General features: G+C 68.5%; 49 protein-coding genes (2 of these 49 cut by a window edge). 21 read left to right on the top strand and 28 right to left on the bottom strand.

All coding sequences use genetic code 11. From position 1 onward, the window contains the following. The 4 genes from BLV94_RS36810 to BLV94_RS36795 all read left to right on the top strand — a co-directional run. Positions 1–2,275, top strand: partial view of a penicillin acylase family protein gene (locus BLV94_RS36810; RefSeq protein WP_072939813.1) — the 3' portion only. Its footprint begins 161 nt before the window's first position; only the last 2,275 of its 2,436 coding nucleotides appear in the window; its start codon lies beyond the left edge, outside the window; it ends in the stop codon at positions 2,273–2,275. Between the two features lie 84 nt (positions 2,276–2,359). Continuing rightward, complete coding sequence (locus BLV94_RS36805) at positions 2,360–3,658, top strand: MFS transporter (RefSeq protein WP_072939810.1); 1,299 nt, start codon at positions 2,360–2,362, stop codon at positions 3,656–3,658. Positions 3,659–3,831: 173 nt separating this feature from the next. Then, on the top strand, positions 3,832–4,779 hold the full coding sequence (locus BLV94_RS36800; RefSeq protein ID WP_072939807.1) for a TauD/TfdA dioxygenase family protein: 948 nt from the start codon (positions 3,832–3,834) through the stop codon (positions 4,777–4,779). A 9-nt stretch (positions 4,780–4,788) separates the two neighbouring features. Beyond that, positions 4,789–5,535, top strand: coding sequence for an SDR family NAD(P)-dependent oxidoreductase (locus tag BLV94_RS36795; protein WP_072939805.1), 747 nt, complete (start codon positions 4,789–4,791; stop codon positions 5,533–5,535). A gap of 347 nt (positions 5,536–5,882) precedes the next feature. Here BLV94_RS36795 and BLV94_RS36790 read toward each other — a convergent pair whose 3' ends face one another. Next, positions 5,883–7,067 (bottom strand): L,D-transpeptidase, encoded by a 1,185-nt coding sequence (locus tag BLV94_RS36790; RefSeq protein WP_072939801.1) that lies wholly within the window; start codon positions 7,065–7,067, stop codon positions 5,883–5,885. A gap of 32 nt (positions 7,068–7,099) precedes the next feature. Further along, on the bottom strand, positions 7,100–8,191 hold the full coding sequence (locus BLV94_RS36785) for a UDP-N-acetylmuramate dehydrogenase (RefSeq protein WP_072939798.1): 1,092 nt from the start codon (positions 8,189–8,191) through the stop codon (positions 7,100–7,102). 26 nt (positions 8,192–8,217) lie between these two features. Here BLV94_RS36785 and BLV94_RS36780 point away from each other — a divergent pair, with 26 nt between their 5' ends. The 4 genes from BLV94_RS36780 to BLV94_RS36765 all read left to right on the top strand — a co-directional run bounded on the left by BLV94_RS36780 (position 8,218) and on the right by BLV94_RS36765 (position 11,971). Next, positions 8,218–8,715 (top strand): DUF2505 domain-containing protein, encoded by a 498-nt coding sequence (locus BLV94_RS36780; protein ID WP_072939796.1) that lies wholly within the window; start codon positions 8,218–8,220, stop codon positions 8,713–8,715. A 51-nt stretch (positions 8,716–8,766) separates the two neighbouring features. After that, positions 8,767–9,267 (top strand): DUF2505 domain-containing protein, encoded by a 501-nt coding sequence (locus tag BLV94_RS36775; protein WP_005560412.1) that lies wholly within the window; start codon positions 8,767–8,769, stop codon positions 9,265–9,267. Between the two features lie 21 nt (positions 9,268–9,288). After that, complete coding sequence (locus BLV94_RS36770; RefSeq protein WP_072939793.1) at positions 9,289–10,086, top strand: SAM-dependent methyltransferase; 798 nt, start codon at positions 9,289–9,291, stop codon at positions 10,084–10,086. A 337-nt stretch (positions 10,087–10,423) separates the two neighbouring features. Beyond that, a complete protein-coding gene (locus BLV94_RS36765) occupies positions 10,424–11,971 on the top strand; it encodes a TROVE domain-containing protein (protein WP_072939791.1) in 1,548 nt (515 codons plus the stop codon). 16 nt (positions 11,972–11,987) lie between these two features. Here the strand turns inward: BLV94_RS36765 and BLV94_RS36760 are convergent, their stop codons facing one another. Beyond that, on the bottom strand, positions 11,988–12,605 hold the full coding sequence (locus BLV94_RS36760) for a type IV toxin-antitoxin system AbiEi family antitoxin domain-containing protein (protein WP_072939789.1): 618 nt from the start codon (positions 12,603–12,605) through the stop codon (positions 11,988–11,990). Positions 12,606–12,718: 113 nt separating this feature from the next. On the opposite strand from BLV94_RS36760, the gene BLV94_RS36755 reads away from it, so the two are divergent. Continuing rightward, a complete protein-coding gene (locus BLV94_RS36755) occupies positions 12,719–13,486 on the top strand; it encodes an LmeA family phospholipid-binding protein (RefSeq protein WP_072939786.1) in 768 nt (255 codons plus the stop codon). Positions 13,487–13,498: 12 nt separating this feature from the next. On the opposite strand, the gene deoC is transcribed toward BLV94_RS36755, so the two are convergent. After that, positions 13,499–14,164, bottom strand: a complete 666-nt coding sequence (deoC, locus tag BLV94_RS36750) for a deoxyribose-phosphate aldolase (RefSeq protein WP_072939783.1) — start codon at positions 14,162–14,164, stop codon at positions 13,499–13,501. A gap of 57 nt (positions 14,165–14,221) precedes the next feature. Here deoC and BLV94_RS36745 point away from each other — a divergent pair, with 57 nt between their 5' ends. Together BLV94_RS36745 and purU are read left to right on the top strand one after the other, a co-directional pair. Next, positions 14,222–15,055 (top strand): class I SAM-dependent methyltransferase, encoded by an 834-nt coding sequence (locus BLV94_RS36745; protein ID WP_072939780.1) that lies wholly within the window; start codon positions 14,222–14,224, stop codon positions 15,053–15,055. Positions 15,056–15,068: 13 nt separating this feature from the next. Beyond that, a complete protein-coding gene (purU, locus tag BLV94_RS36740; protein ID WP_072939778.1) occupies positions 15,069–15,953 on the top strand; it encodes a formyltetrahydrofolate deformylase in 885 nt (294 codons plus the stop codon). Between the two features lie 13 nt (positions 15,954–15,966). Here purU and BLV94_RS36735 read toward each other — a convergent pair whose 3' ends face one another. Next, positions 15,967–16,638 (bottom strand): GntR family transcriptional regulator, encoded by a 672-nt coding sequence (locus tag BLV94_RS36735; protein WP_072939776.1) that lies wholly within the window; start codon positions 16,636–16,638, stop codon positions 15,967–15,969. A gap of 194 nt (positions 16,639–16,832) precedes the next feature. Between BLV94_RS36735 and BLV94_RS36730 the strand changes: the two genes are divergently transcribed. From BLV94_RS36730 to BLV94_RS36720, 3 genes are read left to right on the top strand one after another with little or no spacing between them, the layout of a single operon-like run. Continuing rightward, entirely contained in the window at positions 16,833–17,585 is a 753-nt protein-coding gene (locus BLV94_RS36730) for an HpcH/HpaI aldolase family protein (protein WP_072939773.1), read from the top strand. Next, positions 17,582–18,934 (top strand): MFS transporter, encoded by a 1,353-nt coding sequence (locus BLV94_RS36725; RefSeq protein WP_072939770.1) that lies wholly within the window; start codon positions 17,582–17,584, stop codon positions 18,932–18,934. Before BLV94_RS36730 ends, BLV94_RS36725 begins: the two co-directional genes overlap by 4 nt. 1 nt (position 18,935) lies before the next feature. Continuing rightward, complete coding sequence (locus tag BLV94_RS36720; RefSeq protein WP_072939768.1) at positions 18,936–19,736, top strand: carbon-nitrogen hydrolase family protein; 801 nt, start codon at positions 18,936–18,938, stop codon at positions 19,734–19,736. Positions 19,737–19,804: 68 nt separating this feature from the next. On the opposite strand, the gene BLV94_RS36715 is transcribed toward BLV94_RS36720, so the two are convergent. The 4 genes from BLV94_RS36715 to BLV94_RS36700 all read right to left on the bottom strand — a co-directional run bounded on the left by BLV94_RS36715 (position 19,805) and on the right by BLV94_RS36700 (position 24,736). Next, positions 19,805–20,647, bottom strand: coding sequence for an enoyl-CoA hydratase-related protein (locus BLV94_RS36715; RefSeq protein ID WP_072939764.1), 843 nt, complete (start codon positions 20,645–20,647; stop codon positions 19,805–19,807). Between the two features lie 44 nt (positions 20,648–20,691). Next, on the bottom strand, positions 20,692–22,209 hold the full coding sequence (locus BLV94_RS36710) for a class I adenylate-forming enzyme family protein (protein ID WP_072940410.1): 1,518 nt from the start codon (positions 22,207–22,209) through the stop codon (positions 20,692–20,694). Between the two features lie 82 nt (positions 22,210–22,291). Further along, a complete protein-coding gene (locus BLV94_RS36705) occupies positions 22,292–23,773 on the bottom strand; it encodes an MFS transporter (protein ID WP_072939761.1) in 1,482 nt (493 codons plus the stop codon). Between the two features lie 3 nt (positions 23,774–23,776). Continuing rightward, on the bottom strand, positions 23,777–24,736 hold the full coding sequence (locus BLV94_RS36700) for a PDR/VanB family oxidoreductase (RefSeq protein WP_072939758.1): 960 nt from the start codon (positions 24,734–24,736) through the stop codon (positions 23,777–23,779). Between the two features lie 150 nt (positions 24,737–24,886). Here BLV94_RS36700 and BLV94_RS36695 point away from each other — a divergent pair, with 150 nt between their 5' ends. Genes BLV94_RS36695 through BLV94_RS36685 form a run of 3 tightly spaced genes read left to right on the top strand, consistent with a single transcriptional unit; the run spans position 24,887 to position 27,286 of the window. Next, positions 24,887–25,666: an SDR family NAD(P)-dependent oxidoreductase gene (locus BLV94_RS36695; protein ID WP_072939756.1), complete on the top strand. Its 780-nt coding sequence runs from the start codon at positions 24,887–24,889 to the stop codon at positions 25,664–25,666. Positions 25,667–25,688: 22 nt separating this feature from the next. Continuing rightward, positions 25,689–26,591 (top strand): alpha/beta fold hydrolase, encoded by a 903-nt coding sequence (locus BLV94_RS36690; protein WP_072939753.1) that lies wholly within the window; start codon positions 25,689–25,691, stop codon positions 26,589–26,591. Positions 26,592–26,629: 38 nt separating this feature from the next. After that, entirely contained in the window at positions 26,630–27,286 is a 657-nt protein-coding gene (locus BLV94_RS36685) for a TetR family transcriptional regulator (RefSeq protein WP_072939750.1), read from the top strand. A gap of 81 nt (positions 27,287–27,367) precedes the next feature. Here the strand turns inward: BLV94_RS36685 and BLV94_RS36680 are convergent, their stop codons facing one another. The 3 genes from BLV94_RS36680 to BLV94_RS36670 all read right to left on the bottom strand — a co-directional run bounded on the left by BLV94_RS36680 (position 27,368) and on the right by BLV94_RS36670 (position 30,916). Next, positions 27,368–28,861, bottom strand: a complete 1,494-nt coding sequence (locus tag BLV94_RS36680; RefSeq protein WP_072939747.1) for an aldehyde dehydrogenase — start codon at positions 28,859–28,861, stop codon at positions 27,368–27,370. A 19-nt stretch (positions 28,862–28,880) separates the two neighbouring features. After that, positions 28,881–29,705 (bottom strand): mycofactocin-coupled SDR family oxidoreductase, encoded by an 825-nt coding sequence (locus BLV94_RS36675; RefSeq protein ID WP_072939746.1) that lies wholly within the window; start codon positions 29,703–29,705, stop codon positions 28,881–28,883. Between the two features lie 221 nt (positions 29,706–29,926). Further along, on the bottom strand, positions 29,927–30,916 hold the full coding sequence (locus tag BLV94_RS36670; protein ID WP_072939744.1) for a GNAT family N-acetyltransferase: 990 nt from the start codon (positions 30,914–30,916) through the stop codon (positions 29,927–29,929). Between the two features lie 200 nt (positions 30,917–31,116). Here BLV94_RS36670 and BLV94_RS36665 point away from each other — a divergent pair, with 200 nt between their 5' ends. The 3 genes from BLV94_RS36665 (at position 31,117) to BLV94_RS36655 (ending at position 34,285) form a co-directional block, all read left to right on the top strand. Continuing rightward, a complete protein-coding gene (locus BLV94_RS36665; protein ID WP_072939742.1) occupies positions 31,117–32,286 on the top strand; it encodes an aromatic ring-hydroxylating oxygenase subunit alpha in 1,170 nt (389 codons plus the stop codon). A gap of 52 nt (positions 32,287–32,338) precedes the next feature. Further along, the gene (locus BLV94_RS36660) at positions 32,339–33,490 is read left to right on the top strand and encodes an acyl-CoA dehydrogenase family protein (RefSeq protein ID WP_072939740.1); all 1,152 of its coding nucleotides are present in this window, start codon (positions 32,339–32,341) and stop codon (positions 33,488–33,490) included. A gap of 138 nt (positions 33,491–33,628) precedes the next feature. Continuing rightward, a complete protein-coding gene (locus BLV94_RS36655) occupies positions 33,629–34,285 on the top strand; it encodes a lipase family alpha/beta hydrolase (protein ID WP_244163743.1) in 657 nt (218 codons plus the stop codon). Positions 34,286–34,354: 69 nt separating this feature from the next. On the opposite strand, the gene BLV94_RS36650 is transcribed toward BLV94_RS36655, so the two are convergent. From BLV94_RS36650 to BLV94_RS36610, 9 genes are all read right to left on the bottom strand, one after another. Then, positions 34,355–35,728: an MFS transporter gene (locus tag BLV94_RS36650; RefSeq protein WP_072939739.1), complete on the bottom strand. Its 1,374-nt coding sequence runs from the start codon at positions 35,726–35,728 to the stop codon at positions 34,355–34,357. A gap of 190 nt (positions 35,729–35,918) precedes the next feature. Then, a complete protein-coding gene (locus tag BLV94_RS36645) occupies positions 35,919–38,342 on the bottom strand; it encodes a CaiB/BaiF CoA transferase family protein (RefSeq protein ID WP_072939737.1) in 2,424 nt (807 codons plus the stop codon). 49 nt (positions 38,343–38,391) lie between these two features. Further along, entirely contained in the window at positions 38,392–39,843 is a 1,452-nt protein-coding gene (locus BLV94_RS36640) for an aldehyde dehydrogenase (RefSeq protein WP_072939735.1), read from the bottom strand. Between the two features lie 27 nt (positions 39,844–39,870). Continuing rightward, entirely contained in the window at positions 39,871–41,055 is a 1,185-nt protein-coding gene (locus BLV94_RS36635; RefSeq protein WP_072939734.1) for a thiolase C-terminal domain-containing protein, read from the bottom strand. Then, positions 41,052–41,483, bottom strand: coding sequence for a Zn-ribbon domain-containing OB-fold protein (locus tag BLV94_RS36630; protein WP_072939732.1), 432 nt, complete (start codon positions 41,481–41,483; stop codon positions 41,052–41,054). Before BLV94_RS36630 ends, BLV94_RS36635 begins: the two co-directional genes overlap by 4 nt. After that, the gene (locus BLV94_RS36625; protein ID WP_072939730.1) at positions 41,480–41,797 is read right to left on the bottom strand and encodes a hypothetical protein; all 318 of its coding nucleotides are present in this window, start codon (positions 41,795–41,797) and stop codon (positions 41,480–41,482) included. Before BLV94_RS36625 ends, BLV94_RS36630 begins: the two co-directional genes overlap by 4 nt. A gap of 86 nt (positions 41,798–41,883) precedes the next feature. Further along, positions 41,884–43,371, bottom strand: a complete 1,488-nt coding sequence (locus BLV94_RS36620; RefSeq protein WP_072939728.1) for an acetyl-CoA acetyltransferase — start codon at positions 43,369–43,371, stop codon at positions 41,884–41,886. Next, positions 43,368–44,405, bottom strand: a complete 1,038-nt coding sequence (locus BLV94_RS36615; protein WP_072939725.1) for an LLM class F420-dependent oxidoreductase — start codon at positions 44,403–44,405, stop codon at positions 43,368–43,370. Before BLV94_RS36615 ends, BLV94_RS36620 begins: the two co-directional genes overlap by 4 nt. Before the next feature lie 51 nt (positions 44,406–44,456). Then, complete coding sequence (locus tag BLV94_RS36610) at positions 44,457–45,266, bottom strand: enoyl-CoA hydratase/isomerase family protein (protein ID WP_072939723.1); 810 nt, start codon at positions 45,264–45,266, stop codon at positions 44,457–44,459. 133 nt (positions 45,267–45,399) lie between these two features. Here BLV94_RS36610 and BLV94_RS36605 point away from each other — a divergent pair, with 133 nt between their 5' ends. Beyond that, on the top strand, positions 45,400–46,200 hold the full coding sequence (locus BLV94_RS36605) for a glucose 1-dehydrogenase (protein WP_072939720.1): 801 nt from the start codon (positions 45,400–45,402) through the stop codon (positions 46,198–46,200). Positions 46,201–46,262: 62 nt separating this feature from the next. Here the strand turns inward: BLV94_RS36605 and BLV94_RS36600 are convergent, their stop codons facing one another. The 7 genes from BLV94_RS36600 to BLV94_RS36570 all read right to left on the bottom strand — a co-directional run. Beyond that, entirely contained in the window at positions 46,263–47,006 is a 744-nt protein-coding gene (locus BLV94_RS36600) for an SDR family oxidoreductase (protein WP_072939717.1), read from the bottom strand. Further along, the gene (locus tag BLV94_RS36595) at positions 47,007–48,530 is read right to left on the bottom strand and encodes a class I adenylate-forming enzyme family protein (protein WP_072939714.1); all 1,524 of its coding nucleotides are present in this window, start codon (positions 48,528–48,530) and stop codon (positions 47,007–47,009) included. It abuts the gene before it with no gap. A 186-nt stretch (positions 48,531–48,716) separates the two neighbouring features. Then, the gene (locus tag BLV94_RS36590; RefSeq protein WP_072940405.1) at positions 48,717–50,849 is read right to left on the bottom strand and encodes a molybdopterin-containing oxidoreductase family protein; all 2,133 of its coding nucleotides are present in this window, start codon (positions 50,847–50,849) and stop codon (positions 48,717–48,719) included. Then, entirely contained in the window at positions 50,843–52,471 is a 1,629-nt protein-coding gene (locus tag BLV94_RS36585; RefSeq protein ID WP_072939711.1) for an FAD-dependent oxidoreductase, read from the bottom strand. The genes BLV94_RS36590 and BLV94_RS36585 overlap by 7 nt, the downstream gene beginning before the upstream one ends. After that, a complete protein-coding gene (locus tag BLV94_RS36580; RefSeq protein ID WP_072939709.1) occupies positions 52,471–54,708 on the bottom strand; it encodes a molybdopterin-dependent oxidoreductase in 2,238 nt (745 codons plus the stop codon). Before BLV94_RS36580 ends, BLV94_RS36585 begins: the two co-directional genes overlap by 1 nt. After that, positions 54,708–56,837 carry a molybdopterin-containing oxidoreductase family protein gene (locus BLV94_RS36575; protein WP_072939706.1) on the bottom strand — a complete coding sequence of 710 codons (2,130 nt, stop codon included), beginning with the start codon at positions 56,835–56,837 and terminating at the stop codon, positions 54,708–54,710. Before BLV94_RS36575 ends, BLV94_RS36580 begins: the two co-directional genes overlap by 1 nt. Positions 56,838–56,840: 3 nt before the next feature. After that, on the bottom strand, positions 56,841–57,086 hold the end of the coding sequence (locus BLV94_RS36570) for an MFS transporter (protein WP_072940403.1). It continues 1,161 nt past the right edge of the window; only the last 246 of its 1,407 coding nucleotides appear in the window; the start codon falls outside the window, past its right edge — the gene reads right to left on this strand; the stop codon is at positions 56,841–56,843.

Genomic DNA, 57,086 nt, shown 5'->3' with positions numbered 1-57,086 from the left:
CTACTCCGGATACGGCTACTCCGTCGCCGAGGATCGCCTGTTCCAAATGGAGATGGCCAAGCGGTCGTCGATCGGCACGGCGGCCGAGGTGCTCGGACCCGACTACGTCGAGATCGACAAGACGGCGCGGGGCAGCATCGATCCGCCGTCGATCAAGGATCAGCTCTCCCGACTGCCGCAGGCGGAACGCGACATCTTCGACGGCTACGCCGAAGGGTTCAACAAGCGGATCGACGAGGTCGCCGCAGACCCGGATCACCTGATGCCGAAGCAGTTCCTGGACGGCGATTTCCGGCCGGAGCACTGGACCGGGTACGACGTGGCGATGGTCTGGGTGCAGACCATGGCCAACAGATTCTCACAGTCGAGCAGCGAACTCGCGAACCTCCAGGTCCTGAAGAGCCTGCAGGCGAAGAACGGCGAGGAGAAGGGCCGGCAACTCTTCGATCAGCTGATCTGGGCCGAGGAGGATCCCGCCGCCCCAACCACGGTCCCCCGCGACCAGTCGACGTCGCCCGGCGACGAACCGCACGCGATGTCCGCGGAAGCCGGGCTCTCCGACGTGACGCAGGCGCTCCCCGACGCAAATCTGACTCGCATGAAGAACGCGGGCGGTGGCGACTGGCCGCACATGAAACCCGAGGCCAGCAACCTCTGGATGGTTGGCGCCGACAAGACCACCGACGGCACGTCCGTTCTGATGAACGGACCGCAGTTCGGCTGGTTCAACCCGTCCTATGTGTACGGCGTGGGTTTGCACGGCGCCGGTCTCGACGTCGCGGGCAACACCCCCTATGCCGTCCCGACCGTTCTGTTCGGCACCAACAAGACGATCTCCTGGGGAGCGACCGCCGGGCCGCTCGACGTCAACGACGTCTACCAGGAAGTCCTCGACCCCTCGAACGAGCACGCATACCGATTCGACGGCGGGTACCGCCCGATGGAGATCCGGAACGAGACGATCAAGGTGCGCGGCGCGGCAGACGTCGCGTACCCGGTCTACTCGACGGTGCACGGCCGGGTCACCAGCTTCGACACCCCGAACGGAAGCGCCTACTCCCTGAAGGAGAGCTGGGCGGGGTACGAGATCCAGTCGCTGGTCGCCTGGATCGACATCATGAAGGCCACCAACTGGGACGAGTTCCTCGAGCAGGCGAAGAAGGTCGCCATCACCATCAACTGGTACTACGCCGACAACGAGGGAAACATCGGTTACGTCTCTCCCGGTCGACTGCCCGTCCGCCCGGCCGGCCAGGACCTTCGCCTTCCCGCGGTCGGTGACGGCAGCATGGAGTGGGAGGGCATCCGGTCCTTCGACGACAACCCGCAGTCGTACAACCCCGAGCAGGGCTACCTGGCCAATTGGAACAACCAGTCCGCGGCCGGCGCACTCGCCGACGGCTACAACTGGTCCCCCGTCGACCGCGTGCGGGCCATCACCACCCGCCTCGAGGCCAAGGACAAGTTCACTCCCGGCGAGATCTGGGACATCAACAGGCAGGCGTCGTTCGCCGACCTCAACGTCGACTATCTGCTGCCGTACCTGGAGCAGGCCACCGGGCAACTACCGGACGGCGACCCTGTCGCCTCGGGTGTGAACCTCCTCCGCAACTGGGACGGACAGGCCACCGACGACAACGCGGACGGCGTGTACGACGGACCGGAACCGGTGATCATGCGCACGTGGCTGCCGATCCTGTTCGATGCGGTGATCCGCGACGACCTTCCGGACGACGTGTACGCGTCGTATGCGGCCAAGGTGTACCCCGCCGCGGGCACCGCACGTCCCGCCGAGGCGACGAAACTCGTCTACAACGCCTTGCGCGGCGACGAGTCCGGCGTTCCGCAGACCACCGACTTCTTCAACGGAGCGGACCGCATGTCCGTCCTCCGTTCGACGTTCGGCCAGGCGATGGACCGGCTGCGCGCCGAGCAGGGCCCCGACCCCGCCGGCTGGAAGTTGCCGGTCGGCGCGAACCGGTTCGACTTCAAGAACTACCTGGGCGTCCCCCAGGCCGGTAGCGACGAGGTGCTGTCGCTGTCGCCGTACATGAATCGCGGAACCCAGAACGACCGCATCGTGCTCGGCGACGGCGTCGCCGACCTCTGCACCGTCGGGCCGCCCGGCCAGAGCGGTTTCATCGCACCGGACGGCACGCGGTCACCGCATTACAGCGACCAGATGGACATGTACCGGAACTTCCAGTGCAAGACCGACCACCTGACCGAACAGTCGGTTGATGCGAACAAGTCCGGCGAGGTGACGTTGAACTAACGGATTCGGCAGTTCGGTAGGCATTCCTCATCCCCCTGCCGGGGCGGCACGTCCGCCGCCCCGGCGCCCTCGAAGGACATCGACATGACCTCCACGCAGATCTCCGTGACACCACAGGCGCCCGTCCGGCCGCTGAAGGTGGCCGGCGCCAGTCTCATCGGAACCGCCATCGAGTGGTACGACTACTTCATCTACGGCATGGCCGCCGCGATCGTGTTCGGCCCGCTGTTCTTCCCGTCCTTCTCCTCGATCGCGGGCACCCTGGCCGCGTTCGCGACGTTCTCGGTCGGCTTCGTCGCGCGGCCGATCGGCGGCGTCGTGATGGGCCACTTCGGTGACCGCATCGGACGCAAGTCCATGCTCGTGCTGTCGCTGATGCTGATGGGCGGCGCGACCGTCGGCATCGGACTGCTGCCTACCTATGCCACCATCGGCGTCTGGGCTCCGATTCTGCTGGTCACCCTGCGTTTCATTCAGGGAATCGGGGTCGGCGGGGAGTGGGGCGGCGCCGTGCTGATGGCGGTGGAGCACGCACCCGCCAACCGGAAGGGTTTCTACGGGAGCTTCCCGCAGATGGGCGTGCCCGGCGGTCTGATCCTGGCGAATCTCGTGTTCCTCGGAGTGTCGACGAGCCTCAGCGAGGAAGCGTTCCTGGCGTGGGGCTGGCGGATCCCGTTCCTCGCCAGCGCGGTGATGGTGCTGATGGGTCTCGTCATCCGGTTCACCATCACCGAGAGCCCCGACTTCGAGAAGGTCAAGGACACGCACCGCGATCAGCGACTGCCGATCGTCACCGTCCTGCGGGAGAACCTGCGCGAAGTGCTGCTGTCCGCGGGCGCGTTCATCGGCATCAACACCGTCGGATACATCTTCATGGCGTACCTGCTGTCCTATTCGACGAAGGTCCTGGGCATGAGCAAGACGCTGGTGCTCGTCTTCACGCTGGTCGCCTCGTTCGTGTGGCTGATCGTCATCCCCGTCGCGTCGATGCTGTCCGACCGGTACGGCCGCCGGCGACTGCTCGTCACCGGCTCGGTCGGGCTGACGGTCTGGGCGGCGGCGCTGTTCCCGCTGATCGATCTCGGCAACCCCGCGGTGATGATGATCGCCCTTCTCGGCACGGCCGTGTTCATGGGCATCGTGTACGGGCCGATCGCCGCCCTGTTCACCGAACTGTTCAGTGCCGAGGTCCGGTACAGCGGTGCGTCACTCGGCTATCAGATCGGTTCGGTTCTCGGCGGCGGGCTCGCCCCGACGGTGGCCGCCGCGCTGTACGCGAGCTGGGGTTCATCGGCACCGATCTCCGTGTACCTCACCGCGGTCACGCTGCTCAGCCTGCTCTGCGTCATCGCGATCACCCGGAAGGTCCGCGCCGCCGCGTAGCGGCGCCGACAGAATGGATCACCCGTCTCCGCCGCACCGCCCGCCGGTGCGGCGGAGACGTCGTCGTGCGCCCACCCGTTGCGATCAGGGTGACGCAAATCCTTCCGGCGGCACACTCCCCGATGGTTCGGTTACAGGACTCCACACCGTCTCCGGTATCCGAAAGGCCCACCATGTCCATCGATTTCGCGCCCGAGCACGTGACCGACGCCGAGGGTTCCCAGAACGCGGCGAGCGTCGTCAAGCTGGGCGCCCACATCGGCGCCCGGATCGACGGCGTCCGGCTCGGCGGCCACCTCGACCCCGCCACCGTCTCGCTCATCCGCCAGGCCCTGCTCGAGCACAAGGTGATCTTCTTCCGCGGCCAGGAACATCTCACCGACGACTCGCAGTACGAGTTCGCGGAGCTTCTGGGCTCCCCCACCACGGCGCACCCGACCGTCACCTCGCGCGGCACCAAGGTGCTGCCCATCGACTCCGACTACGGCAAGGCCAACAGCTGGCACACCGACGTCACGTTCGTCGACCGCATCCCGAAGGCGTCGATCCTGCGCGCGGTGGAACTCCCCACGTACGGCGGCACCACCACCTGGGCGTCGGGTGTCGCCGCCTACAACGCGCTGCCCGAGCCGCTGAAGGTCCTCGCCGACAACCTGTGGGCGACGCACACCAACGTCTACGACTACGCGGCGACCAGCGCCGAACGCGCACAGGACGAGAAGTCGCAGGAGTACCGCGCCGAGTTCCAGTCCACCTACTTCGAGACGGAGCACCCGGTGGTGCGGGTCCACCCCGAGACCGGCGAGCGCACACTGCTGCTCGGTCACTTCGTCAAGAAGCTGGTCGGGCTGAGCAGCACGCAGTCGCAGGCGCTCTTCAAGGTTCTGCAGGATCACGCCATCTCACTCGAGTTCACCACCCGGTGGAACTGGCAGTCGGGCGATGTCGCGATCTGGGACAACCGTGCCACTCAGCACTACGCCGTCGCCGACTACGACGACCAGTACCGGCGACTCAACCGCATCACCCTGGCCGGCGACGTCCCCGTCAACGTCCGGGGCGAGCGCAGCCGCAGCGTCGCGGGCGACGCGAGTGACTACTCCGTCATCGACGAGCCCTAACATGTCGGCATGACCTTTTCACCTGACACCCGCATCGCCGTCGTCACCGGAGCGAGCTCCGGAATCGGCGAAGCCACCGCCCGCACCCTGGCCGAGCAGGGATTTCATGTGGTGATCGGGGCTCGGCGACTGGATCGTCTGGAGAAGATCGCCGAAGACATCGGCGGTACCGCGCTCGAACTCGACGTCACGGACCAGGATTCCGTGGATGCGTTCGCCGCGGTACTGCCGAGGGTCGACGTGCTCGTGAACAACGCGGGCGGCGCCAAGGGACTGGCCACCGTCGCCGAGGCCGACCTCGACGACTGGCGGTGGATGTGGGAGACCAATGTCCTGGGCACCCTTCGGATCACCAAGGCGCTGCTGCCGAAGTTGATCGAGTCGGGTGACGGTTTGGTCGTCACTATCACGTCCGTGGCGGCGCTCGAGGCGTACGACAACGGCGCCGGGTACACGACGGCCAAGCACGCGGAGGCCGTCCTGCACCGCACGCTGCGCGGGGAACTGCTCGGCAAGCCGGTCCGCCTCACCGAGATCGCCCCGGGCGCAGTGGAAACCGAATTCTCGCTGGTGCGCTTCGAAGGAGACCAGGATCGGGCCGACAAGGTCTACGAGGGCATCACGCCGCTGGTGGCCGCAGACGTCGCGGACGTCATCGGGTTCGTCGCCTCCCGGCCGTCCCACGTGAACATCGACCAGATCGTCGTCAAGCCACGAGATCAGGCTTCGTCCGGACGTTTTCACCGTACGACGTAGGCGACTTCGCGGCGATCCGCCTGTCCTGGTGTTCGAGGAAAAGGACCACCGCCCACAGTCCCGCCACGATCGTCACCAAACCCAGCAACATCCATCCCATCCCACAGCCCCTGCCGATCAACGACTTTCGACCGAAACGGACTGTCGGGGTCGTCCGTCGACCCCTCGACAGCGGACGACTCCCCACAGTTGTGTCACCCGAGAACGCGGCGCCGTTGACGCGTCCTCATTCAGATAGACGCAACGGATCCGCTTTCGGTTCCACCGAGTGCGAAGAAAGTTTCAGAAAGGGCGGGCAACCCGGTAGGTGAGCGGCAAAGTGTGCCCGAGCACGCTTTGCCGCTCACCTATGCGAGGGCCGACAGGGACTGCCAGTCGGGCCAGCTGATCGCCCAGTCGTAGATGTCGCCGTCGGCGGCCGACAGGTCGATGGACGTCCCGGTCACCTCGACGGGGTCGCCGTACAACGCGGTGCCGAAGTACTCCTGGGCGTCCCCGAGGGACAGGTTGATGCAGCCGTTGGTGACGTTCGACGAACCCTGGACGCCGATGGTCTCGGGGTTGGCGTGGATGAACTCGCCGTTGTTGGAGATGCGGACCGCCCACCGTTCGCGGACGTTCTCGTAGAACGGCGGGTTGGACATGAGGAAGTCCTCGTGCTTCTCGGTCACCATGTGGATGCCGCTGCGGGTGACGTTGCGCGCCTCATTGCCCTCGCCATAGCTGACGGGGATGTCCATGATGGTTTCGCCGCCGCGCACCACCTGCATGCGATGGCTGGGGGCGTTCGCGATCACGATCTGACTGCGCCCGACGGTGAAGTTCAGCGACAGATCCTGCTCGCCGTACGCTCCCCCGCCGAAGTCCACTCCGTACAGCTTGGCGTCCAGGGCGACGGTGGTGCCGGGCGCCCAGTAGTTCTGGGGACGCCAGTGCGCCCTCGACCCGTTGTCGTCGGGCAGCCACGCCCAGGAGCCGGGGGTGGGCGGGTTGGTCGTGACGGTCATCGCCTTCTCGACCGCCGCCTTGTCCTCGACGGAATCGTGGAACTGCACGATGATCGGGGCGGCGATCCCGACTTCCTGACCGTCGCCGATGTTGAGTGTGGCGCCGATCGTCTCGTCGGGTTCGAGCGTGGTGAAGCTGCCGTCGACGGCGACGGACTTGCCGTCCGTGCCGAGCGCCGTGCCCTTCCACGTGTAGGTGGCGCCGTAGCCCAGCGCCTCCCCGACGGTGAACGTGGTCCGGTCGGGTGACAGCACACCCTGCACGGCACGCCCCTCGGCGTTGACGAGGGCGATGTCGGTGAACGTGCCCTGCGACGTGGTCGCGGAGATCGGCGCCACCGGACTGACGTCCTCGGTGCCCGACGCCGGATTCTGGGTGACCTCGACCGCCGGTTCGGGCGGCGCGGTGGCGGTTCCCGACTCGGAGCCGACCGTGCATCCGGTCAGCAAAAGGAGAAACGCGATCAGCGCCGTCGCGATCAGCGCGACGCGCGACCGACTTGTCCGAGAACCCAGTTCATGCACAGCTAACAGGTTACCTGTGCTACGGACCTGTCTCAGATCGCGCAGCCGACCGTCACGGGTTCGGGTTCGAGCCGGACACCGAATGCCGACTGGACGCCGTCCCGGACGTCACGGGCCAGTGCCAGCAGGTCTTCGCTCTTCGCGGCGCCGCGATTGGTCAACGCGAGTGTGTGCTTCGTCGACAGCCGCGCGACGGCGTTCTCGCCCGGATACCCCTTCGAGAAGCCGGACCGCTCGATCAGCCAACCGGCAGACAACTTGGTTCCGCGGTCGGCCGGGTACTGCGGAACGGTGACATCGCCGAGGCGGGTCTCGATCGCGGCGAGGACCCCCGCCAGCTCGCCGTCGGAGACGACGGGGTTGGTGAAGAACGAGCCCGCGCTCCAGGTGTCGTGGTCGTCGGGGTCCAGCACCATGCCCTTGCCCCGGCGGAGATCCAGCACGGCACCCCGGACCTGCGCCGACGGCAACCGGTCGCCCTCGGAACCGTCGAGCGCCGAGACGAGTTCGCGGTAGCGCAGCGGCTCGGACAGTCCGTCGGGATGCACGGTCAGTTCGACGGCGAGCACCAGTGCCGCGTCGGAGTGCTTGAGGACGCTCGTGCGGTACCCGAGGCCGAGCGCGTCGGGTTCGACCCAGCGCGCCTCGCCGGTGCGCCGATCGAGGAGGTGCACCCGCCGCAGCATCGACCCGATTTCGACGCCGTACGCGCCGACGTTCTGCACCGGGGTGGCCCCGGTCGACCCGGGGATCCCCGACAGGCATTCGAGCCCGCCCAGTTGGGCGGCGACGGTCTGCGCGACCACCTGATCCCACTCGGCGCCCGCCTCCGCAGTGACGAATCCCTCCTCCAGGCCGACAGTGGTGTTGCACACACGCACCACCACACCGTCGAATCCGTCGTCCCCGACGACGAGATTGGAGCCGCCGGCGAGGATCAGCGTCGGGATGTGCGCGGCGTCGAGAAGACTCACCACGTCGACGAGGACCTGCGTGGTCGGGCACTCCGCCACGATCCGCGCCGGCCCGCCGACCCGCAGCGTGGTCATCCCCGACAGTTCGAGGTTTTCCGACACGAAGGCACCCGAATCGACGAGTTGACTGACAATGCTCACGTCCCACACAACCGCAAACGGTAGCGTGGCCGATCGTGAGCCGCCGCATCGAGCATTCGTCGTCCTATGCGTTTCCCGTCGCCCAGGTCCATGCGGGCCTGATCACCGAGCAGTACTGGCGCGACCGTCTGAACAAGGTCGGAGGACCGGGGGCCACCCTGGACCAGGTCACGACCGGCCCGGGCACGATCTCGGTGGCCATGTCGCAGTCGATTCCCGCCGAGCACCTGCCCAGCATCGTCTCGAAGGTCCGTCCGGGCGACCTCGTGATCAAGCGCACGGAGACGTGGGGCACGCTCGACGGCGATCACGCCGAGGGCACGTTCACGGCCGAGGTCGTGGGTGCGCCCGCGACGATCTCCGGAACCCAGACGCTGACGGCCGACAATTCAGGGTCGAACGTGCAGGTCGAAGGCAAGGCCGAGGTCAGGATCCCGCTCATCGGCGGCAAGATCGAGAACGCGATCGCGGACGAGGTCCTCCGCCTGATCACGAAGGAGCAGGAGTTCACCGAGCAGTGGCTCGGGAGCTGACCTGGGGCGGGTGTCCATTGTGTTGGGTCCCAGCCGGTAACCTAGGCGATCATGGCTCGCCGCATCGACTACTCAGCCCGTTACAAGCACACCCCCAAAGAGGTGTACAACGCGTTCACCAACCGTGACTACTGGGATGCGCGCATCGAGGAGATGCGGAAGTACTCCGAGAATCACATCGAGCACTTCGACGTGAACGACGACGGGATCGACATCGTCCTGCACCACATCCTGCCGCGGTCGGAACTCCCCGAGATCGCGCAAACCGTGATGAAGAAGGACATGGTCATCACGCGCAAGGAGTCGTACACGCCATTCGGTGAGCCGACCACGGGCACGTACGAGGCGTCGATCCCGGCGGGCCCGGGCAGTCTCACGGGCACCATGAAGCTGTTCGCCACCGAGACGGGGTGCACGTTCCGCACCTCGTCCGAGGCGAAGGTGTACCTGCCGTTCATCGGTGGAAAGCTCGAGCAGCTGATGCTCGTCAATCTGATCGACCTGTTCCGTGCCGAGGCCGAGATCACCGAAACCTGGTTGTCGCAGCACTAGCACCCACCGCACGGATTTCCCATGACTTCAGCGACGCTGAGGCGGCCCCACGGTGTCATCACCCGGGGTACGACAGGCATCAACAGGCTGCGCCGCAGCGACCGCTGGCTCGTCCACGACGCGCTGGTGCGCCGGACGCTGCACGCGTCCGCTGACCCGCTCGTCGTCGACCTCGGGTACGGCGCCCGGCCGCACACCACGTTCGAGCTCGCCGACCGGTTGACCGCCGTGCGCGGCGACCGCCGGGTGGTCGGGCTCGAGATCGACCCCGAGCGAGTGGTCGAGAGCAGGAACGGAGTGAGTTTCGCCCGCGGCGGGTTCGAACTCTCCGGACTGCGTCCCGTCCTGGTCCGTGCGTTCAACGTGCTGCGGCAGTACCCCGAGGATGCGGTCGGGCCTGCCTGGGCGCGGATGCAGTCCGGGCTCGCACCGGGCGGGTTGATCCTCGACGGCACGTGTGACGAGCTGGGCCGCCGCTGCGCGTGGGTGCTGCTCGACGCCATCCGCCCGCTGTCGCTGACACTGGCGTGGGATCCGTTCGCGGTGGAGAAGCCGTCGGACATCGCCGAACGACTGCCCAAGGCGCTGATCCATCGGAACGTCCCGGGTGAGCCGGTCCACGCCCTCCTCGCGGCGGCGGATCGCGCGTGGGCCACCGCGGCGCCGCACGGCTCGTTCGGACCGCGGGTGCGGTGGCGGGCCGCCCTCGAACTGCTGCGCGCGCAGGGACTTCCCGTGCAACCGCAGCGCCGCCGGATCCGCGACAACATTCTCACCGTTCCGTGGGATCTGGTCGCACCCGGTTCCGGCACGAATTAATTCACGCGACATCCCCCGACGCGCCCCGTAGAGTCGGTTCACGAAACATGTTGTGCCGGTGCGCAGGCGAGGGCTACTTCGACTGTGGATCGCGTGGTCGCCGGTTCGAATCCGGTCAGGGACGCAGGTCCCTGTAGCTCAGTGGTAGAGCGCGTCCGTGCCTCCGCCGACTTCGAACTCGGCACGACATGTGTGCGCGCCACCCGGTGCGCAGACGACGGATACTTCTCTGGTGAAGTGCGTGGGGCACGCGGTTCGACTCCGCACCCCGTCGTCGCCTCGACCTCGGGTGGCGCGCACCCACGAGCACCGGCACCTCCCGGAAGGAGGAACGACCATGAGCAAGTTCAACCCGAAGATGCTGCGCCGCAACAAGGTACGGAGCCCCATCACGTCGGAGACGCAACCGTCGGGCCGCACCTTCGAGGGCGGCAGCGGCTACGCCCGCGACGCGAAGAGTGAGCTGTTCCTCCTCGCGGTCACGAACATGGTCGGTGAGCACACGTTCTACGAGTCGGCTTCGGACTGCGACGGGCGGTTCGTCGCGCTGATCCACGAAGTCGCACTGTCGGACCCGGAGTGGACCGCCCGCCTGATCGGGTGGCTGCGCCGCGATGCGCATCTGCGTTCGGCGTCGGTGGTGGCCGCAGCCGAGTTCGTCCGGGCCCGGCTGGGTGCCGGTCTGCACGGCGGCAACCGTGCCGTCATCTCCTCCGCACTGGAGCGGGCCGACGAGCCGGGCGAGATCCTCGCGTACTGGATGTCCCGGCACGGCCGTTCGATCCCGAAGCCGGTCAAGCGCGGTGTCGCGGACGCCGCCGCCCGGCTGTACTCGGAACGCTCACTGCTGAAGTGGGATTCCGAGAGCAGGGACGTCCGCTTCGGCGACGTTCTCGAGCTCACCCACGCGTCGCCGTCGGCGGCGTGGCAGGGCGAGCTGTTCCGGCACGCGATCGACCGGCGGCAGGGTCGCGAGAACGCAGTGCCTGCCGGTCTGCGCATGCTCACGGAACGGTCGGCGCTGGCGGCACTCCCGCCGGAGGACCGGCGTGCCGTTCTCCGGGCCCCGGAGCGGCTGTCGGCGGCCGGCATGACGTGGGAGTCGCTCGCCGGCTGGCTGCAGGGACCGATGGATGCCGCGGCCTGGCAGGCGGTGATCCCGTCCATGGGATTCATGGGGCTTCTCCGCAACCTGCGGAACTTCGACGAGGCCGGGATCCCCGACCACGTCGCCGAGCAGGTGGCGGCCCGGATCGCCGATCCGGGGGAGGTCGCGAAGTCGCGGCAGCTGCCGATGCGCTTCCTCGCGGCGTACCGGAACGCGCCGAGCCTGCGGTGGGGGCACGCGCTCGAGCGTGCGCTCGGGGCATCACTGTCCGCGGTCCCGTCGCTGCCCGGCCGCACCCTGGTTCTCGTCGACCGGTCCGGGTCGATGTTCTACAGCCGCGTCTCGGCGCGGTCGGAACTGACGAGGGCGGACGCGGCCGCCGTGTTCGGCACCGTGCTGGCGGCACGAGCCGAGCAGGCGGACCTCGTCGAGTTCGGCACGGACAGCCGGATCGTTCCGTTCGTGCATCAGGCGGTCCTGCGGGTGGTCGACAGCTTCGGCGACCTGGGCGGCACCGACACGGCATCGGCGGTGCGGAAGCATTACCGCGGCCACGATCGCGTCGTCATCGTCACCGACGAGCAGGCGGCGTGGGGAGATCCGATCCGGCACGTCCCGGCCGACGTCCCCGTCTACACGTGGAACGTGGCGGGCTACCGGCACGGTCACGGGCCGGCGGGGTCCGCGAACCGTCACACGTTCGGCGGACTGTCGGACGCGGGGTTCTCGATGATCCCGCTGATGGAGGGCACCCGGGACGGCGAGTGGCCGTTCTGAGTGCCGCGGTGATCCGTCAGGTGCAGGTGGCCAGTGCGTGTTCGACGCGCTGCGCCACCTGCGCCGGCAGGGATCCGCATTCGCCGTGCAGTGCGCGGGCGTTCAGTCGCCCGATCGCGACGCCGTCGGCGACCACCTCGTCGAGCAGTTCCTGCGAGATTCCGCTGGCGGCGAGGTCGAGGGCCGTGCACAGCGGCGTGGTGATGCGCAGCGGGCCGACCTGCTCGCAGTCCTCCGGGCGGAGTGACCGCCGGTGCAGCGCCAGCTGCTGAGTCGGCGAGGGCGGCGACAGCACCGTCGAGAGGTGGATGAACCGCGGGTACAGGTGTCCGAGACCGTGAAGTTCGGCGGCACTCTGGTGGGAGACCGCGGCGGCGGCACCGAACCAGGTGCACCATTTTGCGAATTCCTCGAGATCGGAGTGCGGACAATCCTTCAAGCGGAACAGGTCTCGCTCTATCTTGACCCATGAGCCGTCGGCGAGTCGCTCGCCGATCTCGTCGGCAGCGAACCCGAGGCGCAGCACCTGCGCAGTGGTGAAGAAACCCGCCTGAGCCGTCGCGACGCGTGTCAGCTCTTCACCGACACCTTCGCGCTCCGGGTCACCGGGACGTGGAGCCAACCATCCGGACATTCCCCTACATTACTGGGCAATTGTGGCAGGTATCACAATTTCTACGGATCTCGACGACCCGCCGCCGACGCATTCACAGAATTTGTTCAGAGTTGTCGGGAAGAATCCGTGTAATGGCAGCCCGAACGAACTCCGCACCCCGAAGTAACCGTGTGCTCGTCATCTCTCTGGTCGTCATCGCCGCGCTCGTGGCGGTACTCGTCGGCGGCGAACTCTTCGTCCGCCACAGAGTGAAGACCTGCATGGCAGACCAGTTCGAGAGCCAACTCGGCTCGCAGGTGGACGTGGGACTGAGCTGGAAGCCGGTCCTGCTGCAGTCGATCGACAAGAACGTCCCCTACATCACCATCGACAGCGACGACACCAAGTTCGGCCCCGCACAGGGAATGCAGGTGCACGCCCAGGTCAACGACATCCGGATCGAGAACACCGCGGACAGCAGCGGCACCATCGGCAGTTCCGACGCGGACGTCACCTGGTCGACCGCCGGCATCCTCGCGACCCTGCAGCAGCAGGCGTTCGGCTCGCTGATCAGCGGTGTCACCGCCGATTCGAGCGCGGGAACCCTGAAGTTCTCCGTCGGCCCGGCCGGGCTCGCGGATCTGACCGTCAAACCGGAGGTCGTGAACGGGACCGTGAAGGTCGACACGGTGGGCGCTGCGATCCTCGGCTTCGGGCTTCCCACCGACCTCGTCGACGGCGTGGTCCAAATCCTGACCTCGAGCCTGCAGACCTACCCGCTGGGCATGCAGCCGACGGCGCTGAAGGTCACCGACGACGCGATCGAGATCACCCTCGAAGGCGGCGCCTACACGATGCCTGCCGCCCCCACCCAGCAACAGCAGCAGGAACAGCAGAGCAGCTGCGGCCTCCTCGTCTGATCGGCGGCCGGGTCAGTCGGGCAGTCCGTCGAGAACGGCGCGGGTGCCCGACAGGCCGAGCCGCGTCGCACCGGCCGCGATCATGTCGAGCGCGGCCGCCGCGGTGCGGATCCCGCCGCTCGCCTTGACCCCGATCCGCCCGCCGACGGTCTGCGCCATCAACCGCACCGCCTCCACGGTCGCTCCTCCGGCCGGGTGGAACCCGGTGGACGTCTTCACGAAGTTCGCGCCTGCCCGCTCGGCGGCCCGGCACGCTTCCACGATCGCCTCGTCGCTCAGCGCGGCGGTCTCGAGGATCACCTTGAGGACGGTGCTGTCGCCGACTGCCTCGCGCACGGTGAGGACGTCGGCGAGCACCGCGTTGAAGTCGCCTGCCACGGCGGCACCGATGTCGATCACCATGTCGATCTCCTGGGCGCCCTGATCCACGGCGAGCCTGGCCTCGGCCCCCTTGACCAGCGAGTGGTGCTTCCCCGACGGGAACCCGACCACCGCCGCGGTCACCAGCCCGGGTGCCTTGACCGGAAGCATCGACGGCGACACGCAGACTGCGAGCACACCGAGCGAACGCGCCTCGTCGATCAGCGCCTTCACGTCGTCGGTGGTGGCCTCGGGTTTGAGGAGCGTGTGGTCGACGAGGTCGGCCACCTGGGAGCGGGTCAGTGCAACGTCGGACATACCTGTGAGCTTCGCACAATGCCTTCCCGGGCCCGCCGCACGGCCTAGCATCGCCGTATGAGTGATCCGGGATCGGTCTTCGACGAGGCACGGCTCGAGTTCGACCGGCTGACGACGGCCGTGTGGGGACCGGCCGGGCAGTCCCTCGCCTTCCAACTCGGATTGCGCCCCGGGGACGCCGTCCTCGACGTGTGCTGCGGCGCAGGGTCTTCGGCGCTTCCCGCGGCCACCGCGGTGGGTCCGTCGGGTCTCGTCCACGGCGTCGACCTGTCCGACGAACTCCTGGAGGTGGGGCGCCTGAAGGCATCGGACCGCGGGCTGCAGAACATCGAGTTCGTCCGCGCGGACGCCACCACGTGGGAGCCGCCGAGCACCGTCCCGGCGGCAGGCTACGACGCACTCGCCTGTTCGTACGGCGTGTTCTTCCTGCCCCACATGGACGCCGCGTTCACCCGGCTCGCGCGCCTCGTCCGGCCGGGCGGCAAGGTCGGGATCACGGTGTGGCGGCGGGGCGCGTTACGGGACTTCGCCGAGGCGCTCCACGACGCTGTCGCCCGGCACCGGGAACCGGAGGCCGACTCCGGCGGGTCGCCGTTCGACGCGCTCGAACACATCGACACCCCGGACGGGCTGCACCAGTGGCTCGGCGAGCTGGGCGCGCACTCGACCGAGGTCCGGGAGCTGTCCAACATCATTCCCGCGACACCCGAGTTCGTATGGGACCTCGTGATGGGCGGGAACCTGCGCCGCGCGCTGTCCCCGTTCGACGACCGGACGGTCGAGCAGATCCGTCTCGATTTCCTGCAGCTGCTCACCGAACGCGCGATCCACGACGTCGACGCCGGCACCCTCGTCGGCACCGCCGTGGTGAACGGCCGGAGTGCGACCTGAAAGACTGGTGCCCATGAGCGCTGCTTCGACCGAGGACCACCGGTACGTCCTTTCTCTCGGCTGCCCCGACCGCACCGGCATCGTCGCCCGGATCTCGACGTTCCTCGCCGAGGTCGGCGGCTGGATCGTCGAGGCGGCGTACCACGCCGACGCCGACACCGGCTGGTTCTTCACCCGTCAGGCGGTGCGGGCGTCGTCCGTCGACATGTCGATCGGAGAACTCCGGGAGCGGTTCGCGGCCGTCGCCGCCGAACTCGGCCCGGAGACCGAGTGGACCGTGTCCGACACGGGCGAGCGCAAACGGGTGGTGCTGCTGGTGAGCAAGGAGGCGCACTGCCTCCACGACCTGCTGGGCCGCGCGGCCGGAGGCGAGTTGCCCGCCGACATCTGCGCGGTGATCGGCAACCACCGCGACCTGGAGGCCGTCACGCGACAGCACGGCATCGACTTCCATCACGTGCCGTTCCCGAAGGATCCCGCCGAGCGCGGGCCCGCGTTCGAGCAGGTGCGTGAACTCGTCGACGCCCACGACCCCCATGCTGTGGTGCTGGCACGGTTCATGCAGGTGCTGCCGTCGGAACTGTGCGAGCACTGGGCCGGCCGGGCGATCAACATCCACCACAGCTTCCTGCCGTCGTTCGTCGGCGCCCGCCCGTACCACCAGGCATTCGCCCGTGGTGTGAAGCTGATCGGCGCGACCTGCCACTACGTGACGGCCGAACTCGACGCGGGCCCCATCATCGAGCAGGACGTGATCCGCGTCGACCACGCCGACGAGGTCGCGGACATGGTCCGGCAGGGTCGCGACATCGAGAAGCTCGTGCTGTCCCGCGGCCTGCGCTGGCACCTCGAGGACCGCGTCCTCGTACACGGCCGTAAGACGGTGGTGTTCAGCTGATTTCGCCGCTCGGCTACTGGGACGGCAGCAGCGCCAGCACTTCCGGGACGGGCCGCAGGTGGGCGGTGAGGATGTCCAGCGCCGTGTCCGCGTCGACCGCGTCGAGTGCGGCGACGAGCGCCCGGTGCTGCGCGTTGATGGTGTCGAGCCGTTGGGGCCCGACGTGCAGCGCGCGGACGGCGACGCGCTGCTGCCGTGACCGCAGCGAATCGTAGAGTTCGGTCAGGACGGAGTTCTGTGCGGCACTGACCATGGTCAGGTGGAATTCGCGGTCGAGGCCGGACACGGCGAACCAGTCCTGCTCGCGCCCGGCGGCTTCCATCGGCTCGATCAGATCGACCATGTGCGCGGGTGCGCCGGCTCCCCGCGCGCACAGGGCGGCCACCGCGTGGCCCTCGATGAGCAGCCGGGTCTGGTAGACCTCTTCGAGTTCACGAGCCGTGACCGTGCGCACCTGCGCCCCCTTGCGCGGGAGCAGCGTGATGAATCGTTCGGCGGCGAGGCGGTGGAACGCTTCTCGCACCGGAGTCCGTGACACCCCCATCGTCCCGGAGACCCAGAGCTCGTCGAGGAATCGGCCGCCTTCGATGGATCCGCGGATGATCTCGTCCCGCAGCCAGACGTACACCCGATCTCGTGCCGGTCCGGATTCACCGGTGGGCCCGGTGAGCGTCGATGCCGACATCGCGATCCCTTCGTCAGACGACCCGCCGGGATTGACGGACTCGTAACAAATTGATCATACAAGCTATGGACACACCAAGTATTCTTTGTGTATACATGACATATACAGAGCGGATGTGGGAGCGGTCACAGCGCAGTGACGGCCGAGAGCCACCCGTTTCCGGCAAGTGACCCCCGAAAAAGGAGACCACCAGCATGTACAGCACTCCCGCCGATCGGCGTTACGCGATCTGGCTGTCCGACCCGAGCTTCGCCGCAGCGGAAATCGCGCGCGGCATCGGCTACGGCGCCGTGGTCCTCGACATCGAGCACGGATCGTTCGACCTCGCGGATCTCGAACGGTTCATCCCGTTCCTGCGCAGCCTCGGCATGGAGGTCCTGGCCAAGGTACTCGGACCCGAACGCGGACCCATTCAGCAGGCGCTGGACTTCGGCGCGACCGCGGTCGTCATCCCGCACATCGAAAATGCCGCTCATGCAAAGGAAATCACGGCATTCGCGAAGTTTCCGCCGCTCGGCGACCGGAGCTTCGCGGGCGGGCGGACCACCGGCTACGGCGGTTTCACCGACGAGTGGGTCGCGGAGCAGGACGCGTTCACCCGCTGCTACCCGATGATCGAGGACGCCGGAGCGATCGAGGCCATCGCCGAGATCCTGGCGCTCGACACCGTCGACGGTGTGTTCGTCGGGCCCTCGGACCTGTCCCTCCGCCGCGAGCGGGGAGCATACTCACGCAAGGAGGGTGACTTCACCGACCTCGCCGCGGTGGCCTCGGCAGCCGCCGAAGCGGGCAAGCCGTGGGTGCTCCCCGCGTGGAGCGTGGAAGAGAAGGAGTTCGCGGTGCAGCACGGGGCCGATCAGATGGCGCTGATCATGCAGCACGGCGCGCTCGCCGCAGGGTTCGCGGGACCGTTCGAGCAGATCAAGCAGATCAGGGAGTCACGATGACGACCCGGACGTCGGGATCCGCTTCCCCCACAGGCACGGACGCGGCCGTCCGCCCCCGCGTGGGTCGTGCCCGGTGGACGATCGCCGGAGTTCTCGGCGTCGGCATGTTCGTCAACTACATCGACCGCGTCAACCTGTCGATCGCAGCCCCGGAGATCATGCGGGACTTCGATATCAGCGCCTCGCAGATGGGCATGGTGTCCTCGGCGTTCCTCTGGACCTACGCCATGCTGCAGATGCCGATCGGATCGTTCATCGACAAGATCGGCGTCCGGTGGGTCAACCGGGTGGCGGCGTTCCTGTGGGCAGTCGCCTCGTTCGCGTCCGCCGCCGCGGGCGGTCTCGGCATGCTTCTCCTCGCCCGTCTGGTCCTCGGCGTCGGTGAGGCGCCGACGGTACCCGCGGGCTGGAAGGCGATCGGCCAGTGGTTCCCCCGCCAGGAGCGCGGAACCGCGACGGCCGTCTTCGACGGGTGCGCGAAGGTCTCCAACGTGATCGGCATCCCGATCATGGCCTTCCTCGTCACGACGTTCAGCTGGCATGCGGCGTTCATCTTCACCGGCATCCTGTCCGTCGGCTATCTGGCCGTGTGGTGGCTGCTCTATCTCACCCCGAAGCAGGCGCTCGCCAAGGGGCGCCTCAGCCAGGAGGAATTCGACTTCATCCGCGAAGGCGGCGCCGAGGACGAGGACGCCGAGACGGCGGGCTCACTGAACGGACTGGGATACCTTCTGCGCCGGCGCAAGACGTGGGGCCTGGCGCTCGGCTACGCGTCGTACACCTACGCGTACTACGTCCTGCTCACCTGGTTGCCCGCCTACCTGGAGAAGCAGTTCGGGGTGAACCTGCTCAAAGGAGGCATCTACACGATGATTCCGTGGCTGGTGGCCGTCATCGCGCAGTTCCTCATCGCGGGCATCCTGATGGACCGATGGCTGGCTCGGACCGGCGACGTCACCAAGGTGCGCCGGACGGTGCTGGTGGTCAGCCTTCTCGCGTCCCTGGCCGTGACGGGTGCAGCGTATGCGGGATCGATCGCGGTCGCGCTGATCTTCCTGTCGATCGGTGCCGCCGGTCTGGCCGTGTCCGTTCCCGCGGGTTCGAGCATCGTCGCCCTGATCGCACCGCAGGGCTACACCGGATCGCTCGGCGGAATCGTCAACTTCGTCGCCAACCTCCTCGGGATCGCAGCGCCTATCGTGACCGGCATGGTGGTCGACTCCACGGGCTCGTTCGCGGGCGCCTTCATCGCGACCGGAGCCGTACTCGTCGGCGGAATCTTCTGCTACACCGTGGTGCTCGGCAAGATCGAACGCATGCCCGCACCCATCACCTCGGAAAGGTACTGACATGATCGACGTCGCAATCGCACAGTTCGCATCGGGTGCGGACAAGCACGACAACCTCGCGCAGATCGCGAAGTTCGCGGAGGAAGCGGCCGCGGGCGGCGCCCGGGTGCTGGCGACTCCCGAATACGCGATGTTCACGCTCCCGGTGATGGACGAGCGGTTCGTGGACTCCGCCGAATCCCTCGACGGTGAATTCGTCACCGGCCTGCGCGAGATCGCCGTCCGGCACGGGCTGACGCTCGTCACCGGGATCAACGAGGCGATCCCGGGCGAACGCAGGATCTTCAACACCCTCGTCGCGATCGCCCCCGACGGCGGCATCGCCGCCACGTACCGAAAGCTGCATCTGTACGACGCGTTCGGCTACCAGGAGTCGGAGTTCGTGCAGGCGGGGACCATCGGCGATCCCGAGACGTTCACGGTCGACGGCATCACGTTCGGCCTGCAGACGTGTTACGACCTGCGGTTCCCGGAGGTGACCCGGCGCATCGTCGACGCGGGCGCCGACGTCCTGGTCCTGCCGGCCGAGTGGGTGCCCGGCCCGCTCAAGGAGGACCACTGGACCACGCTGGTCCGCGCCCGGGCCATCGAGAACACCATCTACGTCGCCGCGGCCGATCAGTGCGCCCCGGTGGGTTCGGGCGCGTCCGTCATCGTCGATCCGATGGGCGTGGTGATCGCGTCCCTCGGCGAACGGACCGGGACCGCGATCGGCACCGTCTCCGCCGAGCGCATCGCCGAGGTCCGCGCCAAGAACCCGGCGCTGACGCTGCGCCGCTTCGAGGTGGTGGCCAAGCAGTAGATGCCGGCGAATTGGTCAGGCTCACACGCTATTGCGTGTGAGCCTGACCAATTCGCGCGCAACGGTATTCAGCGGAAGACGTCGGGCAGGCCGTCGGACACCGACTGGGGGAAGTCGGGTTGCCGCTTGTCGAGGAACGCTGCGACCCCTTCCCGGACATCCGCCGACGTTCCGCGGACGTGGATGGCGATCGACTCGGCCCGGTGCGCGACCTCGGGGCTGTCGGCGCCGAGCATTCTCCACATCAACTGCCGGGTCAGCGCGACGGAGACCGGCGAGGTGCCCGCCGCCAGTTCGCGCGCCACCGCAATCGCTCGCGGCAGCACGTCTGCGGCGGGGACGACCTCGCGGACGAGGCCGCGTTCGAGCGCCTCCGCCGCCGACACCATCTTCCCGCCCACGGCCCACTCGACGGCGGTCGAGATCCCGACGATCCGGGGCAGGAACCAGGTGGAACAGGCTTCGGGCACCAGCCCGCGACGGGTGAACACGAAACCGAACTTGGCTGTGTCGGAGGCGATCCGGACGTCGGCGGGCAGTGTCATCGTCACACCGACTCCCGCTGCAGGACCGTTGATCGCCGCGATCACCGGCTTCGTCGACCGGTAGATCCGCAGCGACGCCTGACCGCCCGAATCGGGCGGCGCCTCGCCGCTTTCCGCGTCGTCCTCCGTGACGAACGTCTCGCCGCCCTTCGCGAGGTCGGCCCCGGCGCAGAAGGCCCGGCCGGTTCCCGTGAGGACGATCGCACGGATGGTGTCGTCGGCATCGCACTCGTCGAAGACCTCGATGATGCGGTCCCGCACCTCGAGAGTGAAGGCGTTGAGTCGATCCGGGCGATTCAGCCGCACGATCGCGATCTCACCGTCCCGCTCGAGTTGGACGACGCTCTCGGTGGCGATACTCGTCATGAACTGTTCTCTTTTCGTCGTGTGGTCCCGTGTCGCGCGGTGTGTCAGCGCACCTTCGAGAACCGTTCGGATACGTCGCGGTACTCGGATCTGATCGCGGTCTTCGACAGCTTTCCGCTGGGGAGGCGCGGCAGGGGTTCGTTCCGGATCACGACGTACCGGGGCACCTTGTAGTCGGCGACGAGTCGGTCGCAGTGCTCGACGATGGCGACCTCGTCGACGTCGCCGGTCACCGTCACGATCGCGGCGGGAGTCTCACCGAATCGTGGGTCCTTCGCGGCGATCACCGCCACTTCCTCCACTCCCTCGATCTCACCGATCACGCGTTCGAGTTCCACCGGAGAGATGTTGATACCTCCGGTGATGATGAGGTCCTTGAGCCGGTCGACGAACTGCAGACGCCCTTCGCCGTCCCGCGTTCCCAGATCACCGCTGTGCAGCCAGCCGTCCCGCAGCGCGGCCGCGGTGGACTCCTCGTCGTTCCAGTAGCCGGGCGTGACGCCGGGCCCGCTGAGGAGAATTTCGCCTTCCTCGCCGGGGTCGGCCTCTGTCCCGTCCGGGCGGACAACTTTCATCTCGGTGAAGATGGAGCCGTTTCCGCACGTCCCGGGGTGGTCGAATGCCTCGCTCACGAGGGTGGCGGTCGCGACTCCCCCGGCCTCGGTCATTCCATAGATCTGCCGGAGCGCCACTCCCTTGTCCGCCCACCGCTGCAGCAGAGCGGGTGCGACGGCGGCGCCGCCGACGATCGCCGTGCGCAGGGAACCGAGATCCGCGTCGTCGAATTCCGGGGCACGGGAGATGGCCTCGAAGATCAACGGGACACCGAACAGGGCCTGGACCTTGTGTTCGCTCAGCAACGCCGCGGCGCGTCCCGGCTTCAGCTCGCGTTCGATGATGATGGTGCCGCCGAGCACGGTGGTCATGAGCAGACCCCACACGAGGCCCGGGGTGAAGACGAGCGGCAGCACCAGCAGTGTCGTCGCACCGGGCCGCAGCCCCTCTTCGGTCAGCGACGCCTCGAAGACGATGTTGAGCAGGGTGCGATTGGTGCAGATCACGCCCTTGGAGAGCCCCGTCGACCCGCTGGTGAACAGCAGCGCCGTGGGGTCTTCGGGACCGACGTCGATCCGGAAGTCGTCCACACCGCCACCGCGCAACGCCGCGAACTCGTCGAAGGGCAGCGAATCGAACGTCGCCCCCAGGGTGCGGGTCGCGTCCACCGCGTCGCCGAATTCGGCGGGCGCCAGCACCAGCCGGGCTCCCGCGTCGTCGACCACCTTGCGGAGTTCCGCCGGCTTGAGCCGGGGGTTCAGCGGGACGAGGACCGCGCCCGCCTTGAGCACTCCGAGCGCGACGGCCGGCCACTCGAGCGAGTTCGGGCCGAGCACGCCGACTCGGTCACCCGGCTCGATTCCGGCCTCGACGACCCGGCGAGCGACGCGGCTCGACCAGTCCTGCAGTTCCCGGTACGTGAGCGCGTCGTCGTCTACGACGATCGCCCGCTGGTCGCCCTTCGTCGCCGCCCACCAGTGCAATGCCGACCCGATTGTCGCAGCCATCTCCACTCAACCTTCCGCCGTCGCCGCCGGGCGACATCGATGTCACGGCAGACGCCTCGCGCCACCGCTACAAACCTATGATCTATAGATTAACTGATACTGCACCGAATCGGACACCCCGATCGGCACGTTTTCTCGAAAAGTGTTCCGCTCGAGCGATTGCCAACCCGGCCGATCCCGCCGCCGCGCCGCCCACCCAGAACGCGATCACGAACGCCCGCTCCGACGCCAGATCCGTGCCGGCGACCGTCACGGACGCGAGCAGTGTCGCGACCAGCGCGCTGGCGAGGGAACTGCCGAACGTCCGCGCAATCGCGTTGACGCCGTTGGCGACCCCGGTGAATTCGGCAGGCACGGCGTCGACGAGCAACGCGGGCAGCACCGCGTAGGACCCGCTCACGAAGACGTTGATCACGACGAGCGCCACGATCACCTGCCACAACCGGGAGTGGGCCAGTGCCAGCATCGCGAATCCGGCCACCCCGATCCCGCAGGCTGCGACGAGCACGCGGTCGGCGCGGAAGCGGTGAACGAATCGGCCGCTCGCCGACGCCGCCACCACCCCCGCCACCGAACCGGGGAGCAGCACGAGGAGGCTGGTGCGCAGTACCGAGGCGTCGAAGCCGTATCCGACGGCGGCGCGCGAGGCCTGCACGAACTGCGCCGAACCGAGGAACTGGATGTACATGGCCATCCCGACGAGAAACGCCGCGAGGTGCGTGCCCGCAACTCGCCGCCCGGTCAGCAGCATCGGCGGGACGAGAGGCGCCCGGGTCCGTCGCTCGTGCAGGTACCACCCCGCCGTGACGGCGATCCCCAGTGCCGCCACGCCGATCGTCGCCGGTGAGGCCCAGCCCCACCGGCCGCCTTCGGCGAGGGCGATCAGGATCGCGGACAGGCCCACGGCCATGAGTCCGACGCCGACCGGGTCCATGCCGCTGCGGGTCCGCGCCGCGCCGCCGCGAGGTACGGTCACCCAGGCGACGACGAGGGCGGCGAGGTTCAGCCCGACGAGCAGGGCGAACACTCGCCGGAAGTCCGCGCCCTCGGCGTGCAGGACGCCGGCGGCGACCATGCCGAGTCCCCCGCCCACGGCCAGGATCCCCGACATCAGCCCGATGGCCCCCAGGAGCCGGCGCGGGTCGAGACGCCCTCTCAGTACGGCGACGCCGATCGGGAACAGCGCGAACGACACCCCCTGAAGGATTCGGCCGAGCACGAGGAACGGGAGTTGCTCGGTGACGGTGCACAGCACCGAACCGAGGAGCACCAGGACGAGCGTCCCCAGCAGCACCGGGCGCGGACCTTGCCGATCGGCGAGTCTGCCGAGAACCGGAGTGCACACTGCCGCGGCGAGCAGGTTCGCGGTGACCACCCAGCCCACGGCGGCCGAATCGACCCCGAGTTGCGACGCCATCGCGGGGAGCAGCGGCACGACCGCCGTCTGGATGACGGCCGTGGTCATGACGACGAAGCACAGCGCCGGGACCAGCAGCCGATCGCGCTTCCCGGACCGTCGGGCCGGAACCGTGACCGTGGCCGACTCCGCCCCCGTCGTCACCATCCGTCAGAGATCCAGGATCAGCTTGGGTGTGCAACTCCGGGACACGCAGATCATCATCGCGTCGTTCTCCGCCTGCTCGTCCTCGCTGAGAACGGAGTCCCGGTGATCAGGGGTGCCGCCGAGCACCGCGACCTCGCACGTTCCGCAGGTGCCCTCCCGGCAGGAGAAGTCGACGTCGAGGCCTTCCCGGAGGACGGCGTCGAGAACCGTCTCGTCCGCGGCAACCTGCACCGTGCGCCCGGATCGGCCGAGTTCGACCTCGAACGCGCCGTCGTCGCCTTCCGGAAGCGCCTTCGGCGCGAAGCGCTCGACGTGCAGGGTGACGTGCGGACGTTCCCGGCACGCCGATTCGATGGCCTGCAGCAACGGTTCCGGCCCGCAGCAGTAGACGACGGTTCCGGGCTCGGCCTCGTCGAGGGCCGTGGCGAGATCTAGGTGTCCGTGCTCGTCCTGCGGGCGGAGGAGCACCCGATCCGGGTGTGCGTCCGCGAGTTCGTCGGCGAATGCCATGCTCGCGCGGGTCCGCCCGCCGTAGAGCAGGCGCCAGGGCGTTCCCTTCGAATCCACTTCCCGCGCCATGGGGAGCAGGGGCGTGATGCCGATCCCGCCGGCCACGAACAGGTACGAGTCGGCGTCGACGAGGGCGAAGTGGTTCCGGGGACCTGCCACGGTGACGAGGTCGCCGGATTCGAGCTTGTCGTGGACGCGGATCGAGCCGCCTCGACCGTCGGCCTCACGGAGCACGGCCACGGTCAGCGACGTCGTGTCGCCGGGATCCCCGCACAGCGAGTACTGGCGGGTGATCGTGTCGTCGAGGACCAGATCGATGTGTGAACCCGGTGTCCAGGCCGGGGCCGCGGCACCGGACTCGTCGACCAGCGTGAGTCGCACGACGCCGTCGGCAAGCGTTTCCTTACCGGCGACCTGCATCTGCAGCCGCTCCTGGTTCGCATTGCTGGTCATGTACCTGTCTCGTTCCACTCGACTCCACTTGGTCGTAAATCTTATGTCATTAGATTAATGTCACGCAAGACGCACGTCGGAGATGTTGCCCCGCGGCAGCACCTGCGATAAACCTATGTGCATTAGAATTTTGGATGGGAGACCTCGCTCATGAACCCGCAGGCAACCGAATCGGTGCTCGACCTGTTCCGCCTGACCGACTCCGTGGCCGTCGTCACCGGCGCGGGCAGCGGCCTCGGCGCAGGTTTCGCGTGCGCGCTCGCCGAGGCGGGCGCGGATGTCGTGATCGCCGCACGACGGCGCGACCGACTCGACGCGGTCGCCCGATCGGTAACCGAACGCGGTCGCGACTGCCTGGTCGTCCCCACCGACGTGACCGATCCACAGCAGTGCGACGCGCTCGCCCGGGCGGCGATCGACCGGTTCGGCAGACTCGACATCCTGGTGAACAATGCCGGGGTCACCCACGCTGCACCCGCCACCCGCGAGCGGCCCGAGGACTATCGGGCGGTGCTCGACGTGAACCTCTTCGGCGCCTACTGGGCCGCGCAGGCCTGCGCCCGCGTGATGGGCCCCGGTTCCAGCATCGTCAACATCACCAGCATGCTCGGCCTGGTGAAGTCGGTACTCCCGCAGGCCGCGTACTCGTCGAGCAAGGCGGGGCTTATCGGCTTGACCAGGGATCTGTCGAACCAGTGGTCGGGGCGCAAGGGCATCCGGGTCAATGCGATCGCACCGGGATTCGTCGACACCGACATGATCGGCGAGATGTCGGCGGAGACACTCGCGGCATTCCTCCACGACTGTTCACTCGGACGAACCGCCACCCAGCGCGAACTCGACGCGGCGGTGGTCTTCCTCGCCAGCCGGGCCTCGGGCTACATCACCGGTTCGACGCTCGCCGTCGACGGCGGAACCTCCGGTCACTGACCGACGAAAGGCGACAACGACCATGCCGATCACCACGATTCGCACCGAACTGCGAGGCGACGGACTCACTCTCGTCGCGGACCGGTGGGAGCCTGCGTCCGCGAAGAAGGGAATCGTCCTGCTGCTGCACGGTGGTGGGCAGACCCGTCATTCGTGGCAGCGCACCGGAATTCGACTCGCCGACAACGGCTGGTGCGCCCTGGCCATCGACGCTCGCGGTCACGGTGAGAGCGAGTGGGCCGAGGACGGCGACTACGGCAGCAACGCCCACGCGCGCGACCTCGCGGCCGTCGCCGCCGGTCTCGACGAGCCACCGGTGCTGGTCGGCGCGTCCATGGGCGGAATGGCGTCGTTGCTCGCGCAGGGCGACCACGGCATCGGCCGCGCGCTGGTCCTGGTGGACATCACCCCCCGCGCCGAACCCGGCGGCCTCGCCAAGATCACGTCGTTCATGGAGAGCGGCCTCGCCGGTTTCGACACCCTCGACGACGCGCTCGACGCCGTCGTCGCCTACAACCCGCACCGTCGTCGTCCGCCGCGCGTCGAGGGACTTCGCAAGAACCTTCGCCTCCGCGACGGGCGCTGGTACTGGCACTGGGATCCACGGATGATCACGTATCGGGAGAACACCGACGACCACGCCGAGGTCCGGGAGGCGCGGGCCCGTGCCGCGGCGCGCGCGGTGCGCGTCCCGACCCTCCTCATCCGGGGCGCGCAGTCCGACGTCGTCAGCGCGGACGGTGCCCGTGACCTGCTGGAACTGATCCCGACGGCCCGTCACATCGATGTCGGAGGGGCCGGGCACATGGTCAGCGGCGACGACAACGACCTGCTCAGCGGCGGCCTGCTCGATTTCCTCGACGGCGACGTCGCCTACACCCATGAGGTGACCACGACCGACTACGATTCACCTCATCATGACTGACAACCATCCGAGCGAACACCCTGACCGGAAAGCCTGACATGCCCCGACCATCGAAGCCCCTGATCAGCCGCGCGGCTGCGGTGCAGGCGTCCATCGAGATCATCGATTCCCAAGGACTCGAGGCATTCAGTCTGCCGCGACTGGCCAAGCACCTCGGAGTGCAGGCGCCGTCGTTGTACCACCACTTCGCGGACAAGAGCGAGATCCTCTCCGCGGTGGCTCGGCACATCGCCGGCGCGTCCGTAGTCCGTCCCCGCCGCAAACCCGGTCCCGACTGGCCCGAGTTCTTCGTGGCGTTGAGCATGAATTTCCGCCAGGCCATCCTGCGCCACCGGAACGCCGCGCCGATCCTCCTGCAGTATCTGCCGCGGGACCTCCTGATCGGCACGTACGAGGACACGGCCCGGTTCCTGCTGGACTCCGGTGTGCCGACGCATCTCCACGTCCAGATTCTGGACGGGATGGAGACGTTGTCGATCGGCGCGGTCCTCACGGAGGCGATGCGCAAGCCGAGCACCCGGGCAACGATCTTCCCGAACGTCGATCCGGAGTCTCAGCCACTCCTCGCCGAAGCGCTTGCCGCCAACGAACTCTCGTCGAAGCGATTGTTCGAGGAGATGATCCGCAGCTTCCTGTACGGCGTGATGCGAAACGATGCGGCCGCCGCGAACGCCCCGCAGGAACGCTCCGCCTGACACGCCGGCACCCGACGAGGCGAAGGGCCCCTGGGACACGATGTTCCAGGGGCCCTTCGTCATCTCGGTGCCGGCGATCCGCTACCCGATGGCGGGCAGATGCACCGTCTTGGTCTCGAAGAACTCCTCGAGACCCTCGACGCCGCCTTCACGTCCGACGCCGGACTGCTTGTAGCCGCCGAAGGGCACGGTGAAGTCGATGATGGTGGCGTTCACGCTGACCGTTCCGGTCCGGATACGCTGGGCCACCTCGAAACCGTGCTCGAGGTCGGCCGTGTACACCGCGCCGGACAGTCCGTAGATCGAGTCGTTGGCGATGGCGATCGCCTCGTCCTCGTCCTCGTAGGTGATCACGGAGACCACGGGACCGAAGATCTCCTCCTGCGCGACCCGCATGTCGTTGCGCACGCCGTCGATCAGGGTCGGTTCGACGAAGAAGCCGTGGTCGACGCCTGCGGGGCGGCCGCCTCCGAGCACGACGGTCGCGCCCTCCTCCTTCGCCGAGGCAATGTAGCTCTCGACCCGGTCACGCTGCCGTTCCATGGCGAGCGGGCCGAGGAATGTCGTCTGCTCCCACGGGTTTCCCATGGTGAGGAAGCCCAGTGCGCCCTTGAGCGCCTCGACCACCTCGTCGTGGCGCTTGCGTGACACGAGCACCCGCGTCAGCGCGATACACGCCTGACCGCTCTGCATGCAGCCACCCATCGGGAGCGACTGCATGACGTGCCCCAGATCGGCGTCGTCGAGGATGATCGCCGCCGACTTGCCACCGAGTTCGAGCGACACCCGGGCGATGCGCTCACCGGCGAGCGACATGATGCGCCGCCCGGCGAGAGTGCTTCCGGTGAACGTGATGTGATCGACGTCGGGATTGGTGACGAGAGTTTCGGACACCTCCCGGTCGGCGCAGAGAACGCTGACGACGCCATCCGGAATCTTCCCTTCGGCCGTCAGTTCCCCGATGACGTCGGCGAACACGGACGGCGACAGTGGGGCTTCCGGCGCCGTCTTGAGGATCACCGAGCACCCTGCGGCGAGGGCGGGGGCCACCTTGAAGGCGATCGTCCCGATGGGCCCGTTCCAGGGGATGATGGCTGCCACGACCCCGGTCGGTTCCTTCAGGATTCGCGAGACCCCGCCGTCGGCGCGGGTCCGGTCGTCGCGGGTGGAGTAGTCGCGGGCCACGGCCGCCACGGCGCGGAACAACCCGGCGGTCATCTGCTGGGTCGGGCCGCTGACCGCGACGGGGATGCCGACCTCGATCACGCCGAGCGGGGTCAACTCCTCCACGCGGCTCTCGAGTCGCGAAGCGATCTCGTCGAGGACGTCGGCGCGTTCGGCCATCGTGCGCGACGCCCACCCACCGGAATCGAATGACGTGCGAGCGGCCTGCACGGCGCGTTCGACGTCTTCGGTTGTGGCGCTGCGGATTCGCGCCGCCTTATTCTCGGTGAACGGGTCGACGAGGTCGATCCACTCGTCTCCCGTCGACTCCACCCACCGGCCGCCCACGAACACCTGCTCGCGATCGGCGATCTTCGGAGGCGCTGCGGCCGCCGACTCTGTTGTCGTCATGGTCGAAAATTCCCTTCGCTCAGCGGTTGTTGTAGCCGGCATCGACCGGCAGGGTCACGCCCGTGACGTACCGCGCCTCGTCGGAGGCGAGGAACACGATGGCGTTGCTGATGTCGACGGCCTCGATCAGCTCGACCGGCATCGGATTCTTGTACGATTCGTCGTTCGCGACCTCGGGGTGCGAGTTGACGAACTCGCCGTATTCGGCGTTGGCCACCATCGGGGTGTTCACCCCGGTGGGATGCACGGTGTTGACCCGAATGCTGTGCTTCGCAAGCTGCTTCGAGTACAGGCGCATGAGACCGACGACGCCGTGTTTGGCCGCGGAGTAACCGGCCTGGCCGGGGAACGTGTTGAGCCCGATGCTGGTGAGGCCCGCGGCGGAACTGGTGATGACGATCGACCCGCCCTCGCCCCGCTCGATCAGCCCGGGCACCGTCACCTCGAGTACGTGCCACACGCCGGTGAGCATCACGTCGATGGCGTCGTGCCACGCCTGCGGCTGATTTCCGGGTCCGATGACGGGCATGATGCCGGCGTTGGGCAGGACGATGTCGACGTGACCGAACTGTTCGATCCCGGCGTCGTACGCGCGCTGGACGTCGGCGCGGTTCCGGACGTCGCCCACCGACGTGACGATGGAACCGCCGGCCTCCTTGACCAGGCGTTCGGTCTCGGCGAGGTCATCCGTGGTCGCCATCGGATAGAAGACGGTGTCGATCTGCTCGCAGATGTCCATCGCGATGACGGAGGCGCCCTCCTCCGCCAGTCGCACCGCGTGCGAACGTCCCTGTCCGCGTGCCGCACCGGTGACGAACGCGACCTTCCCCTCGAGTCGTGCCATGACGTGTCCTCTCGTTCAACCGAGTCTGAGATGTCGGTGATGTGCCCCGAAATGTCGCGCGGCGTGCGCGCGATGTGAGCACTGGATGTGGGTCTTGGGTTCGAGGGCCGTCGGCCGGACGCCCTCGAAACGGACACCGCTTGTGAGCCGTGTCACAGGACAGTATCGCGGGATTCGCCGCTCGTCAACAGTGACACAAATATCGTTCTCCGTCTCATGCCTCAGAGGTAGCCGGGGGCCTCGTGCCACTCACCGACCTGGTAGCACGTGTGCGCATCCTCCTGCTCGAACGACAGCAACCGGCAGAGCCGGACCGCACCGTCGTCGTCGGGATCGATTCTCATCAAGGCGATCTGGGCCCCCGCGTCGCGCAGCACCTCGAGCGCGCGCACGAGCAGCGCCGCACCCAGGCCGCCGCCCCGCGCCTCCTTCTCGAGCACCAGCGCACGGATCCACGCCGCCCGCAGTTCGAGGTGCGTGTGCAGCGACGGGTCCAGCCAGACGAACCCCTGGGGGCGGCCGGCGTCGCCGGACGCGAGTACGACGGACCCGGTTCCGTGGGCACGGCTCTCCGACAGTTTCTCGAGCTGAGCGGCCGGAATTCCCGAACGGCCCAGCACGTCGTCGAGAGCCTTCACCGACTCGGGGGCCTCCAGCCCGCGCGGTGCCTCCAACACGGACCCGGCCGGGAGGTGCACCGGATCGAGCGGAACCGCGAACGGCCCGGTCAGGCTGCGGAACAGGGTCCACAGCCGGCTCACCGACGAGATCCCGAACCGTCGAGTCAGGCGTTCGGCCGCGGGATGCGTGCCGAAGGCCCAGACGCGCAGCGTGCGCGCACCGGTACCCATCCAGCCGTCCGGCCGGTCCACGTCGAGGCCCAGTTCCTCGACGAGCAGGGTCGCAATCCCCCGCGATCGATAGTCGGGGTGCACGACGAACTGGACGGACCCGAGACCGTCGTCGTCCACGGCGATAGTGAGGTACGCGACCACGACGAGCGGAACGTCGTCGAGAGCGCTCAGGCCCCGGCGCGCCTTGACGGCAAGATGCGATACCCACACCCCCGGCCGCGAACGTGCCGTGACGTCACGCGGTTCGATGCGCGAGAACCCCGCTTCGTCGTCGTATTCCGCGGCCGCGCCCACCAGGGCGAGAACCTCGTCGCGGTCGTCGTCTGCGAGTTCCTCGCACCATTGACAGGAAATCATCCGTATCACTCCTCATCGGACGGTGTCACCTAAACCTAATGCTCATTGATAACACCCGCAACGGCCGGACCTGCGAGGGTTTACACATAAATCTATGTGAGTTAGATTTAACGGGTCGATCCACACCGCATTCGGAGCCGGTGACGGGCAGCGGCGACAACGCCGGCCCCTCGACTCCGCACGACACTGGAGGAAACGCAATGACCGAGGTCGGAGCCCCCCGCGAGGAACGCATTCGCCGCGCCCTGGATCACCTGCGCAACGACACGACGGACGAATTCGACCACATCACCTGGTTCCAGCCGGAGGAATTCACCGATCCCGCCGTGGCCAAGCGGGAACGTGACCTCATCTTCGGACGTGTCCCCTCGATCGTCGCTCACGGTTCCGAGATCCCCCGCGCCGGCGACTTCTTCACCCTGCAGATGCCGCGGAACAACATCATCGTGGTCCGACAGCGCGACGGCGGCGTCAAGACGTTCGTCAACCTCTGCCGGCACCGTGGCGCCCTCCTCGAAAAGGAGGAGAAGGGCCGTTGCCGACTCTTCTCCTGCCCCTACCACCGGTGGTCGTACGACACGGACGGCAGCCTCCGGACAATCACCCGCGACAACACGTTCGGCGAGACCGACACCACCAACATGGGGCTCGTGGAATTGCCGACCGAGGAACGTCACGGTTTCATCTGGGTCGTCGACGACGCGGACGCCGAGATCGACGTGGCGGGCTGGCTCGGCGAAGAGATGGATACGATCGTCGCCGGCTACGACCTCGGTTCCAAGATCGCCTTCCAGTCCGAGGGATTCGACGAGCCGGTGAACTGGAAGATCATGCAGGACGCCTTCCTCGACGGGTATCACATCCAGTACGCCCACCCGAATACCGCGGCCAAGCACATCCACACCAACGTGCTGGCGTTCGAGGACTTCGGCAGGCACTGCCGATTCATCGCGCCGCGCAAGTCGATCGACCGGTGGATCGAAGAGGATCCCGGCGACCGGAGCCTGGCCAAGGACATCACGGAAACCCATTTCCTGCTCCCCAACAGCACCCTGTTGCGGCAGCCGGATCACTTCCAGCTCCTCACCTTCCGGCCGCACCCCACCGATCCGCAGCGCTGCCGCATGGAGATGCGCCTGATCGTGCCGCCGGTCGCGGAGACCGAGATGACCGAGGAGAGGTGGAACCGCCTGTGGACCAAGAACTGGGAGATCCTCCTCGCCGTTCTCCACGCGGAGGATTTCCCCCTCCTGCGGGACTCGCAGCACGGCATGACCAGCGCCAATGCCGGCCGGATGGTATTGGGCCAGAACGAGGTCGCCAACCAGGTGTTCCGGCGTGAGACGCAGAAACTACTCGCAACGAACTGACAACACATGATGTGCGGGGCGCCCCACGGGCGTCCCGCATCAGGAGGAAGACATGCAGAGCGATCTGTTCGACCGGGACCACGAGTTGTTCCGCGAATCCGTGCGGGGATTCGTCGACAAGCACGTGGTGCCCCAACTCGAGAAATGGGATGCGGATCGCCTGATCGATCGCGAGACCTGGCTGACAGCCGGTCGCCAGGGTCTGCTCGGACTGTCCGTCCCCGAAGAGTACGGCGGGCCCGGCGAACTGGACTACCGCTTCCGCTTCGTGATCCAGCAAGAGATTGCCCGGGTCGGCGCGTCGGCCCTGCAGTCCGGCTTCTCCACGAACGACGACATCGTCCTGAACTACCTGCTCCGTCACGCCGACGAAGAGCAGCGTCGGCGCTGGCTGCCCGGGTTCGTCACCGGCGAGACCATCGGCGCGATCGCGATGAGCGAGCCTGCCGCGGGCAGCGACCTGCGTGCCATCCAGACCACGGCGGTCGCCGACGGCGACAGCTGGGTGATCAACGGGTCCAAGACGTTCATCACCAGCGGAATCCTCGCCGACCTGGTGATCGTGTTCGCGAAGACCGATCCTTCCGCCGGCTCCCGCGGCTTCAGCCTCTTCGTCGTCGAAGACGGGACGCCGGGATTCGCCCGGGGCCGCAAGCTGGACAAGCTCGGTCTGCACGCCCAGGACACCGCCGAATTGTTCTTCGAGGACGTCCGCGTCCCCAAGGAGAATCTGCTCGGTGAGATCGGTTCGGGATTCGCGTATCTGATGCAGAGCCTCCCCCTCGAACGACTCGGCATCGGTATCGCCGCGCAGGTGTCCGCCGAGGCGGTCCTCGGCTGGACCCTCGACTACGTCAAGGAGCGGACGGCCTTCGGCAAGCGGGTCGGGGAGTTTCAGGGCCTCGGCTTCACCCTCGCCGAACTGCAGACGGCCGTCGAGGTGTCCCGCGCATACATCGACCGGTGTGTGCGTGAGCACAACGCCGGCACCCTCACCGCCGTGGATGCGGCGAAGGCCAAGCTCTGGGCAACGGAACTGCAGGGCCGTGTCATCGATGCCGGGGTGCAGTTCCACGGTGGATACGGCTACATGATGGAGTATCCCGTCGCCAAGGCGTACATCGACGCGCGGATCCAGCGGATCTACGGCGGCACCAACGAGATCATGAAGGAAATCATCCATCGAGACCTGATGAAGGCCTGAATGATTCCGAGTAGAAGGGGTGCGGCGAAGCAATCTTCGCCGCACCCCTTTTTTGCGCCGTTCCCACCCACGCCCACCCGCGCAGAAACTACATTTGTTAGGTAAAACGGTCGCCCTGGGGTAGAGGAGTCGGACGCGATGGCTGCACGCGCACGCACGGTGGCAGTTCTCGGAGTCCTGGCAGTCCTGGGCACTCCGGCGGTGGCCGACGCCGCCCCGGACAAGGCTCCCGTCGGGCCCCCCGCAAACGGGGTCGCCTGCCGCGTGGGCCTATTCCATCGAGCACCCGGCGCCGACCGGGTCGACCTCGTCGGGCACTCCCAGGGCGGACTCGTGCCGCTGTTTTACATCAACCACCTCGGTGGAGAGTCGAAGATCGGCACGATGATCGGGGTCGCTCCCGCCACCCACGGCATCAGCGCCTACGGAATGCTGAATTTTCTCGCCGCGCATTCCCAGGCGAAAGATGCGGTCGGGAAAGTGATTCCGGCGGTCGACGACGGGACGGCGGGTTCGGCGTTCGTCACGGGGACCGGTGAGGGTGGCATGACCCGCCCGGGAGTCGAGTATGCGACCGTCAGTTCGCGGCACGACCTCGTCGTGCAACTGAGCGAGTCGCAACTGCCGCCCGGGCCGAACGTGTCCAACGTCGTGGTTCAGGAATTCTGCCCCGAGGATCTGACCAATCACGGAACCATGGTCCACGACGACATCACACTCCGGATCGTGCGCAACCTCCTCGACCCGGCGACGGCCGTTGCTCCCGCCTGCCATCCCGTGGCGCCGCTACCCTGAACCTCGACGTGCAACGGCGGGACGGGCCGAGGTTTCCCTCGGCCCATCCCGCCGCGTGAGCGTCGGCCGTTATGCGGCGACCTCTGACGACGACTCGGCCCGCTCCGCACCGTCCCGCGCGCGCGTTGTCCTCGACACCGAGACCCATGCGGCGGCGACGCCCGCCACCGAAATCGCCACCAGCAGGATGCTCAGCGCCGCGGTGCTGCCGCCGTCGTTGAACGCGAGTTGCACCGCGAGGACCGGCACGAGCGCGGCGCCGAGTGCGTTCCCGAGTTCACGGCCCAACCCCAGACCGCTGAAGGCGTGACGGGTCTCAAACAGTTCGGTGACGTACGCCCCCATCGGGCCGAAGATCGCAGCGACACCGACCCCGTTCCCCAGGACCAGCACCAGCCAGAACGCGGCGGTACCGCCGTCGTGCCCGACGAGCCAGAACGCCGGGAAGGCGAGCAGCGCGGAGAACACGAACCCGGCGATGATGACCGGTCGTCGACCCACCCGGTCCGACAGCATCCCGAACAGGGGAATGAATGCCGCACAACTCAATTGCGCGAGCACCAGGCCGATCAGGATGTCGGTCTGCCCCATGCCCAGTTGGTTGCGGCCGAACGTCAGCATGAAGACGAGATAGAAATAGCCGAGACCGGCCTGCCCGAACACCATCACGAGTACGGACAGGATGGCGCGGGGTTGCCGGCGGATGACGTCGAGAACCGGGGACGTGGTCTTGTCGTTCGATTCCTCGATGTGGCGGAACGCCGGGGTCTCGGGCAGCCGGGCGCGCAGCGACAGGCCGTACAGCAGAATCAGTCCGCTGAGCAGGAACGGCAGGCGCCATCCCCAGGACATGAAGGCCTCCTCGGGAAGAGCGGCCGACACGCCCAGCAGGGCGCTGGTGCCGAGGACGCCGCCGATGGACGCCCCCGCTCCCGGCAGCGATCCGAGAAGCCCCCGTCGGCGCTGCGGCGCGAACTCCACCGCGACCAGGGTGGCGCCGCCGTATTCGGCGCTGGCCCCGATTCCCTGGAGGATCCGGAGGAGGACGAGGAGGGCCGGAGCCAGCCAGCCGATCTGCGAGTAGCCGGGCAGAAGACCCACGAGCATCGTCGCGGCCCCCATCATCACGAGGGTGAAGACGAGGATCTTCTTCCGACCGATCCGGTCGCCGAGGCTGCCGAGGACGACGCCGCCGATCGGCCGGACGAGGAAGCCGACTGCGAACGTCCCGACCGCTTGCAGCGTGGCCAGGAAGGGGCTCGCACCGGAGAAGAAGACGCTCCCGAACACCACCGACGCGGCCGAGGCGTAGAGGCTGAAATCGTAGTACTCGAGCAGAGTTCCGACGAACGCGGCGCGGCTGGCTCGTTTCGAGTCGCCGGCGGACCCGGAATCGGAGACCGTCGTACCGCCGTCTGCGGCGGTTGATGGGCTGGTTGTCATGCACACACTCCGTGTCGTGCGGTCTCGAAGAGTTCGAGAATGATTGTGACGGGTGCCACGTTAACCAACAGCCATTAGGTTTGTCTAGGCTTTACCTTCGGTATTTCGACCTCACCGGAACACCGGTGACATGGGCGTGATTCGACAGCGGCCCAGGGTGACCCGGGCCGCTGTCGAATCCACTCGTGTGTCACCTCGAGGTGGAGGCGGCCACCCCGAGCGGGGGATCCGTGACGGGCGGTTGCAGGATTCCGTCGTCCACGAGACGATCCACCTCGGCGGTCGTCATGTTCAGCAGCTCCTCACAGATCTCCCGGCTGTGCTGCCCGGCGGCCGGGGCCTGGCGCAGCGGCGGATCCGAAATGGCCGAGAAGCGCGCGACGCGGGCCGCCGTGGGCAACGCCTTCGGAAGCAACGCGTGATGCGTGACCGTGTAGGCGTCGCGGGCCGCCAGGTGCGGATCGGTGAGCAGTTCGGGAAGTCGCAGCATCATCCCGGCGGGCACTCCCGCCGCCTGCAACTGCGCGACCGCCGCTGCGGGAGAACGCGTCTGCAGCCACTCACCCAGCACGGCGTCGACGTCCACGCGGTTGCGGATCCGCTCGGCCCGGGTGCGGAACGCTGGAACGTCTGCCAGTTCGGGCGTGCCGATCGCGGCGCACAGTCGCACCCAGTCGTCGTCGTCCCTGACCGACACGACGCACCACTCGTCGTCACCCGCACAGGCGAACACCCCGGCCGGCGCGGCGAACGGGTCCGAGTTGCCGGGCGCGGAGACGGTACCCGGTCGCAGCGATTCGGTGACGAGTTGAGCACCGAGTTGGACGAGCGCGGTGTCCGCCTGCGCCACCTCGAGCGCTGCGCCCCTACCCGTGCGGGTCCGCTGGATCAAAGCCGCGAGCACCGCGATCGCCGTGACGTGCGCGGCGATGTGATCGGGATAGACGGTCGAGCCGTCACAGAGCAGGTCCTCGTTCCCGGGGTACCGCCACAGGGCGGACACACCGCACGCGGCACGCACCAGCGGGCCGTATCCGAGTCGGTTGTTCCACGGTCCGACACTGCCGAACGCGCTGCTCTCGGAGACGATGATGCGGGGGTTGAGTGCGGCGAGTTCGTCGTACGACAGGCCCATCGACGCGAGTGTTCCGGGCTTGAAATTGGCCAGGACCACGTCGGCCTCGGCGACGAGTCGGCGGAACAACTCCCCGCCCTCCGGGCTGCGCAGGTCCAGACCGAGGCTGCGCTTGTTGCGGTGCCCCCAGGCGACGGACGCGGCCAGCGCGGCGCCGCGCTTCGACTGGCGGAGACCGTCGGGGAACTTGGCATTCTCGACCTTGACGACGTCGGCGCCGTAGTCGGCGAACTGACGGCTGAGTTCGGCGCCGAAGACGATCACGCCCAGGTCGAGGACGCGTAGGCCGTCGAGTGGGCGGGTGCCCCGTTGCCGCATCCCGGACGCCTCGCCCGCCGGTGTCTCCCGCGTCGCCTGGGGCTGGGCGTCGTGCTCCCCGACCTCGGGCGCCGGGGTCCTGATTCCGACGCGTGCGCCGTCGATCGACACGTAGCCCGTCGGAACCCGGGCGCGCACCCCGGTGGCGATCTCCAGGTCCGCGAGGGCACCGGCCACGTCGAAGTGCTCGGTCGTCAGCACTTCCCCGAGCGAGAGGACGCCACCGACGGGCACTCCCCTGGTCGCGCCCTCCGCGACGAGTTGGTCGCGGGTGCGGGTCGCGAACAGCGCCTCGATCAGGGGGTGCAGGGCGTCGGCGGCGGCGAATCGGGCCGGAATCGTGTCGTACTTCGGGTCGGCGAATTCCTCCGGCTCGCCGAGCCATTCGAACATTCCCCGCCACTGCCGTTTTGCCAGCAGGCAGATCCGCACGTAGCCGTCGGCACAGGGGAACACCGGATAGAAGTTCGACGCGTCCGGTCGATTCCGGGGGAAGTCGTCGGAGCGCCCCGCGGCCGCGGAACCCTGCGTCCCGAAACCGGGATCGAAGCCGTGGACGAGCGCTTCGAAGGCAGACAGATCCACGACCTGGCCGCGACCGGTGTGGATGCGGTCGTAGTAGGCGAGCAGCGCCGACCAGGCGGCGTGCATCCCCACCGTCTCCTCCACCAGGCCGGCGGGAGGAAGCAGGGGTTCGGCTCCGGGAGCGCCGGAGCGGGACAGCACACCGCTCAGTGCGTACAGCACCTGTTCCGTGGCCGCCCAGTCCCGGTAGGGCCCGGTCTGCCCGAACGGCGTGACCGACACGCACACCAGTGACGGTGCGAGAGCGGAGAGTTCGGCCGCGCCCACTCCGCGTTCGCTCAGCAGGCCCGGCGCGTGCGATTCGATCAGGATGTCGGATTCCGCGGCGAGTTCCCGCAGCCGGTCCCGGCCTGCGGGATCGTCGAGGTCCACGACGATCCCCCGCTTGTTCGCGTTGCGCAGCGCGAACGGGATGCTGACCCCGTCCACCACCGGCTCGGCGCGGCGTGAGCGGGCGCCTCCCGGACCTTCCACCTTCGTCACCTGCGCGCCGAGGTCGGCGAGGTACCGGCCACACGACTCACCGAGGCCGTCGGTGAGGTCCAGTACGCGGACACCGGTCAGCGGTAGCGTCATCGCCTGCTCCGTTCGATCAGATCTGATGGTGAATGAAAAGCTGTTCGACTCAGCGTGTTCCGAAGTACACGGACTTCGTCGCGAAATACGGGGTCAGGCCTTCCGGACCGAGTTCACGTCCGAGACCGGACGACTTGACGCCGCCGAACGGCGCGTCGAGGTCGAGGGCGTAATGGTTGACGCCGACGGTCCCGCTGTGGATCCGGGAGGCCAGGGCGAGGCCGTGCTCCTCGTCGGCGGTCCAGACCGTGCCGCCCAGGCCGTATTCGGAGTCGTTGGCGATCGCCACGGCCTCGTCCTCGTCCGTGTAGGGGGTGATCGTCAGAACGGGCCCGAAGATCTCCTCCTGGGCGATGCGCGCGGAGTTGTCCACGTCCACGAATACCGTCGGCTCGACGAACCAGCCGAGCGGCTGCGAATCCGGTACGCCCCCGCCGGTCGTCGTGCGGTAGCCCGCGCTGCGCCCGTCCTCGATGTAGCCGAGCACGCGCTCGCGCTGGGCGGCGCTGACCAGCGGCCCGATCGCGGTGGCCTTGTCGAGGGGATCCCCGACGACGAGACCCCGGACCGTCTCGGTGACCGCCTCGACGACCTCCTCGTACCGGGCACGGGGGGCGAGGATCCGGGTACTCGCATGGCATGTCTGGCCGTTGTTCACCAGCGACACCTCCGCGAGGTTCGCGGCGAACACGGACAGGTCGGCGTCGGCTGCAACGATTGCAGCCGATTTGCCGCCGAGTTCGAGCGTGACGGGGCGCAGCAGCCTGCCACACACCTCGCCGATCGCTCGTCCCGCCGCCGTCGAACCGGTGAACGCGACCTTGTCGACCCCCGGGTGCTGCACCAGGTAGGCGCTCGCCTCGCGGCCCGCGGGCACGATGTTCAGGACGCCGGGAGGCAGACCGGCCTCCTCGGCGGCATCCGCGTACGCGAACGCGTCGAGCGCGGTTTCGGGGGCGGCCTTGAGCACCACGGTGCACCCGGCCGCGAGCGCGGGCGCGATCTTCATCGCGGCGAGGGGTTGCGGGTAGTTCCACGGGGTGATCGCGGCGACGACGCCCACCGGCTCACGCCGGACCACCGTGCGACCGCCGAACGCGCTGGGACGGATGTCCTCGGACGCCGCCTCGCGGACGAGCGCGGCGTAGTAGCGGATCATGGCGGCGGGTCCGAAACCGTTGACCCCGGCGGAGAGTGAGATCGGCATCCCGTTCTCGCGGCTCACCAACGTCGCGGTGTCGCGACCACGCTTCTTCAGCGCGGACGCGAACACGTCGAGAAGGTCTGCGCGAGCGCGGTTGTCGAGCTGACCCCACGGTCCGCGGAGTGCGTCGCGTGCGGCGGAGACGGCGGCGTCGATGTCGGCGGCGGAAGCGAGAGCCGAACGCCCGAGCACCTTCTCCGTGGCAGCCTCGACGACGTCGGCCGCGGCACCCTCCTGCGGGGCGACCCACCGGCCACCGATGAACAGAGCGTCGCGGTCCACGGTCATGTTGTCCATGTCGATCCTTCTCACAGAGTCGGGGTGCTACAGCACGTCTTCGTGGGCGAAGAGCGTCGAACTGACGAGCGGTGCCATCGGGCCGCCGATGAACAGCGACGTCTTGGCGTGCGCCACCGGATTGGTCGACGTGCCGCGGATCTGCCGCACCGCTTCGACCGCGAGCCCCATTCCGTTGACGAACGAGTCGGCGATGTTGCCGCCACTCGTGTTCACGGGGAGCTTGCCGACGCCCGCGGTGAGGTTGTCGACGGTGAGGACCTCGCCTGCGGCGGGGCCGGACGGCGCCAGGCCGTGGTCGATGAGCGCGGCGACGGCGGGCCCGCTGAAGTTCTCGTACACCTGGACGACGTCCACGTCGTCGGGGCCCAGACCTGCTGCGGCCCAGAGGCGGTCCGCGACCCCGGGCCGTCCGGTGGCGCCCGCGAAACCCGCTGTGGCGTACTGGTCGTCGTTGTCGATGATCGAGGAGTAGCCGCCCGGTGCGCCGTGCGCTCCCGCGAGAACGTACGCGGGATCGGGTCGCAGCGACTTCGCGCGGTCGGCGGAGACCAGCACCAGCGCGACGGCGCCGTCGCTCTCCCGCGAGCAGTCGTACAGGTGAAACGGTTCGGTGATCAGGCGGGACGAATCGTACGTCGCCTCGTCGAGCGGCTTGCCGTAACCCTGCGCGGTCGGATTGTTCTGGGCGTGCCGGTACGCGGCGAGCACCAGCGCACGCATGGTCTCGCGCGGGACCCCGTCGTGCTCGAGCAGTCGCTGTGTCCGCAGCGCGCACACCTGGGCGGGCGATCCGACGCCGTGCGCGAGGAAGTGCGGGCCGTAGTGGTACTTCGCGTAGCCGAGCCGCCCGGTATCCGCCTGTGCCATCGAGCGATAGACGACGACGCACTCGGCCTGCCCGGCAGCGATCGCGACGGCGGCATTGTTGATCGCGGCAGCGACCGTCCCGCCGCCACCGCCCCACATCATGTTCGACCACCGGACGTCGTCGACGCCCAGTGCGCCGCCGATGACCGCACCGTCGTGCCCGCCGCCCGCATACGACACGAATCCGTCGAGTTCGCGCGGCGAGATGCCGGCGTCCGAGCATGCCGCGAGGATCGCCTCGAGCGTCATCCTCAGTTCACCCGCCGGGGCCTCGCCGCGGCGGTAGTGCAATTCGGACACGCCGACGACGGCGGCCGCCCCGCGCATGGTGAGTGCACTCATGCCTGCGCTCCTTCTGTGGGTCGACGCCAGCGCAGCAGCGGCCAGGTCGCGCCTTCGTCGTGCTCGATGTGCCCGACGACCGGGTCGCCGATGCGGATGGCCTCGGTGTCGTCGCCGGTCAGGATTCCGAGTACCCGGCGGTGCCCGGCCTCGGGAAGTTCCACCAGGACCGTCACGTACGGGACCCGGTCGGCCAGTTCGGTGATGAACGGGTACCAGCTGCGCGACCAGCTGTACACGGTCCCGGTGGGCGTCACGGACTCCCAGTTCGGGTCGAGGGTGTGGCAGGATCCGCAGACCCATTGCGGTCCCCAGATCCAGGTCTCGCAATTGCCGCAACGCTGGAGTCGCAGCTCACCTCGGGTGAGCCCGTCCCAGTACGGTTGGTCGAGGCCGTCGGCGGACGGTCCCCACGGTTCTCCCGTCATGCCGGACGCCCTCCTTCGGCGGGGAAGTTCTCGAGCGCCGCGGCCAGCCAGCGGCCGTCGTGACGCTCCCAGATCGATCGCAGGCCGATCGTGCCGCCGGGGGTCGTGTACACCGTCTCGCCGATGCGGCGGTCGCCGTCGGCCCGGACGTCCTTGATCTCGAACCCGTCGACGTCGCCGCGGGGAACGGTGACACCGTCGAACACGGCGGGCAGGTTCTCCTGAACCATGTCGGCGAGTGTGGACTTCACGTCTCCGGACACCACGTATCCGACGTGCCGCTCGTACAGTTCGCGGAAGTCTTCGACAGACATTCGAAACTCCTTTTCTCCGTGAGAACCTCACACCTCACGGCGGATGCCCTCGATTCCTATACCTTATGTCGTTAGGTAAACCGGAGTCAATCGTCCGCGAACCGGAACGTGCCGTCGGCTGCGACGACCGCTGTGTCCCGCGCGACGTCGACGCCGACCAGACGGGCCAGCGCGCCCGCTTCCGTCGTGGTGGCCAGCGTGCGTTCGCCGCTGCCGGTCCGCACCGCCACGAAGCCGCGCTCCGGGGCGCCGTCGCGACCGTGCACGACGGTCCAGGACTCGATCGAGCCGGACCCCTCATAACCGGTGAGCGCTCGCGTGGTCGGCAGCGCATCGACGTCGGCCTGAACGTCCTGGCGCCGGAAGCCGCTGCGCGGCGGCTCCGTCCGGTAGACGCCGAACGCGTGCTTGGTGAGGTAGCCGCCGTTCGCCGTGATCAGCCCGTACGTTCCCGGCGCCTCGCGCAGCCGGGTCGCCAGGGTGGCGATCGCGTGGGTGCTGTAGTTGTTCCACGGACCGCCCGCGAACGTGAGGCCGCCGGTGAGCGTCAGCGGTCGACCGGGATCGTCGAGGGGCAGCCCCAACTCGGCCGCGGCGACCTGGACGGCCGACGGGAAGCACGAATACACGTCCACGTGCGCCAGGTCGTCCCGCCCGATTCCCGACAGTTCCAGGGCACGGTCCCCCGCCAGCCGGATGGCGGGTGACCGATCGAGCGCCTCCCGTTCGGCGATGTCGTACGTGTCGTGCGCCTCGGTGCCTGCGTGCGGAAAGACCCAGTTGTCGCGGGGAATCCCGAGACGGGTGGCGACGCCGACGGAGCAGAGCAGCAGCGCCGCGCCCTGCTCCACCATGTTGTTCGAGTTCATCAGCTTGGTGTACGGCCGGCTGATCCACCGATTGTCCTCGGACGGCGTGATGATCTCGTCGGCCGTGTACTCACGGCCGGTCCACGCGTGCGGGTTCGTCGCCGCCACCTTGCTGAATCCCGACCAGAGTGCGCCGATCGCGGCACGATGCTCGTCCTCCGACCGCCCCGACGAGATCCGCAGCGCCTGCTCGAACAGGGGGTACACGTAGGCGGGCCGGTCGAGCCCGATCCTGGACTGACCGTCGAAGACCATCGGCACCTCGGGGACGAGGACCTCCGCGGGTGGAACCGAGTCGTCCTGCACGGTCCACTCCGGGCGAACACCCCGAGACCGCAACTTCATCCGGGTCCGCCAGGACTCGGCGCCGCCCACCAGGACCACGTCGGCCCGGCCCGCCGCGATGTCCTCGGCCGCCTGGTTGACGAGGACCTGCGGGCCGCTGCCCCCGCTGCCGGTGTACCCGGTGTGCCGGACGGCGGCGCCGATGCGTTCGCCGACCAGCGCCCCGGGGTCGCGGTACCGCCACGACAGCATCCCGATCAACCGCACCGAGTCGACGAGTTCGAGCAGACGCGGCGATCCCGCCTCGACGGCGGCGGCGCGGGCCGCCGCGACGATCAGATCGACGGGTTCCACTCCCCCGGTCCGCTCGTTGACCTGTCCGCCGCCGACGAGGATCGGGGTGCGCGGATCGAGCGTCACGACATCACCGCCTCGAGGATGCGTTCCCGGTTCTCCGGCCTCGGCCAGCCGCCGAGGATCAGCGTCGTCAAGCAGGTGGGTTTCCAGCGGTTCACGATGTCCTCACAGATCTTGTCGGCAGGCCCGATCAGCGCGACGTCCTCGACCATCTCCGTCGGAACGGCCTGCGCGGCGAGATCGGGCCGCCCACGCAGGTACAACTCCTGGATCTCGGCGCAGGCGTCGGCCCAGCCCATGCGGGCGAAGACGTCGTTGTGGAAATTGGCGCCCTTGGCGCCCATGCCACCGGCGTACAACGCGACGACGGGTTTGATCTTGGCCGCCGCCTTTTCCACATCGTCGTTTTCGCCCAGCCAGCACACGTTGGCGATCTCGAAATCCGACGGCGACCGGCGGGCCCCGTCCCGGCCGAACCCCTCGGCCAGCGCAGCGCGGTAGAACTCGTCGCTCTTGGGCGAGAACCACAGCGGGGTCCAGCCGTCCGCGATCTCCGCGGCGAGCGCGACATTCTTCGGGCCCTCCGCCCCGAGATAGACCGGAATGTCCTCGCGCAGTGGGTGAACGATCGACTTCAACGGCTTTCCGAGACCGCTGCCACCGTCCAGCGGTAGCTGATAGTGCCTGCCTTCGTAGGTCACCGGCTTCTCCCGGGCCCACACAGCACGCATGATCTCGACATACTCGCGGGTTCGCTCGAGCGGCCGGGGATACGGTTGCCCATACCAGCCCTCGACCACCTGCGGTCCCGACGCGCCGATGCCGACGATCACCCGGCCCCCGCTGAGGTGGTCGACCGTCTGCGCCGCCATCGCCAGGGCCGTCGGCGTCCGGGCCGACATCTGGCAGACCGCGGTCCCGAGTGTGATGGTGGACGTGCGTGATCCCCACCAGGCGAGGGGGGTCAGCGCGTCCGATCCGTAGGTCTCCGCCGTCCAGAAGCTGTCCACGCCGAGCGCCTCGGCTTCGGCGAGCATGCGGTCGACGTTGCGCGGCGGACCGGAGCCCCAATATCCCGCGGCGATACCGACTTTCACTGATATTCCTCACTTACTGCCCGTTGGGCCGGTGTTGCTGGTTGCTGAAGTTCAGTGATTCAGATACTCGGGCGGGCGCTTCTCGAGGAAGGACTTCACCGCCTCGCGGTGGTCCTTGGTCATGGCTGCCAGGATCTGGGTGCGGTTCTCGAGGTCGATCGCCGCCCGGAGACTCGGCACCTCGAGGTTCGACCACATCACCTCTTTGGTCATCCACACCCCGAACGGCGTGTTCTGCGCAATCGCCTCGGCGGTGCCCAGCGCCGCGTCGATCAGGGTGCTTTCCGATTCGACGGACGAGGCGATTCCGATTCGTTCCGCCTCCAAGGCGTCGATCGTCCGGCCGGTGAGCAGGATCTGCGCGGCGCGCGAGAACCCGATCATGCGGGGCAGCAGCCAGCTGACCCCGATGTCGCAGTTGGACAGGCCACGTTTGATGAACGACGCGTGCAGGGCGGCCGAGTCGGCGATGATGCGGATATCGGCCATCAGCGCGAGCGCCATCCCGCCGCCTGCCGCTGCGCCGTTGATCGCGGCGATGATCGGCGGCCGCGCGCCGCGAAACGCCTCCACCAGGTCGGCGATGTGCTTCTGCACCCGCAGCCCGGCCTGGGGGCGACCCTCGCCGTCCGCGGCGCCGTCCGGGGTTCCGTACCCACGCAGGTCCAGGCCGGCGCAGAACGCCTTGCCCGCGCCGGTGAGGACGATCGCCCGGATGGTCGAGTCGTCCCGCACCCGGGCCAGAACCCGGTGCAGTTCGCCGATCATCTCCGCGTTCATCGCGTTGAGCGCTTCGGTTCGGTTCAGTCGCACGAGCAGGATGCCGGGCCGCGGCTGCTCGGTCAGTATCAGTTCGGACATTCGGGGCCTTCCCCTCGTGTGGTTCCGACGGCCTCCGCTTCGTGTCGGTACCGTCGACATATCAAGCTAATACCTTTAGGTTAATACCTCAAGATCCACAGTTCGGACGGACGGCGCGAAAGGACAGAACACAATGGCGGAACTGCACGGCAAGGTCGCGGTGGTGACCGGTGGAGCGAGCGGGATCGGGGCGGCGACCTGCGCACTCCTCGCGGAGCGGGGTGCGCGGGTGGTGGTCACGGACATCGACGACGAACGCGGCGAGGCGGTCGCGGCCGCCCTCGGCGAGCACGGTGTCTACCTGCACACCGACGTCACCCGCGAGGAGGATGTCGCGGCCGCGGTCCGCGTCGCGACCGAGCGCTTCGGACGCCTCGACGCGATGGTCAACAACGCCGGCCGGGTCGGGGCCTGGACGTACGTCGCCGACACGACCGTCGACGAGTGGGACTCCTCGTTCGCCGTCCTGGCGCGCAGCGCCTTCCTCGGGACCAAACACGCCGCCCGGGTGATGCGCGAGCAGGGGTTCGGCACCGTGGTCAACGTGTCGTCCGTGGCGGGGGTGCGCACCGGCTTCGGCCCGCACCCGTACGGCGCCGCGAAGGCCGCCGTGCTGCAGATGACCCGCAGCGCCGCACGCGAACTCGCGGAATTTCACGTCCGGGTCAACGCGGTCACCCCCGGCGGCGTCGCCACCCGCATCGTCGGTCACGGCGCCGGCCTGGACGGAGACGCGCTGGACGCCAGCGTCGACAGCGTGCGGCAGGGTCTCGCGACATTCCAGCCGATCCCCCGCGCCGGCGAGGGCCACGACATCGCCGGCGCCATCGCCTATCTGGTCTCCGACGACGCAACGTTCGTGACCGGGCAGAACCTCGTCGTCGACGGGGGCCTGACCCTCGGGAAGGCGTGGCCCGCCAACTACCGGCGCTGACGCACCTGTGCGCGGTTGACGAGTCCTGGGACTCGTCAACCGCGCACGGGCGCCGGAGGCGCCTACACCGGCCCGCCGAGCCAGACGCCCACCTCTTCACCCGACACATGGCGGGCGTCGTCACTGACGAGGAACGACACGGTCGCCGCCACGGACTCCGCCGGGATCCGCGGCCAATGGGCGGCCAGGACGTCGACGGCGGCGTCGCCCCCGGAACTGATGATGTCGGTCTCGACGAAACCGGGGACGACGGTGTTGACGGTGATGCCGCGCCGCGCGACCTCGAGCGCCAACGTCCGGGTCATCCCGGTCAGACCGGCTTTCGCCGCCGAGTAGGCGCTCATCCCGGGCGACGGCCGCCGTCCGCCGGACGGGCTTCCGAAGAAGACGACCCGGCCCCAGCCGTTCTCGTACATCGCAGGCAACGCGGCGTGCGTGCAGTAGAACGCCCCGCTGAGGTTGACCGCGATCACGCGATCCCAGTCCTCCGGTTCCTGCTTGCGGACCGAGCCGGCGAGGTTCATGCCCGCGTTGTTGACCAGCACCGACGGCGCCCCGAGCGTGTCGGCGGTCCGTGAGATCAGCTCCTCGGCGGAGGCCGCGTCCCCGATGTCCGCCTTGATCGCCGCCGCGCGGCCACCGCCCGCGACGATCTTCGCGACCACGTCGGCCGCATGCGTCTCGCTGCGCGAATAGTTCACCGCCACGGCGAAACCGTCCGACGCGAGGCGCTGCGCGATTGCCGCACCGATGCCCCTGCCACCCCCGGTGACGACGGCAACCTTCTGTTCACCCGCGTTCGTCATTCAGCGCACCTTCCGGTGGGTGTCCGGCACGTCCGCGTATGTGTCGCGCAGTTCCCGTTTGGCGATCTTGCCGCTGGCCATCCGCGGCAACGGCTCGTCCAGCAGGACGACGTAACGCGGGACCTTGAAGTCGGCGAGGCGCCGATTGCAGAACTCGACGACATCCGCCTCGGTCAGGCCCGGCGCCGCCTTCACGAGAGCAGCCGGAGTCTCTCCGAACTTCGCGTCGGGCACGCTGATCACCGCGACTTCCTCGACCTCGGGGATCTGATTGATCACCGATTCGATTTCGGCGGGCGAGATGTTGAGCCCACCGGAGATGATCATGTCCTTGAGCCGGTCCACGTAGGTCAGGTAGCCGTTCTCGTCGAGCTTTCCGAGATCTCCCGTGTGCAACCAGCCGTCGATCAGCGTGGCTTTCGTCGCGTCCTCGTTGCGCCAGTAGCCCGGCATCATTCCCGGACCGCGGAGGAGGATCTGCCCGGTTTCGCCAGGCGCGCAGTCGTTTCCGGACGCGTCGACGACTCGGATCTTGGTGAAGATGCCACCCCACCCGCACTTGTCCGGATGCTCGGCCGCCTCGTCGCGGGGCATCACGGTGGCGGAACCGCCGATCTCGGTCTGCCCGTAGATCTGCCGCAACTGCACACCCCGGTCCTGCCAGATCCCCAGCAGGTGTGCAGGCACCCGGGCACCGCCCACGTGTGCGGTGGTGAGGTGGCGGAGGTCGGCGTCGGCGAATCCCGGGACCTTCGCGATCTGCTCGAACAGAATGGGTGGACCGGTGAGCGTCGTCGCCTTGTCCTCGACGAGAACACGCAGGGCCGCCTGCGGGTCGAATCCCGGCTGCAGGAAGAGCGTGCCGCCGTGGATGACGGTGCGGGAGATGCCCCAGATGATGCCCGCCGCGGTGAACAACGGCAGCACGAGCAGAGGACGCAAACCGTTGGGCAGGATGGGTTCCATCAGCGACCACTCGTGCATCTCGCCCGCGATGGTCGCGTGGGTGAACACCACCCCCTTGGGCCTGCCCGTGGTGCCGCTGGTGAAGACGATCGCGGTCGGTGTCGAGACGTCGACCACGGGAGTCGGGAACGTCGCGTGCTCCCCTCCGCGCAGGGGCCGCACGTCGTGTTCGAGGACGGCGATCGAGAAGGTGTCGTGCGCCTTCAGGACCTCTTCGAGTCTGGGAAGGTACGCCTGATCGCAGTAGACGATCTTCGGCTCACAATCCTCGACCAGCGCCGTGAGCTCGCCGGCGAGCATCCGCTGATTGAACGGCGCGGCGATGGCGCCCACCTTCATCGCCCCCAGCGCCGCCGCGCACCATTCGAGGGTGTTGGTTCCCACGAAGCTGACCCGGTCGCCCGGCAGGACGCCGCGCGCCGCGAGGTCGTGGGCGACGCCGTCGGCCCACCTCGACAGTTCCGCATACGTGACGACGTCGCCGTCGAAATCGATGGCCGGTTGGCCGGGGACGATCCGCGCCCAGAAATTCAGCGCGTCGATCACGGTTCCGCTCATTCATTGCCTCCTGTGTGCCCGGCCGCGACCGGCGGGGTCGAAACCGAAGTTCTCCGTGAAGGGACTCGTGCGTTCGGTCGCACTGTGCCGCCCGTCACAGCTGCTAAATCTAAAGGTTGTTGTTAAATCCGGCAAGGTGCGCTTCGCGCCGTGAGTACTTGTCAACGTCCGGCGGTTAACAAGTACTCACGGGTGCCGGAGGCGCACCACCTCGACTTTGATGCCGGTGAGCTGCGACTGGTTGCTCAGCGGGTCGTAGCCGTCCGTCCCGGTGGGCGCGAGACGGTTGACGTTCACACCCGGGTTGCGCCTCGCGACGTCCAGCCCCCGGGCCGTGCGCTGCCCCCAGCCGTGGGTCATCGCCACGACGCCCAGCCGGAGGGTGTCGTCGTAGATCAGCATCGCGTCGACCTCGCCGTGGCGGTTGCGCACGGTGACGTCGTCGCCCTCGACGAGGTCCCGGCACCGCGCGTCGTCCGGGTGCATCCACAGCGGATTGCTCTGGTGGACACCCTGTTTGAACACCGGAAGATTGTGCAGCCAGCTGTTGACCATGTAGTGGGTGCGGCGGGTGATCAGTTTGAGCTGGTCGGCGGGCTCCGCGGCCAACTCCTCGAAGATGCGTTCCGCGGTCCCGTACGAGCGCTGGAACAGCGCGGGACAGCAGTCGATCAGGCCGTCGTCGTGCTGGACCGCGATGCTGAACACGTGCGACGGTTCGGCCTCCGGCAGCACCGCAGTCTGGCACGGCATGGTCGCGAGGAGATCGATGCTCAGACCCGACTCCCGCATCTTCGCGTCGACCGCGGCGAACGGATTCGGGTCGGGGTCGTCGAGCAGGGTCGGGACACCCATCGCCTGCTGGATGCGGGACAGGATCCACCAGTCGTCGCGGCGCTCCCCCTTCGCGGGGACGACGGCGGGCGTGTACTGCACGTACGGCTCCATCGCCACGCCCATCGTGTTGAGGAAGTTGACGTCCTCCCGTTCCAGCCAGTCCGTAGCCGGCAGAACATAGTCCGCCATCTCACCGGTGACCGTGCGGTACAGATCGACGGTCACGATCAGGTCCAACTGCTCGAACGCCCGGCGCAGGCGGTCGCCGCCGCCGACCGACAGCAGCGGGTTGCCCGACACCACGATCAGCGCGCGGACCGGGTCTGCGGGATTCTCGATGAAGTCCGGCAGGAGCGCGGCGGGGAGATCACCGCCGACGGTGCGCATCTCACCGAAGGGACCCTCGTAGAACGGGTCCTCCCGTTTGCGCTTCGAACCCTGCACCACGTCGGCGACGCCACGCGAGTAGATGTTGCCACCGCGCCTGCCGAGGTTGCCGGAGAACAAGCTGACCATGGTGAGCATCCAGTAGGCCAGGGTGCCTTGACGGCCCTGGTTCACCCCGGTCGCCATGTAGACGCTCGCGCTCGGTGCCGTGCAGAACTCGTCGGCGACCTGCCGGATCGTGTCGGCCTCGATGCCGGTGACCGCGGCGATCCGGTCGACGGGATACTGCCGGACGAAGTCGAGCAACTCGTCGACGCGACGAGCGTGACGTTCCACTTCCGTTCGGTCGTACCCGATCCGGAAGACGATCTCGTGCAGGATTCCGGCGAGGAAGTAGAAGTCGGTGTCCGGCTTGATCAACAACACGTCACCGGTCTCCGGCGACGACGACTCGATGCGGCGCGGATTGACGAACAGGACGGTCCCGCCACGGCTCTTCACTGCGCGGATCTTGGCCATCGGATCCGAGATGTGGATCAGCGTCATGTGCGAGACCTGCGGGTTGCTGCCGAGGCACAGGAAGTAGTCGGTGTGCAGCAGGTCGGGAATCGGATGTGCCATCGACGCCCCGTAGATCGCCTCGCTGGCAGCGTATTTGGCCGAGGTGTCCTGGGTTCCGGCGCTGAAGCGCATCCGGGTGTCGAAGCCGCGCGCGATCGTGGCGGCGTTCGCGTAGTAGGCGCCGTTGAACGCCGACGGGTTGCCCTGATAGACGGCAAGGGCGTTGCGGCCGTGCTCGCGGCGCACCTCCTGGAGCCGTGCTGCGATCTCACGCGCCGCGACGTCCCACTCGACGGGTTCGAAGACACCGCGCTCCTCGCTCCGCGGATTCATCCTCTTCAGCGGCCGGTCCAGCCGGTCCGGATCGTGATGGACCTGGAGGTAGTGCACACCCTTGTGGCAGGAGAACCCCTTGTGCACCGGATGATCCGTGTCCGGTCGCAGCCGGACGACCTCGTCACCGTCCACCTCCGCGAGCAGGCCGCACCCCGGCTCGCAGATCCGGCAGAACGTGTGGACCTTCCGCGTCACGATCCCACCCGCGCGGCTCTCGCGACATCGCCCGCCGCGGCGGCGGCGACGATCTTGACCCGAGGACGGCCGACGGCCCGCCCCTGCTCGCGCTCGAAGCGGTCGATCGCGCGCCAGTCCGCGCCGCCGAGCGCGTCGGGCCTGCGTTCGCGCACCAGCGCCGCCAGGTCCGCAGCGGCCTGGGTCGGGGCGGCGAGCAGTCCCGCGCGGTGATCGGCGAGGAGTGCCTCGACGGTCTCCGCCGCGCAGTAGCGATTGGTGCCGATCACACCGGTGGCACCGCGCTTGATCCAGCCCGCCACGTAGTGGCCGCGGACGGTCTCCCCCGTTCCCGGCAGCGCGACGCGGCCCGCGGCGTTGGCGACGGTTCCGGCGGCCTCGTCGAACGGGAGGCCGACGATCGGCAGTCCGCGGTACCCGACCGCCCGGAGGATCAGACCGCACTCGATCCGGTCCACGGTGTCGCCGTGGGCCACCAGAAGCGACTCGGCACGACCCGCACCGAGCACCTCGCGTGGGGAGGTACCGAAGCGCAGCACGATGCGCTTGTTCCCCGGCGTCGCCTTCCGCCGGGAGTAGTCGGCGAGGATCCGCAGCTTGGCCGGTGCGTCCGGTGCCGCCGTCACCGGACCGTCGACGAGAACGTCGATTCCCGGCAGCGAGCCGAGCGCGAGCAGTTCCGGCGTGGTGCAGGCCGCGTGCTCGGGTCCCCGCCTGCCGAGCACCACCACCTCCTCGACCCGGCTGTCGGCCAGGGCGGCGAGGGCGTGGTCGGCGATGTCGGTGCGGCGCAGGATCTCCACGTCGGAGACGAGGATGCGGGCGACGTCCAGGGCGACGTTGCCGTTGCCGACCACGACGGCGCGGCGCGCGGACAGGTCGAAGGCGCGATCGGCGTGATCGGGGTGGCCGTTGTACCAGGCGACGAACTCCCGGGCGGCGTAGCTGCCCGGCAGGTCCTCGCCGGGGATGCCGAGGCGCCGGTCCCCCGACGCCCCGGACGCGTGGATCACCGCGTGGTGGTGTGCCAGCACCTCGTCGATCGTCACGTCCCGCCCGACCTCGACGCCGAGGTGGAAGGTGAAGCCGTCGCGTCGCGCGGTGCGGTCGAACACCCGGTCCACCGTCTTCGTGTGCCAGTGGTCCGGCGCGACGCCGAACCGCACGAGTCCGCCTGCGACGGGCAGCCGTTCGAACATGGTGACCTCGGCGGCGATGTCGTGGCGGGCCAGCAGTTCCTCGGCGGCGTAGAACGCCGACGGTCCGGATCCGACGATCGCCACCCGCAGCGCGGGGGGATCGGTGACGCCGGTGGTCGCGAGGGCCAGCGGGAGTGGCTGCACGTGCGCACCCGGCGCCGCGGTGCGCGGATTCCGCTGGAAGTACTCGGCATTGATGTCGCGGTACCGGTCGATGTCCGGCGCGGGGGCGTCGCCGGGGACGATCGCGTCCACCGGGCACACGTCGGAGCAGGCGCCGCAGTCGATGCACGCACCCGGATCGATGTACAGCATCTCGGTGCGCGTGTACTCCCGCTCGGCGGGAGTCGGATGGATGCAATCGACCGGGCAGACCGCGACACAAGTCGCGTCGTTGCAGCAGTTCTGGGTGACCACGTACGCCATCAGGGATGCTCCTCGCTGGTGCGCGTCACGGTGACCGGGACGCCGTTGAAGATCGGGGACGCCGTCAGCGCCTCGAGGTCGGTGGTGTCGTCCACCAGCGCGTTGTAGTTGCTGCCCGGGACCGACGCCGACCGGGACGTTCGCAGGCCGGGCCCGTCGTGGCCCCACCCGTGGGGCATGCTCACCACTCCCGGACGCAACGCGTCGTCGATTCGCAGTTCGGCCGTCACGGTGGTGACCTTGGACGTCACCGCCACCCGGTCGCCGCCGACCAGGCCGCGCTCGGCCGCATCGCGTGGGCTGATCAGCAGGGCGCACTGGCCGTCGTCCGGTTGGGGCAGGGCATTGTGCAGCCACGAATTCATGCCACGACGCTGACGCCGGTTGATCAGCAGCAGATCCGGGGCGGCCCGGGTCATGCTCGCCCGCACCCGCGGCAGATCCCCGACGATCATCTCCGGCATCAGGTCGATCCGCCCGTCCGGGGTGCGCAACACCTCCGGGACGCGCGGTGTCAGCGGCCCGTAGTCGATGCCGTCCGGGTTGGCCTCCAGCAGTGCAAGAGTCAGCCCGTCCGGGTCCAGCCCGAAACGGTCGCCGTAGGGTCCGCTGCGCAGACGCAAGTCCAGCAGTCGCTGAGGGCCGCGCCGGCCGGTGACGGCGTGCAGTGCCTGTACCGCCTCGCAGCCGGCGAGTTTCGCGGCGCGCCTGGCGGCGACGGCCGCCACCTCGTCGTCCATCTCCTCGACCGGGCGGTGCGGGGTTCCCTGGGCGATCGCGGCGATCCGCAGCAGGATCTGCCATTCCGCCTGCTCACCGTCGGCGAGGTCGAGCAGGGGTGGGGTGTACCGCGCGACGTTCCGGATCTGGAAGTGCGCCAGCGTCACGTCGTGGTGGCCGCGGGTCGCCAGCGGTGGCGGCGGCAGGATCACGTCGGCGTGGCGGGTGGTCTCGTTGAGGTAGCAGTCCACCGACACCATGAAGTCGAGGGCGCCGAGCGCCTCCTCGATCGCCCCACTGTTGGGCAGGGAGCGGGCCGGGTTCCCGGCCAGGGTGATCAGCGCCCGGGTACGGCCCGGTCCGGGCGTGAGGATCTCCTCGGCGAAGCACACCGCGGGCAACTCCCCCATCGCCTCCGGCAGCCCCCGCACTCGCGAACGCCACCGGTCGAACATCAGCTTCGGCGGTCTGGTCACCGGCCAGGTGTTCTGCCCGCCGGCCGGCGGCAGCGCGAACATCGCCCCTCCGGGCCGGTCCAGGTTGCCGGTGACGATGGTGAGCACCTCGACCAGCCAGTTCGCGAGGGTGCCGAACTCCTGCATGCACGTCCCTATCCGTGAATGCGCCACCGCTGCAGGCGCGCCCGCGAACCCCCGCGCGACCGCGCGGATCATATCGGCGTCGATCCCGCACGCGGCGGCGACGGCGTGGGGGTCGACGTCCGCCGCCATGGCGAGCACGGCGTCCAAGCCGTCCACCACCGCAGGCACCCGATCGGGTCGGGACAGCCCCTCGGACGCGATGACGGACAGCACCCCGAGCAGGAACAGGGCGTCGGTCCCGGGCCGGATCGGCACGTGCAGATCCGCGACCTCGGCGGTGCGGGTGCGGACCGGATCCACCACGACGAGGATGCCGCCCCGCTCACGCAACGCCTGCAGGCGGTGGTGCATGCCGGGGGCGGTGACGGTGCTGCCGTTGGAGACCATCGGATTAGAACCGAGGATCAGCAGGTATTCGGTGCGGTCGAGGTCGGGCAGGCTCATTCCCAGCCCGGTGCCGTACAGCAGCATGTGCGCAAGGTTCTTCGGCCAGGTGTCGACGCTGGCCGGCGAGTAGATGTTCCGGGTACCGACCGCACCGATCAGCTCACCCAGGTAGAACGTCGAATCCAGGTGGTGGGCGGCCGGATTCCCGTGGTAGACGGCGCAGCTGCCCGGGTCACCGGTGACGAACTCCGGTAGCCGACGCTCGATCTCGGCGAACGCCTCGTCCCAGGTGGCCTCGCGGAATGTACCGCCCGCGGTGCGCAGGAGTGGGGTCCGGATCCGGTCCGGGTCGCCCTCGATGCGCCCGAGGCCGAGCCCCTTCGCGCAGCTGTGCCCAGCGCTCATCACATCGTCGGGGTTCGGCGCGACCCTCGTGATGGCGCGACCGTCGAGTTCGACCAGCAGCCCGCAGGTCGACTCGCACAGCGGGCAGATCCGGTGCCCGGCGATCGGTTCTGCCGTCGTCATCACACGTCCTGTTCGATGGTGGTGGGCTCGACCGCGACGGGAACCGCGGTCATGGTGGGCATCGCGTTGATCGACTGGACGCCGTCACCGGTTCCGGTCAGCGCGTTCACGTTCACTCCGACGTCGTCGCGCGGGTCGACGCTCCCGAAGCAGTGCGTCATCGACACGGTGCCGCGGGCCAGTGTGGCGTCCGCCCGCGCGGTCGCACGCAGGTGCCCGGACGCCGAGCGCACGGTCACCGCCTGCCCGTCGGCGATGCCCACGGCGGCGAGGTCGTCCGGGTGCAGGCTCGCGGGGTTGGCGCCACCGGGAACGAGTCCGGGCACGCGGGTGCCGGTGGAGTTGACGGCCTCCCGGATCCGCCGCACCGTCAACAGGAGCGGGAACTGTGCTGCGACGGCCCGGTCCGTCAGCGCTGCGTGCAGTTCGGCGCGCACGTCCTCGGGCATCAGTGTCAGGCGGTGCCCGGCATTCTCCTCGGCCGCCGGACCGACGACGGCGCCGCTGCGTCCGGCGAGGTGTCCGTGCGGGGCGGCGACCAGGTCCGCGAACGGGATGCGCCCCCGCTCGGCCATCATGGCCAGCAACTGCTCGGGGGTCGGTGGCGCGGCGGGGTCGAGGATGCGACCGGCGAACTTGACGGGCTGCCCGGAGGCGGCGGCGAGGTCGAGGAAGAATCGCCAGTCGTCGACGACGCCGGGCGGCGCGGTCACGACCGCGGGGGTGTACTGCGCGAACGGCTGCGGGAAGAACGGTTCCATGATCGCGGTGTGATCGGCACGTTCGTACATCGTGGTCGGCGCGATCACGTAGTCGGCGAGCCGCGCGGTGTCCGACATGCGCGGGTCGACGCACACCAGCAGGTCCAGTGATCGCATCGCGCGCAACGCTTTCCCGCGGTCGGGCAGCGCCGCCGCGGGGTTGCCGCCGGAGACGATCAGCGCCCGCACCCGGTCGGGGCCGGGTTCGAGGATCTCGTCGGCGAGGATGCCGGACGGCAGTTCGCCGCGCATCGCCCGGACCCCACCGATCCGGCTGCGGAATCCGTGTTCGAATGCCCGGGTGGCCGGGGCTACCTCCGCGCGCGCCGGTTGGTGCCGGGTCAGGACGGCGCGGTCGTCGGCCCGCTCCCCCTCCCGCAGATACCGGCCGCACACCACGTTCAGTGCCGCGACGAGGTGTTCCGCGAGGTTCGAGTGCGGGCCCATGCACAACCCGGTGCCGCTGGTCGCCATTCCCCGTGCCGCGCCTGCGAACACCCGTGCCGCGTTGCGGATCCGCGCTGCGGGAATACCGCAGATCCGCTGCACGACGCCGGGGGTCGCGCCGGCGACGGCATCGGCGAGCACGGCCAGGTCGGCCGTGTACCGGTGGCAGAAGCCGGCGTCGTGGAGGCGCTCGGTGAGGACGACGTGCAGGAGACCGGCGAACAGCACTGCGTCCGTGCCCGGCCGGGGTGCCAGGTGGATGTCGGCGAGCGCCGCGGTCTCGGTGCGTCGCGGGTCGACGACGATGAGCCGCAGGCCCCGTTCCCGCGCCGCCCTCAGGGTGACGGACGGGTTCTGCACCACCGCGCCGTCCCCGTCGCCGCCGTTGCCGGAGACGACGGGGTTGGTGCCCGCGAGCAACCACACGTCTGCTTCCTCGAATCGCTGCCGGCCGCCGAGGTACGTTCCCATCCGTTCGGCAACAACCCATTTCGCGGATTGGTCGATGGTCATCGTGGAGAACAGCTTGTGCGAGCCGGTACCCCGGAACCAGGCCCGGGCCATCGGCGGGGTGAGTGCGGCGAAGTTCTGCTGTGTCCCCATGAACAACGCGACCGCATCCGGCCCGTGCCGGTCGACGATTGCGCGCAGCCGGTCCGCGATGTCGGTGACCGCCCGCGCCACCGGCACCGGCTCGTGGGTGCCTGCCGCGGTGCGGCGCATCGAGGTGGTGAGCCGGTCCGGCCCGTGGACGAGGTCGCCGCCTCGGCGCCCCTTCGGGCAGGTGTAGCCGCCGGAGATCGGATGGTGGGCGTCGCCGAGCACCCGCGCGATCCGCCCGTCCTCGATGTCGAGCAGGACCCCGCACGAGGAGGCACACAGCCTGCAGTACGACGTGGCCCTCGACGTGACGGATCGCATGGCTCAGTGCGCCTCTGCGGTGACGGCGGTCGACTCCGCGGCCCCGGCGACGGTGCGAACGCGCAGTCGTTCCCGCGCGAACAGCGCACCGAGCGTGAGGACGGCGAGGGCGGTCGGCACGATCATCAGCAGGAAGATCGTGCGGGCATCCATCCCGGCCGCGATCAGGGCAGCGCCGAGGGTGGGCCCGGCGATGGACCCGATCCGCCCGATTCCCATGGCCCAGCCGATGCCGGTCGAGCGTGCCGC

The organism is Rhodococcus koreensis (assembly GCF_900105905.1).
In the GTDB taxonomy this organism is placed as follows: Bacteria; Actinomycetota; Actinomycetes; order Mycobacteriales; family Mycobacteriaceae; genus Rhodococcus_F; species Rhodococcus_F koreensis.
This window is presented reverse-complemented; position numbering and strand designations above follow the sequence as displayed.

What these genes read in the sequence shown, in the direction of transcription:
- BLV94_RS36805 (WP_072939810.1), top strand. Translation starts at nt 2,360, where the DNA reads ATGACCTCCACGCAGATCTCCGTGACACCACAGGCGCCCGTCCGGCCG.
- BLV94_RS36800 (WP_072939807.1), top strand. Translation starts at nt 3,832, where the DNA reads ATGTCCATCGATTTCGCGCCCGAGCACGTGACCGACGCCGAGGGTTCC.
- BLV94_RS36795 (WP_072939805.1), top strand. Translation starts at nt 4,789, where the DNA reads ATGACCTTTTCACCTGACACCCGCATCGCCGTCGTCACCGGAGCGAGC.
- BLV94_RS36775 (WP_005560412.1), top strand. Translation starts at nt 8,767, where the DNA reads ATGGCTCGCCGCATCGACTACTCAGCCCGTTACAAGCACACCCCCAAA.
- BLV94_RS36770 (WP_072939793.1), top strand. Translation starts at nt 9,289, where the DNA reads ATGACTTCAGCGACGCTGAGGCGGCCCCACGGTGTCATCACCCGGGGT.
- BLV94_RS36765 (WP_072939791.1), top strand. Translation starts at nt 10,424, where the DNA reads ATGAGCAAGTTCAACCCGAAGATGCTGCGCCGCAACAAGGTACGGAGC.
- BLV94_RS36760 (WP_072939789.1), bottom strand. Translation starts at nt 12,605, where the DNA reads ATGTCCGGATGGTTGGCTCCACGTCCCGGTGACCCGGAGCGCGAAGGT.
- BLV94_RS36755 (WP_072939786.1), top strand. Translation starts at nt 12,719, where the DNA reads ATGGCAGCCCGAACGAACTCCGCACCCCGAAGTAACCGTGTGCTCGTC.
- deoC (WP_072939783.1), bottom strand. Translation starts at nt 14,164, where the DNA reads ATGTCCGACGTTGCACTGACCCGCTCCCAGGTGGCCGACCTCGTCGAC.
- BLV94_RS36745 (WP_072939780.1), top strand. Translation starts at nt 14,222, where the DNA reads ATGAGTGATCCGGGATCGGTCTTCGACGAGGCACGGCTCGAGTTCGAC.
- purU (WP_072939778.1), top strand. Translation starts at nt 15,069, where the DNA reads ATGAGCGCTGCTTCGACCGAGGACCACCGGTACGTCCTTTCTCTCGGC.
- BLV94_RS36735 (WP_072939776.1), bottom strand. Translation starts at nt 16,638, where the DNA reads ATGTCGGCATCGACGCTCACCGGGCCCACCGGTGAATCCGGACCGGCA.
- BLV94_RS36730 (WP_072939773.1), top strand. Translation starts at nt 16,833, where the DNA reads ATGTACAGCACTCCCGCCGATCGGCGTTACGCGATCTGGCTGTCCGAC.
- BLV94_RS36725 (WP_072939770.1), top strand. Translation starts at nt 17,582, where the DNA reads ATGACGACCCGGACGTCGGGATCCGCTTCCCCCACAGGCACGGACGCG.
- BLV94_RS36720 (WP_072939768.1), top strand. Translation starts at nt 18,936, where the DNA reads ATGATCGACGTCGCAATCGCACAGTTCGCATCGGGTGCGGACAAGCAC.
- BLV94_RS36715 (WP_072939764.1), bottom strand. Translation starts at nt 20,647, where the DNA reads ATGACGAGTATCGCCACCGAGAGCGTCGTCCAACTCGAGCGGGACGGT.
- BLV94_RS36710 (WP_072940410.1), bottom strand. Translation starts at nt 22,209, where the DNA reads ATGGCTGCGACAATCGGGTCGGCATTGCACTGGTGGGCGGCGACGAAG.
- BLV94_RS36705 (WP_072939761.1), bottom strand. Translation starts at nt 23,773, where the DNA reads ATGGTGACGACGGGGGCGGAGTCGGCCACGGTCACGGTTCCGGCCCGA.
- BLV94_RS36700 (WP_072939758.1), bottom strand. Translation starts at nt 24,736, where the DNA reads ATGACCAGCAATGCGAACCAGGAGCGGCTGCAGATGCAGGTCGCCGGT.
- BLV94_RS36695 (WP_072939756.1), top strand. Translation starts at nt 24,887, where the DNA reads ATGAACCCGCAGGCAACCGAATCGGTGCTCGACCTGTTCCGCCTGACC.
- BLV94_RS36690 (WP_072939753.1), top strand. Translation starts at nt 25,689, where the DNA reads ATGCCGATCACCACGATTCGCACCGAACTGCGAGGCGACGGACTCACT.
- BLV94_RS36685 (WP_072939750.1), top strand. Translation starts at nt 26,630, where the DNA reads ATGCCCCGACCATCGAAGCCCCTGATCAGCCGCGCGGCTGCGGTGCAG.
- BLV94_RS36680 (WP_072939747.1), bottom strand. Translation starts at nt 28,861, where the DNA reads ATGACGACAACAGAGTCGGCGGCCGCAGCGCCTCCGAAGATCGCCGAT.
- BLV94_RS36675 (WP_072939746.1), bottom strand. Translation starts at nt 29,705, where the DNA reads ATGGCACGACTCGAGGGGAAGGTCGCGTTCGTCACCGGTGCGGCACGC.
- BLV94_RS36670 (WP_072939744.1), bottom strand. Translation starts at nt 30,916, where the DNA reads ATGATTTCCTGTCAATGGTGCGAGGAACTCGCAGACGACGACCGCGAC.
- BLV94_RS36665 (WP_072939742.1), top strand. Translation starts at nt 31,117, where the DNA reads ATGACCGAGGTCGGAGCCCCCCGCGAGGAACGCATTCGCCGCGCCCTG.
- BLV94_RS36660 (WP_072939740.1), top strand. Translation starts at nt 32,339, where the DNA reads ATGCAGAGCGATCTGTTCGACCGGGACCACGAGTTGTTCCGCGAATCC.
- BLV94_RS36655 (WP_244163743.1), top strand. Translation starts at nt 33,629, where the DNA reads ATGGCTGCACGCGCACGCACGGTGGCAGTTCTCGGAGTCCTGGCAGTC.
- BLV94_RS36650 (WP_072939739.1), bottom strand. Translation starts at nt 35,728, where the DNA reads ATGACAACCAGCCCATCAACCGCCGCAGACGGCGGTACGACGGTCTCC.
- BLV94_RS36645 (WP_072939737.1), bottom strand. Translation starts at nt 38,342, where the DNA reads ATGACGCTACCGCTGACCGGTGTCCGCGTACTGGACCTCACCGACGGC.
- BLV94_RS36640 (WP_072939735.1), bottom strand. Translation starts at nt 39,843, where the DNA reads ATGGACAACATGACCGTGGACCGCGACGCTCTGTTCATCGGTGGCCGG.
- BLV94_RS36635 (WP_072939734.1), bottom strand. Translation starts at nt 41,055, where the DNA reads ATGAGTGCACTCACCATGCGCGGGGCGGCCGCCGTCGTCGGCGTGTCC.
- BLV94_RS36630 (WP_072939732.1), bottom strand. Translation starts at nt 41,483, where the DNA reads ATGACGGGAGAACCGTGGGGACCGTCCGCCGACGGCCTCGACCAACCG.
- BLV94_RS36625 (WP_072939730.1), bottom strand. Translation starts at nt 41,797, where the DNA reads ATGTCTGTCGAAGACTTCCGCGAACTGTACGAGCGGCACGTCGGATAC.
- BLV94_RS36610 (WP_072939723.1), bottom strand. Translation starts at nt 45,266, where the DNA reads ATGTCCGAACTGATACTGACCGAGCAGCCGCGGCCCGGCATCCTGCTC.
- BLV94_RS36605 (WP_072939720.1), top strand. Translation starts at nt 45,400, where the DNA reads ATGGCGGAACTGCACGGCAAGGTCGCGGTGGTGACCGGTGGAGCGAGC.
- BLV94_RS36600 (WP_072939717.1), bottom strand. Translation starts at nt 47,006, where the DNA reads ATGACGAACGCGGGTGAACAGAAGGTTGCCGTCGTCACCGGGGGTGGC.
- BLV94_RS36595 (WP_072939714.1), bottom strand. Translation starts at nt 48,530, where the DNA reads ATGAGCGGAACCGTGATCGACGCGCTGAATTTCTGGGCGCGGATCGTC.
- BLV94_RS36585 (WP_072939711.1), bottom strand. Translation starts at nt 52,471, where the DNA reads ATGGCGTACGTGGTCACCCAGAACTGCTGCAACGACGCGACTTGTGTC.
- BLV94_RS36580 (WP_072939709.1), bottom strand. Translation starts at nt 54,708, where the DNA reads ATGACGACGGCAGAACCGATCGCCGGGCACCGGATCTGCCCGCTGTGC.
- BLV94_RS36575 (WP_072939706.1), bottom strand. Translation starts at nt 56,837, where the DNA reads ATGCGATCCGTCACGTCGAGGGCCACGTCGTACTGCAGGCTGTGTGCC.